Source organism: Micromonospora sp. NPDC048999, assembly GCF_040649295.1.
Lineage (GTDB): Bacteria > Actinomycetota > Actinomycetes > Mycobacteriales > Micromonosporaceae > Micromonospora.
The window spans coordinates 169,597-227,267 of sequence record NZ_JBEZFI010000003.1; the positions used below are offsets into that span (position 1 = coordinate 169,597).

Annotated in this window: 49 protein-coding genes and 2 pseudogenes (1 of these 51 running past the window's edge); 30 read left to right on the top strand and 21 right to left on the bottom strand. The window is 69.2% G+C overall.

The window, feature by feature from the left end:
- From AB0C02_RS07295 to AB0C02_RS07310, 4 genes are all read left to right on the top strand, one after another.
- Positions 1–415, top strand: partial view of a PadR family transcriptional regulator gene (locus tag AB0C02_RS07295; RefSeq protein ID WP_357542139.1) — the 3' portion only. 110 nt of this gene lie to the left of the window's left edge; 415 of the gene's 525 nt are visible here — the last part of the coding sequence; its start codon lies off the left edge, out of view; the stop codon is at positions 413–415.
- Entirely contained in the window at positions 412–1,083 is a 672-nt protein-coding gene (locus AB0C02_RS07300) for an ABC transporter ATP-binding protein (RefSeq protein WP_357542141.1), read from the top strand. Before AB0C02_RS07295 ends, AB0C02_RS07300 begins: the two co-directional genes overlap by 4 nt.
- Positions 1,080–3,338: an FtsX-like permease family protein gene (locus AB0C02_RS07305; RefSeq protein WP_357542143.1), complete on the top strand. Its 2,259-nt coding sequence runs from the start codon at positions 1,080–1,082 to the stop codon at positions 3,336–3,338. The genes AB0C02_RS07300 and AB0C02_RS07305 overlap by 4 nt, the downstream gene beginning before the upstream one ends.
- An 89-nt stretch (positions 3,339–3,427) precedes the next feature.
- A complete protein-coding gene (locus tag AB0C02_RS07310) occupies positions 3,428–3,682 on the top strand; it encodes a hypothetical protein (protein ID WP_357542145.1) in 255 nt (84 codons plus the stop codon).
- 44 nt (positions 3,683–3,726) lie between these two features.
- On the opposite strand, the gene AB0C02_RS07315 is transcribed toward AB0C02_RS07310, so the two are convergent.
- Positions 3,727–4,080: a nitroreductase/quinone reductase family protein gene (locus tag AB0C02_RS07315; RefSeq protein ID WP_357542147.1), complete on the bottom strand. Its 354-nt coding sequence runs from the start codon at positions 4,078–4,080 to the stop codon at positions 3,727–3,729.
- A gap of 200 nt (positions 4,081–4,280) precedes the next feature.
- Between AB0C02_RS07315 and AB0C02_RS07320 the strand changes: the two genes are divergently transcribed.
- Positions 4,281–5,222: a PrsW family glutamic-type intramembrane protease gene (locus AB0C02_RS07320; protein ID WP_357542149.1), complete on the top strand. Its 942-nt coding sequence runs from the start codon at positions 4,281–4,283 to the stop codon at positions 5,220–5,222.
- 36 nt (positions 5,223–5,258) lie between these two features.
- On the opposite strand, the gene AB0C02_RS07325 is transcribed toward AB0C02_RS07320, so the two are convergent.
- Positions 5,259–5,840 (bottom strand): WHG domain-containing protein, encoded by a 582-nt coding sequence (locus AB0C02_RS07325; protein WP_357542150.1) that lies wholly within the window; start codon positions 5,838–5,840, stop codon positions 5,259–5,261.
- Positions 5,841–5,912: 72 nt separating this feature from the next.
- Between AB0C02_RS07325 and AB0C02_RS07330 the strand changes: the two genes are divergently transcribed.
- On the top strand, positions 5,913–6,404 hold the full coding sequence (locus tag AB0C02_RS07330; RefSeq protein ID WP_357542151.1) for an FBP domain-containing protein: 492 nt from the start codon (positions 5,913–5,915) through the stop codon (positions 6,402–6,404).
- 89 nt (positions 6,405–6,493) lie between these two features.
- Here the strand turns inward: AB0C02_RS07330 and AB0C02_RS07335 are convergent, their stop codons facing one another.
- Together AB0C02_RS07335 and AB0C02_RS07340 are read right to left on the bottom strand one after the other, a co-directional pair.
- A complete protein-coding gene (locus AB0C02_RS07335; protein WP_357542153.1) occupies positions 6,494–7,558 on the bottom strand; it encodes an MMPL family transporter in 1,065 nt (354 codons plus the stop codon).
- Positions 7,559–7,631: 73 nt separating this feature from the next.
- Positions 7,632–8,624: pseudogene (locus tag AB0C02_RS07340) on the bottom strand (MMPL family transporter); the annotation flags it as partial.
- A 196-nt stretch (positions 8,625–8,820) separates the two neighbouring features.
- On the opposite strand from AB0C02_RS07340, the gene AB0C02_RS07345 reads away from it, so the two are divergent.
- The 5 genes from AB0C02_RS07345 (at position 8,821) to AB0C02_RS07365 (ending at position 14,379) form a co-directional block, all read left to right on the top strand.
- Positions 8,821–9,261 carry a hypothetical protein gene (locus tag AB0C02_RS07345; RefSeq protein WP_357542155.1) on the top strand — a complete coding sequence of 147 codons (441 nt, stop codon included), beginning with the start codon at positions 8,821–8,823 and terminating at the stop codon, positions 9,259–9,261.
- Between the two features lie 773 nt (positions 9,262–10,034).
- Positions 10,035–10,544 (top strand): SigE family RNA polymerase sigma factor, encoded by a 510-nt coding sequence (locus tag AB0C02_RS07350; RefSeq protein ID WP_357542157.1) that lies wholly within the window; start codon positions 10,035–10,037, stop codon positions 10,542–10,544.
- Positions 10,541–11,452 carry a hypothetical protein gene (locus AB0C02_RS07355; protein WP_357542159.1) on the top strand — a complete coding sequence of 304 codons (912 nt, stop codon included), beginning with the start codon at positions 10,541–10,543 and terminating at the stop codon, positions 11,450–11,452. The genes AB0C02_RS07350 and AB0C02_RS07355 overlap by 4 nt, the downstream gene beginning before the upstream one ends.
- Positions 11,453–11,843: 391 nt before the next feature.
- On the top strand, positions 11,844–13,037 hold the full coding sequence (locus AB0C02_RS07360) for an acyltransferase (RefSeq protein ID WP_357542378.1): 1,194 nt from the start codon (positions 11,844–11,846) through the stop codon (positions 13,035–13,037).
- Between the two features lie 58 nt (positions 13,038–13,095).
- Positions 13,096–14,379: a histidine kinase gene (locus AB0C02_RS07365; RefSeq protein WP_357542161.1), complete on the top strand. Its 1,284-nt coding sequence runs from the start codon at positions 13,096–13,098 to the stop codon at positions 14,377–14,379.
- Here the strand turns inward: AB0C02_RS07365 and AB0C02_RS07370 are convergent.
- A complete protein-coding gene (locus tag AB0C02_RS07370) occupies positions 14,369–15,418 on the bottom strand; it encodes a hypothetical protein (protein WP_357542163.1) in 1,050 nt (349 codons plus the stop codon). The genes AB0C02_RS07365 and AB0C02_RS07370 overlap by 11 nt on opposite strands.
- A 336-nt stretch (positions 15,419–15,754) precedes the next feature.
- On the opposite strand from AB0C02_RS07370, the gene AB0C02_RS07375 reads away from it, so the two are divergent.
- Together AB0C02_RS07375 and dcm are read left to right on the top strand one after the other, a co-directional pair.
- Entirely contained in the window at positions 15,755–16,399 is a 645-nt protein-coding gene (locus AB0C02_RS07375; protein WP_357542165.1) for a response regulator transcription factor, read from the top strand.
- 370 nt (positions 16,400–16,769) lie between these two features.
- Positions 16,770–19,571, top strand: a complete 2,802-nt coding sequence (gene dcm / locus AB0C02_RS07380) for a DNA (cytosine-5-)-methyltransferase (protein WP_357542167.1) — start codon at positions 16,770–16,772, stop codon at positions 19,569–19,571.
- A 33-nt stretch (positions 19,572–19,604) separates the two neighbouring features.
- Here the strand turns inward: dcm and AB0C02_RS07385 are convergent, their stop codons facing one another.
- The gene (locus tag AB0C02_RS07385) at positions 19,605–20,891 is read right to left on the bottom strand and encodes an ATP-binding protein (RefSeq protein ID WP_357542169.1); all 1,287 of its coding nucleotides are present in this window, start codon (positions 20,889–20,891) and stop codon (positions 19,605–19,607) included.
- A 65-nt stretch (positions 20,892–20,956) separates the two neighbouring features.
- Positions 20,957–21,415 carry a very short patch repair endonuclease gene (locus AB0C02_RS07390; RefSeq protein ID WP_357542170.1) on the bottom strand — a complete coding sequence of 153 codons (459 nt, stop codon included), beginning with the start codon at positions 21,413–21,415 and terminating at the stop codon, positions 20,957–20,959.
- A 465-nt stretch (positions 21,416–21,880) separates the two neighbouring features.
- Here AB0C02_RS07390 and AB0C02_RS07395 point away from each other — a divergent pair, with 465 nt between their 5' ends.
- The 5 genes from AB0C02_RS07395 (at position 21,881) to AB0C02_RS07415 (ending at position 30,248) form a co-directional block, all read left to right on the top strand.
- Entirely contained in the window at positions 21,881–23,866 is a 1,986-nt protein-coding gene (locus AB0C02_RS07395) for an AIPR family protein (protein WP_357542172.1), read from the top strand.
- A gap of 32 nt (positions 23,867–23,898) precedes the next feature.
- Positions 23,899–25,413: an ATP-binding protein gene (locus AB0C02_RS07400; protein ID WP_357542174.1), complete on the top strand. Its 1,515-nt coding sequence runs from the start codon at positions 23,899–23,901 to the stop codon at positions 25,411–25,413.
- A 2-nt stretch (positions 25,414–25,415) separates the two neighbouring features.
- Positions 25,416–26,396, top strand: coding sequence for a PD-(D/E)XK motif protein (locus tag AB0C02_RS07405; RefSeq protein ID WP_357542380.1), 981 nt, complete (start codon positions 25,416–25,418; stop codon positions 26,394–26,396).
- A 41-nt stretch (positions 26,397–26,437) separates the two neighbouring features.
- Entirely contained in the window at positions 26,438–29,287 is a 2,850-nt protein-coding gene (locus AB0C02_RS07410; protein WP_357542176.1) for a Z1 domain-containing protein, read from the top strand.
- 727 nt (positions 29,288–30,014) lie between these two features.
- Complete coding sequence (locus AB0C02_RS07415; protein WP_357542177.1) at positions 30,015–30,248, top strand: nucleotidyltransferase family protein; 234 nt, start codon at positions 30,015–30,017, stop codon at positions 30,246–30,248.
- Between the two features lie 477 nt (positions 30,249–30,725).
- Here AB0C02_RS07415 and AB0C02_RS07420 read toward each other — a convergent pair whose 3' ends face one another.
- Together AB0C02_RS07420 and AB0C02_RS07425 are read right to left on the bottom strand one after the other, a co-directional pair.
- Complete coding sequence (locus AB0C02_RS07420) at positions 30,726–31,658, bottom strand: aminoglycoside phosphotransferase family protein (protein ID WP_357542179.1); 933 nt, start codon at positions 31,656–31,658, stop codon at positions 30,726–30,728.
- Positions 31,655–32,554, bottom strand: coding sequence for a hypothetical protein (locus tag AB0C02_RS07425; protein ID WP_357542181.1), 900 nt, complete (start codon positions 32,552–32,554; stop codon positions 31,655–31,657). The genes AB0C02_RS07420 and AB0C02_RS07425 overlap by 4 nt, the downstream gene beginning before the upstream one ends.
- Before the next feature lie 298 nt (positions 32,555–32,852).
- On the opposite strand from AB0C02_RS07425, the gene AB0C02_RS07430 reads away from it, so the two are divergent.
- The 5 genes from AB0C02_RS07430 to AB0C02_RS07450 all read left to right on the top strand — a co-directional run bounded on the left by AB0C02_RS07430 (position 32,853) and on the right by AB0C02_RS07450 (position 36,452).
- A complete protein-coding gene (locus AB0C02_RS07430; RefSeq protein WP_357542183.1) occupies positions 32,853–33,164 on the top strand; it encodes a hypothetical protein in 312 nt (103 codons plus the stop codon).
- Positions 33,165–33,237: 73 nt separating this feature from the next.
- Positions 33,238–33,636: a hypothetical protein gene (locus tag AB0C02_RS07435; RefSeq protein WP_357542185.1), complete on the top strand. Its 399-nt coding sequence runs from the start codon at positions 33,238–33,240 to the stop codon at positions 33,634–33,636.
- 60 nt (positions 33,637–33,696) lie between these two features.
- A complete protein-coding gene (locus AB0C02_RS07440; protein ID WP_357542187.1) occupies positions 33,697–34,509 on the top strand; it encodes a hypothetical protein in 813 nt (270 codons plus the stop codon).
- 528 nt (positions 34,510–35,037) lie between these two features.
- Positions 35,038–36,192, top strand: a complete 1,155-nt coding sequence (locus AB0C02_RS07445) for an FAD-binding oxidoreductase (RefSeq protein WP_357542189.1) — start codon at positions 35,038–35,040, stop codon at positions 36,190–36,192.
- A complete protein-coding gene (locus tag AB0C02_RS07450) occupies positions 36,189–36,452 on the top strand; it encodes a DivIVA domain-containing protein (RefSeq protein ID WP_357542190.1) in 264 nt (87 codons plus the stop codon). Before AB0C02_RS07445 ends, AB0C02_RS07450 begins: the two co-directional genes overlap by 4 nt.
- Before the next feature lie 576 nt (positions 36,453–37,028).
- Here the strand turns inward: AB0C02_RS07450 and AB0C02_RS07455 are convergent.
- A complete protein-coding gene (locus AB0C02_RS07455) occupies positions 37,029–37,181 on the bottom strand; it encodes a hypothetical protein (RefSeq protein WP_357542192.1) in 153 nt (50 codons plus the stop codon).
- Positions 37,182–37,796: 615 nt separating this feature from the next.
- On the opposite strand from AB0C02_RS07455, the pseudogene AB0C02_RS07460 reads away from it, so the two are divergent.
- A pseudogene (locus AB0C02_RS07460) lies at positions 37,797–38,039 on the top strand (hypothetical protein); the annotation flags it as partial.
- A gap of 45 nt (positions 38,040–38,084) precedes the next feature.
- Here the strand turns inward: AB0C02_RS07460 and AB0C02_RS07465 are convergent.
- The 7 genes from AB0C02_RS07465 to AB0C02_RS07495 form a co-directional block, all read right to left on the bottom strand.
- On the bottom strand, positions 38,085–39,701 hold the full coding sequence (locus tag AB0C02_RS07465; protein WP_357542194.1) for a helicase-related protein: 1,617 nt from the start codon (positions 39,699–39,701) through the stop codon (positions 38,085–38,087).
- 957 nt (positions 39,702–40,658) lie between these two features.
- A complete protein-coding gene (locus AB0C02_RS07470; RefSeq protein ID WP_357542196.1) occupies positions 40,659–41,879 on the bottom strand; it encodes a S8 family peptidase in 1,221 nt (406 codons plus the stop codon).
- Between the two features lie 176 nt (positions 41,880–42,055).
- Complete coding sequence (locus tag AB0C02_RS07475; protein WP_357542198.1) at positions 42,056–42,814, bottom strand: hypothetical protein; 759 nt, start codon at positions 42,812–42,814, stop codon at positions 42,056–42,058.
- Between the two features lie 288 nt (positions 42,815–43,102).
- Complete coding sequence (locus AB0C02_RS07480) at positions 43,103–43,312, bottom strand: hypothetical protein (protein WP_357542200.1); 210 nt, start codon at positions 43,310–43,312, stop codon at positions 43,103–43,105.
- A gap of 44 nt (positions 43,313–43,356) precedes the next feature.
- Complete coding sequence (locus tag AB0C02_RS07485; RefSeq protein ID WP_357542202.1) at positions 43,357–44,217, bottom strand: biotin-dependent carboxyltransferase family protein; 861 nt, start codon at positions 44,215–44,217, stop codon at positions 43,357–43,359.
- The gene (locus AB0C02_RS07490; RefSeq protein WP_357542204.1) at positions 44,214–44,831 is read right to left on the bottom strand and encodes an allophanate hydrolase subunit 1; all 618 of its coding nucleotides are present in this window, start codon (positions 44,829–44,831) and stop codon (positions 44,214–44,216) included. Before AB0C02_RS07490 ends, AB0C02_RS07485 begins: the two co-directional genes overlap by 4 nt.
- Positions 44,828–45,577, bottom strand: coding sequence for a 5-oxoprolinase subunit PxpA (locus AB0C02_RS07495; RefSeq protein ID WP_357542206.1), 750 nt, complete (start codon positions 45,575–45,577; stop codon positions 44,828–44,830). Before AB0C02_RS07495 ends, AB0C02_RS07490 begins: the two co-directional genes overlap by 4 nt.
- A 513-nt stretch (positions 45,578–46,090) precedes the next feature.
- Between AB0C02_RS07495 and AB0C02_RS07500 the strand changes: the two genes are divergently transcribed.
- From AB0C02_RS07500 to AB0C02_RS07510, 3 genes are all read left to right on the top strand, one after another.
- Positions 46,091–46,813: a hypothetical protein gene (locus tag AB0C02_RS07500; protein ID WP_357542208.1), complete on the top strand. Its 723-nt coding sequence runs from the start codon at positions 46,091–46,093 to the stop codon at positions 46,811–46,813.
- Positions 46,814–46,816: 3 nt separating this feature from the next.
- Positions 46,817–47,704 (top strand): cobalt transporter, encoded by an 888-nt coding sequence (locus AB0C02_RS07505; protein ID WP_357542210.1) that lies wholly within the window; start codon positions 46,817–46,819, stop codon positions 47,702–47,704.
- An 80-nt stretch (positions 47,705–47,784) separates the two neighbouring features.
- Positions 47,785–52,302 carry a LamG-like jellyroll fold domain-containing protein gene (locus tag AB0C02_RS07510; protein ID WP_357542212.1) on the top strand — a complete coding sequence of 1,506 codons (4,518 nt, stop codon included), beginning with the start codon at positions 47,785–47,787 and terminating at the stop codon, positions 52,300–52,302.
- Here AB0C02_RS07510 and AB0C02_RS07515 read toward each other — a convergent pair.
- Both AB0C02_RS07515 and sigJ read right to left on the bottom strand, forming a co-directional pair.
- Positions 52,292–53,524, bottom strand: a complete 1,233-nt coding sequence (locus AB0C02_RS07515) for an MFS transporter (protein ID WP_357542214.1) — start codon at positions 53,522–53,524, stop codon at positions 52,292–52,294. The two genes, AB0C02_RS07510 and AB0C02_RS07515, sit on opposite strands and share 11 nt — an antisense overlap.
- A 58-nt stretch (positions 53,525–53,582) precedes the next feature.
- Positions 53,583–54,503 (bottom strand): RNA polymerase sigma factor SigJ, encoded by a 921-nt coding sequence (sigJ, locus tag AB0C02_RS07520; RefSeq protein WP_357542216.1) that lies wholly within the window; start codon positions 54,501–54,503, stop codon positions 53,583–53,585.
- 152 nt (positions 54,504–54,655) lie between these two features.
- On the opposite strand from sigJ, the gene AB0C02_RS07525 reads away from it, so the two are divergent.
- Together AB0C02_RS07525 and AB0C02_RS07530 are read left to right on the top strand one after the other, a co-directional pair.
- Complete coding sequence (locus tag AB0C02_RS07525; RefSeq protein ID WP_357542218.1) at positions 54,656–55,162, top strand: carboxymuconolactone decarboxylase family protein; 507 nt, start codon at positions 54,656–54,658, stop codon at positions 55,160–55,162.
- Positions 55,163–55,240: 78 nt separating this feature from the next.
- Positions 55,241–55,636, top strand: a complete 396-nt coding sequence (locus AB0C02_RS07530; protein WP_357542220.1) for a DUF6220 domain-containing protein — start codon at positions 55,241–55,243, stop codon at positions 55,634–55,636.
- 31 nt (positions 55,637–55,667) lie between these two features.
- On the opposite strand, the gene AB0C02_RS07535 is transcribed toward AB0C02_RS07530, so the two are convergent.
- Positions 55,668–56,042 (bottom strand): hypothetical protein, encoded by a 375-nt coding sequence (locus tag AB0C02_RS07535; RefSeq protein ID WP_357542222.1) that lies wholly within the window; start codon positions 56,040–56,042, stop codon positions 55,668–55,670.
- Between the two features lie 102 nt (positions 56,043–56,144).
- On the opposite strand from AB0C02_RS07535, the gene AB0C02_RS07540 reads away from it, so the two are divergent.
- On the top strand, positions 56,145–56,720 hold the full coding sequence (locus AB0C02_RS07540; RefSeq protein ID WP_357542224.1) for a hypothetical protein: 576 nt from the start codon (positions 56,145–56,147) through the stop codon (positions 56,718–56,720).
- Positions 56,721–56,732: 12 nt separating this feature from the next.
- Here AB0C02_RS07540 and AB0C02_RS07545 read toward each other — a convergent pair whose 3' ends face one another.
- The gene (locus AB0C02_RS07545) at positions 56,733–57,545 is read right to left on the bottom strand and encodes a maleylpyruvate isomerase N-terminal domain-containing protein (RefSeq protein ID WP_357542226.1); all 813 of its coding nucleotides are present in this window, start codon (positions 57,543–57,545) and stop codon (positions 56,733–56,735) included.
- Between the last annotated feature and the right edge of the window lie 126 nt (positions 57,546–57,671).

Below are 57,671 nucleotides of genomic sequence, written 5' to 3' on the forward strand. Positions count from 1 at the left end.
CGGCCAGGTCTACGCGACCCTCGGCCGGCTCACCCGCGACGGCAAGATCGTGGTCGGCGAGGTCGAGCCGGGCGTCGGCCCCGAGCGCAAGCGCTACGTCATCACCGACCGGGGCGCGACCGAGTTCGAGTCGTGGCTGACCGAGCCGGTCGACGCCGAGCCCAACCTGCAGAGCGTGCTGTTCACCAAGGTCGTGCTGGCCCTCATGCTCGACCGCCCCGCCGAGGAATACCTCGACATGCAGCGCGCCACCCACCTGCGGCGGATGAAGGAGCTCACCGACCTGCGGCGCACCGGCGACCTGGTCGACGCCATGCTGGCCGACCACGGCCTGTTCCACCTGGACGCCGACCTGCGTTGGATCGACACCACGATCGCCCGGCTGGACACCCTCCGGAAGGTGGTAAAGCGATGAAGACGATCGAGGCGCGCGACGTCGTGCTCTCCTTCGGCGAGACGCCGGCGCTGCGGGGGGCCAGCGTCTCGGTGGCCCCGGGCGAGATCGTCGCCATCATGGGCCCCAGCGGCTCCGGCAAGTCGACCCTGCTGCACTGCCTGGCCGGGATCCTGGTCCCCGACGCGGGCGAGATCCACTTCGACGGCCGCCGGATCGACACGCTGAGCGAGCACGAGCGCAGCATGCTGCGCCGCGACCAGTTCGGTTTCGTGTTCCAGTTCGGGCAGCTCGTACCAGAGTTGACCGCCGAGGAGAACGTCGCGCTGCCGCTGCTGCTCGGCGGCGTCAAGCGGGCCGCCGCACTCAAGCAGGCGCGGCCCTGGTTCGAGCGGCTCGGCCTGGCCGGGCTGGAACGCCGCCGCTCCGGCGAGCTCTCCGGCGGTCAGGCGCAACGGGTCGCGCTGGCCCGTGGCCTGGTCGCCCGGCCCGGGGCGCTCTTCGCCGACGAGCCGACCGGGGCGCTCGACTCGCTCACCGGCGAGCAGGTCATGGACCTGCTGGTCGCCTCGGCGCGCGAGGAGGGCACGACCGTCGTGCTGGTCACCCACGAGGCCCGCGTCGCCGCGTACGCCGACCGGCAGGTCATCGTGCGCGACGGCAAGGTGAACGCGCTGGTGCTCTCATGATCCGGTTCGGTCTGCGACTGTCCCTGGCCGGCGGGCGGGAGGCCGCCGCCCGGCTCGTCATCATCGCCGCCGCGGTGGCGCTCGGCGTCGGCATGCTCCTGACCACGCTTGCCGGCATGAACGCGGTCGGCGCGCAGAACGAGCGGTACGGCTGGCTCAACACCTCCACCGTCCCGGCGGACTCCCCCGAGGCGTCGGCCGGCCCGCTGTGGTGGCTGCTGCAGGAGGACTATTACCACGGCCGGTCCATCGGCCGGCTGGACGTCGCGGTGGAGGGCCCGGACGCGCCCGTACCGCCGGGCATCGCGCACCTGCCCGGGCCGGGCGAGTACTTCGTCTCGCCCGCCCTCGGCGAGCTGCTGCGGGCCACCCCGGCCGCGGAACTCGGCGACCGCTTCCCCGGCCACGAGATCGGCACCATCGGCGCGGCGGCGCTGCCCTCGCCCGACTCGCTGCTGATCGTCATCGGCCGCACCCCGGCAGAGTTGGAGCCGCTCGGGGCCCGGAAGGTCCCCCAGATCAACACCCTCTCGCCGAGCCACTGCAGCAACGGCTGCCCCATCGGGATCAACCAGGCCGGCATGACGCTCGTGCTCTCCGTCGTCGCCGCCGCGCTGCTGTTCCCGGTGCTCATCTTCATCGGCACCGCGACCCGGTTGGCCGCCACCCGCCGGGAGCAGCGCTTCGCCGCGATGCGGCTGGTCGGCGCCACCCCACGGCAGATCTCCCTCATCTCGGCCGTGGAGTCGACCCTCGCCGCCTCGGTGGGCGTCGCCGTCGGGTTCGGCGTGTTCTTCGCCGCCCGGCCGGGACTCGCCATCATCCCGTTCACCGGCGAACCGTTCTTCCCCGGCGACCTGTCGCTCACGATCGTTGACATCCTGGCGATCGCGCTCGGCGTACCGCTCGGTGCCGTCGTGGCCTCCTGGCGGGCGCTGCGCCGGGTGCAGATCTCGCCGCTGGGCGTGAGCCGACGGGTCACCCCGAAGCCGCCGCACGCCTGGCGGCTGGTCCCGCTGGTCGCCGGGCTCGCCGAGATGGCGTACTTCATCGGCCGGCGGCCCCCGACGGTCAACGGCCAGATCACCGCGTACCTCTCCGGGTTTGTGCTGATCATGATCGGGCTCGTGCTGGCCGGGCCGTGGCTGACGATGATCGGTGCCCGGGTGCTGGCCGGGCGGGCCAGCCGAGCCGCCACGCTCATCGCCGGGCGACGCCTCGCAGACAACCCGCAGGCCGGCTTCCGGTCGGTCAGCGGGCTGATCGTGGCGCTTTTCGTGACCAGCGTGGCCACCGGCACGATCACCACGTACGTCGCCAACCGCGGCGCACCGCGCACCGACTCGGTGGCCGCCACCTCACTGGCGAAGGTGTTCTGGCGCGAGGATGGCCCCGCGCCGACCGCAGACCAGATCCCGGCCGGGCTCAGCACGATCCCCGGGGTGCGCAGCGTGACCGTGGTCCACGCCAATCCTGTCGACCGCCCACCGGTCGAGGTTCGGTCGAAGCCGACGGATTCCGAATCCGCCAGCTATCGAGCGTGGTGGCCAGGCGTCATCACGTGCGCCGAGCTGGACCGTTTGGCCGTGTTCGGCAGCTGCCCCGCCGGCGCGCAGGTCGTGGCCGTGCCCGACGACCTCATCGGCATGCGTGCGTGGGACCTGACCAGCGACAGCTACGTCTGGGGTGCCGCCGACATCTCTCCCGTGGAGGTCGACCGGCAGCCGATCCGGTCGGTGGTCGTCAACACGACCAGCCGCTCCGCGTTTGAGCAGGCCCGGACCATGCTGATCAACACGTTCCCGCTCGGGCGCTTCCCGGCGAGCGTCGGCGAGTGGGAGTCGAACTCCCGCCGGCAGATGAACCAGTACCAGCAGCTGGCCAACGTGATCATGCTGGCCAGCCTGCCGATCGCCGGCTGCAGCCTGGCCGTCAGCGTGGCCGGCGGGCTCAGCGACCGGAAACGGCCGTTCAGCATGCTGCGGCTCACCGGGATGCAGCTGCGTACGCTGCGCGGGGTGGTCGCGCTGGAGACCGTCGTACCGCTGCTGCTCGTGGCGGCGGTGGCGATCGGGATGGGCTTCCTGGCCGCGCACCTGTTCCTGCGGGCGCAGCTGGGCTACACGCTGCTGGCGCCGGGCCGGTCGTTCTATCTCATGGTCGCCGGCGGGCTGGCCGTGTCGCTGGGCATCGTCGCCCTGACCCTGCCGCTGTTGCGCCGGATCACCGGCCCGGAGACGGCCCGCAACGAGTGAGCCCTACCGCACCCACACGCTGGTATGAGGGCGCGGGTGATACCGGAGAGTGACGCGGGGCTGGGGGTTCGCTTCCTAGCCTCGCGTCCATGAGGAAGATTGTGACGGGCTTCGGGGCGCTGCTCGGGCTGTATCTGATAGCTCGCGCCGCCGTCGAGCCGTTCGTGATCGACATGACCGATCCCGTCAGCTACCGGGAGGACTGGGGCGGCCCGAGCCTGGCCGGCGTGCTGGCGGTCCACTGCGGGCCGGGCCTCGTCTCGGCGGTGCTGATCGGGTGGGGGCTGCGTTCGTGGTGGCGGGGCCGGGCGCCGCGCGGGAAGGCGTCTACCGTGGCGCGGTGACGGTGCGCGCGCACCATCGCCGCCCCGCGTCAGCTGAGCGTTGGCTACCCGAGGGGGACCTGGACGGCGACGTCCCGCTTCGGGTAATAGGCCTCCACCTTGTTCGCGCCGTACTTGTCGCGGAACAGCTGCACGATGTGCCGGACCCGGTCCGATTCCGTGATCGGGGTCGCGCTCGAACTCAACGCCGTGCCGTTGGCGGCCAGCTGGATCATCGGCGTCTGCCGGACGTTCCTGTACCAGTGGCTGTTCGAGCCGGTCACCGGGACCAGGAAGACGCTGTCTTCCTCCTGTACGAACCACACCGGGTGCGAGATCTGCCGTCCGGTCTTGCGCCCGGTCGTGGTGAGCTCGATTTCGTTGACGCCCTCGAGAGCGTCCCTGATCGCGTTGGCCACGATGCCTCCCGACAGCTACCCGACGTGCTTCCACCTGCCAGGCTATGGAGCTTTCCGCCCGCCTGCCGCCGGTTCCGGGGAGTCGCCGGCTGATTTCGCAACGCCCCTTTTGCGCGTTACGCACACCTTTACGCTGGGAGCGCGGGCCCTCAGAACGTGAGCGGCGCCGGAGGCCGCGAACGAGTTCCGAGGAGGCGGCGGTGGCAGAGTCGTACCCCCAACCGCCGCCCCCGGTCGTGCGGCGGCGAGCGTGGCTGCGGATCTTCTGGGTCGGCCTGGTGCTGTGGCTGGCCACCGTGTTGATCATCTTCGCGACCGGCAACCCCAACCTGGTGCCGACCCTGGTGCTGGTGGGCAGCTTCCTGGTGCCGGTGACGTTCGTGGCCTGGGCCTTCGAGCGTCGGGAAACCGGCGAAGTCACCCCCGGCCTGATTTTGAACACGTTCATCGCCGGCGGGGTGGTCGGCGTGCTGGCCGCCTCACTGCTCGAGTCCTACCTGCTGCGTACGTCGTCGGTGTGGCTGTTCCTCGGCGTGGGACTCATCGAGGAGGCCGTGAAGCTCGCGGTGCTGGCCTTCCTGACCCGGCACCTGCATCAGAAGGCGACCCGCGACGGCGTCATCCTCGGTGCGTCGGTCGGGTTCGGCTTCGCGGCCCTGGAAACCGCCGGGTACTCCTTCACCGCGCTGTTCACCTCCCACGGGCTGTCGGTGGGCCAGCTGGTGGCGACCGAAGTGCTGCGCAGCGTGATCAGCCCGTTCGGGCACGGCCTGTGGACGGCGATCCTCGGCGGGGTGCTCTTCTCGTCCAGCACCCGGGAACACTTCGTGATCACCGGCCGGCTCGTCCTGGCCTACCTCGGTGTGTCCCTGCTGCACGCCTTCTGGGACGGCATGCGGGTGATCGCGTTGTACCTGACCCTGCTGTTCACCGGGGGAGTGGTGCGCCACGGCCGGATCGTCCACCCCACCGGTGGCCAGGTGTTGCTGGCCACCCTGCTGGAATGGATCGGTTTCGTGATCGTGGCCGTGATCGGGCTCCTCTGGCTGTGGGCCGTGGTGCGGTCGGAGCGCCGCCGCCCGCCGCACCCACCCGAACCGCCGCCCGGGTGGCGAGTGCCGATCCGCCTGCCGGGCAGCTGAGGCCAGGGTGGCGGGCTGAGGCCACCGGAGCTTGGCCTAGGCAGCGCTCGGGGGTGTCGGCCAGTTGCACAGCAGGGCGTCGAGGGCGTCCATGATCCGTGCCCAGGTCTCCGCGGTGTCCGGGGCGCTGTGGCCGAACCCGCCGTCCAGCTCCAAGCTGATGTAGCCGTGGATGACGCTGCCCAACAGTCGGACGGCGTGCGTCTGGTCCGGCTCCGTCAGGTCGTAGCCGCGCAGGATCGCTCGGGTCAGCTGGGCGTGCCGACCGCCGGCACTGGCGGCCGCCGTCGCCGGGTCGAGCCGGAGACGGGCCGCGGTGTAGCGGCCGGGGTGCTCCCGGGCGTAGTCCCGGTAGACGTTGGCGAGGGCGGTCAGGGCGTCCCGGCCGGCCCGACCGGCGAGAGCGTCGGCGGCGAGGGCGGCCATCTCGTCCAGGGCGAGCAGGGCGATCCTGGTCCGGAGGTCTTGAGAGTTTCGTACGTGCGAGTAGAGGCTCGCGACCGCCACGTCGAAGCGCCGGGCGAGCGCCGAGACGGTCACCTGGTCGAAGCCGACCTCGTCGGCGAGCTCAGCGCCCGCCCGGGTCAGGAGTTCCGCGGTCAGCCCTGCGCGTGCCATGCTCCCCCTCTCGACTGCCGAAAGTGATTATGCAGTTGCCGAAAGGGTTTAGGCAAATTAACCTGGCCTCTCATGACACCCCTCACCGAGCAGGACATCCGTGCCGCCTTCGTGAACTGCAGCAAGGGCGAGGCGAAGCGCCTGACCGTCCCGCGCGACCTGGCCGACCGGCCCTGGGACGACCTGGACTACCTTGGCTGGCGAGATCCGCGGGCGCCCGACCGCGCCTACCTGGTCGCCGTCCTGGACGATCGGCCGGCGGCCCTCGCGCTGCGCTGCCCCACCCCCACCGCCCGGCAGCCACGACGCAGCATGTGCGCGATCTGCCTTACCGCGCCCGGCGGCGGCGTCTCGCTGATGGTCGCCCGGAAGGCAGGGAAAGCCGGGCAGCAGGGCAACTCCGTGGGCACATATTTCTGCAGCGACCTGGCCTGCTCCCTCTACCTGCGCGGCAAGAAGGACGCCGGGGCCGGCGCGCGGCTCCACGAGTCGCTCAGCCTGGAGGAGAAGATCCAGCGGACCGTGGCGAACCTCGTCGGCTTCATCGCCTCGGTGACTGCGTAACCCCGAGCGGCGAGGCCGCGCCGACAGATCCGGGCGCTAGCCGTACCTGCACGGGTACGGCCAGCGCCCGGGAACACTCCCGCCGGCTGCTACGACGCCGCCGGTACCCGCTCGGCCGGCGGGGCCGCGACCGGCCGGACTGCGGGCCGGGCCAGGGCGCTCGGCCACCAGGTGCGGGCACCGAGGTGCAGCGCCAGCGCCGGGACGAGCAGACTGCGGACCAGGAACGTGTCGAGCAGCACCCCGACGCCGATGATCACGGCCGTCTGGACGGACGGCACCAGCGGCAGCACGCTCAGCGCGCCGAACGTGGCCGCCAGGACCACCCCCGCGCTGGTGATCACCCCGCCGGTCACGGTCAACGCGTACAGCACACCCTGCCGGTGCCCGAGCCGGACGGTCTCCTCCCGGGCCCGGGTGCTGAGGAAAATGGTGTAGTCCACGCCGAGGGCGACGAGGAACAGGAACGTCTGCAGCGGGATCCCGTCCCACAGCGCGGCATGCCCCATCGCGGCGAGGATCAGCCCGGCCGCGCCCAGCGCGGCGGCGTACGACAGGACCACGCTGGCCAGCAACAGCAGCGGCGCGACCAGCGCCCGCAGCAGCAGCACCAGGATGACGAGTACGACCGCCAGCAGCAGCGGCATCACCAGCCGGTTGTCCCGGTCGACCGTCCGCCCGGTGTCGAGCAGCTGCGCGGTGTCCCTGCCGACGAGGGCCTGCGCACCCGGCACGGCGTGCACCGCCGCGCGCAGCCGGTCGACGGTGTCCAGCGCCGCGTCGCTGTCGGGCGTGTCGGCCAGGACCGCCGCGATGCGTACCCAGCGGCCGTCGCGGGAGGATTGCGGCTCGCCGACCTCGGCCACCCCCGGCACGGTACGGGCGGCGGCCACCACCTGCTCGGCCGGGCCGGCGGCGGCCAGGATCTCGGCCGGGGCGACAGAACCCCTCGGGAAGTGCGCCTCGATCATCCGCTGGCCGGTGACCGAGCCGACCTCCTTGGTGAAGTACCCGTCGTTCGGCAGCCCGATGCTCAGGTTGAGCATGCCGAAGCTCAGCGCGACCAGCGCCGCCGCCGTGGCCAGCCACACCGCGCGGGGACGCCGGCCGACGAACCCGGCGATCCGTCGCCACACCCCGTGCTCGGCGGCCACGTCGACGTTGACCGCGTCCGGGGAGTAGCGGGGGCACGAACGGCCAGAACAGCCACCGCCCGAACACGACCAGCACGGCCGGCAGCAGCGTGGTCATCGCCAGCAGCGCCGCGACGATCCCGACCGCGCCGACCGGCCCGAGCCCCCGGGTGGACGGCAGGCCCGCAGCCAGCAGACACAGCAGGCCGAGCGCCACGGTCGCCGCCGAGGCGGCGATCGCGCCGATCGACCGGCGCAACGCGACGGCCATCGCCGCGTGCCGGTCGGCGTGCCGGCGCAGCTCCTCCCGGTAGCGGGCGATGAGCAGCAGGGCGTAGTCCACGCCGACGCCGAAGACCAGCACGGTCAGGATGCTCTGGCTCTGGAAGTCCACGGCCAGCCCGGCGTACCGGGCCAGCAGGTACACCACCGCGCTGGCGAGCTGGCTGGCTAGCGCGACCGTGACGAGCGGGATCAACCACAGCACCGGACTTCGGTAGGTGACGAACAGCAGCAACGCGACCGTGGCGGCGGCCGCCAGCAGCAGGGTGCCGTCCATGCCGCTGAACGCGTCGAACATGTCGTCCTCACCGCCGGCCTGACCGGTCAGCGCCGTCCGCAACCCCTCGGGTACGTCAGTGGTCAGTCGCTCTTTGATGCCGGTCACCGCGTCGGCCCGCTGGTCGGCGTCTTCGGCGACGGGAAAGGAGAGCAGCAGCGCCCGCCCGTCCTCGCTGGACACCGGCGGCGACACCTGGCCACCGTCCGCGTACCGGGAAAAGGCCGCGCGGTCGCCGTCGACCTTGACTCGGTCGGCGTCGGTGAGCCCGGCCTCCCGGGTGTAGACGGCGACGGCCAGCGGCTGCTGTGAATCCGGGAACGCCTCCTTCGCCCGCTCAAGAGCCCGGCTGGCCTCGGCGGTGGCGGGCAGCGCGCCGAGGGCGTCGTTGTCCTGCGCCTCGGTCAGCTTGAGCGCCAGCGGCCCGGCCGCCGCGACGAGGACGAGCCAGAAGACGAGCGTCGCGTACTTGCTGCGGCGGCCGGACGGCAGGCCGGTCAGTCGCTTCTCTTGCCTGATCATGGTCATAGGTCGATCCTTCGGCTGGCGAGGGGCAAAGACAGGAGTGCCAGGTCCCGAAGGCAGGTGGTGCCAGCACCACTGATTCCGGTGGCCGGTCGCCAGCAAGTTGTCCTAATTGGACCGAGCGCATATGGTTTCGACGCGACGCCGGCGTGGACGAGCAACGGTCTATTGATCTACCAGGGATTGGACGTAATCGAACGTGAGAAGAGCATTCGCGGCACTGATGGCGCTGGTGACCGGCGTGTCGGTCCTGACGGTCAGCGCGCCGGCGGCCCAGGCCGCCGGTACCTGCTCGGGGTCGATCACCTACAGCGCGGTGCAGTCGTCAGGCCTCGGTGAGCTGGTCATCTACTACAACAGCGCCAACGGTGGCACCAACAGCGCGTGCTTCTACCACCGTGGCGCGGCGTACGGGAAATCCGCGCCCACGTTCGTGCAGATCTACCGCTGCGCGATGCCGAAGAACAAGGGGGCGCACTGCACCGCTGCGGGCACGCCGGACACGGACTCCGGCGACTTCAGCTACTACGCCGGCCCCGTCGCCGTCACTGGCGTCGCGAACTACTGCGTCGAGGCGGTCGGCTACATCGGATGGGCCGGCGAACGTCACTGGATCTACAGCCGGCAGCAGGGCTGTTGAGCCGAGCGCACCGACTGTAGAGAAGTGCGGGGCCGACGACCGAACGGGTCGGGCCCCGCACTTCGACGTCGCGGGCCGGCTCAGCGCCAGCGGCTCGGCCGGACGAGCCAGAAGACGAGCGTCGCGTACCTGCTGCGGCGGCCGGACGGCAGGGTGGTGCCAGCACCACCGATTTCGGTGGCCGGTGGGCGGAGAATGACGCCGTGGACAGCTCCCCCGTACGTGTTGTCTGGCGGCTGATCCGGCCGGGCGCGCTCGTCGTCGGGCAGGGCCTGGCCGTGGCCCTGCTCGGCGGCTCGGCACCTGGCGGGGGTTCCGGTGGGTGGTCACCGACCCGGCGACCTGGCGGGACCTCGCCTGGCTGATCCCCGGCGCGATCACCGGCGTCGCGTGCCTGATCGCGACCTGCACGGCGGGGCGCAGGCCCGGCTGGTCGCCCTGTGGATGAGCATCGGCCTGGCCGAGAAACTCCTGGCCGACGACCGGGCGGCCGCGCAACGGCGGTTCAGGCCCTCGCCCTGGCCGTACCGCTGCCGGTGGACGTCGACGTGCGACCGCCCGGCAGCCCACCCGCGGCGGTCGAAACCGCGGCACATTTCGCGGTCGTCGAGGCGCTGACCAACGTCGGCTGGGGGAGCTGACCGCCGGGGAGCGGGAGGTGCTGGGTTGATGGCCAAGGGGCGGTGTTGGCGTACCTCAACGGTTGAAAGTCGCATGCAACCCGCGGAGCCGGACATGGCGTGACTATCTCGCAACGGGGATAGGAGGCCTGAATGAGCGATCGCGACACGGCGTTCGCGGAATACTTCGCCGCGAGGTCGGACGCGATGAGGGGCACCGCGTACCTGCTCTGCGGCGACTGGCACCGGGCGGAAGACCTGGTCCAGACCGCGTTCACGAAGCTCTACCTGGCCTGGAACCGGGTGTCCCGGCACGAGGTGCTCGACGCCTACGTACGGCAGATCCTGCTCCGGACCTTCCTGGACGAGCGGCGGCGGGGCTGGTGGCGGCGCGAACGGGTGGGCGGGGAGGACGCCGAACGACCCACACCGCCCGAATCGCCGGAGAACCGGTTGGTGATGCTCCAGGCGCTCGGCGCCCTGCCGCCACGCCAGCGGGCGGTGCTGGTGCTTCGCTACTGGGAGGACCTGTCCGTCGAGGAGACCGCGGCGCTGCTGGGCTGCTCGCCCGGGACGGTGAAGAGCCAGGCGTCCCGTGGCCTCGACAACCTGCGCGGCCTGCTACAGCCCGCCTACAGCACGATCGAGAAGGGGGAACGATGAACGAGGAAGAGTTGCGCGAGGCGCTCCGCCACGAGATGACGGCCGTCGTCCCGCCGCCACCGCTGGACACGTCCGCCGCGCTCCGTGCCGCACGGCGCGTCCGCGCGCGCCGGCGTACCGGATGGGCCTGCGCCGGGTCCGCGGCCGCGGTGCTGGCGGTCGCCGGCTTCACGGCGGTCGGCACCACGGGGGCCGGCGTCCCGGGCACCGGTACGTCGGGGGCCGGCAACCTCGGCGCCGGTGCCACGGGAACCGGCGGCGCGAGTCCGACGGCCATCGGGACGACGCCCCTGCCGGCCCCGTCCGACAAGGGCACCGCCGAACCGTGGCCGACGGGAACGGACGGCCTCCCGCAGCAGGACCGCACGGCGCGCGCCGGCATCCGATACGACCAGGGGGTCCGGCTGCTCGACGAACTCATCGCGATGGTGCCGGACGGGTACGTCGTGCCGGAGAACAAGCCGAACCAGTCCGTGGGCGACGATCCGCCGCGCTACAACCAGGCCAATTTCGAGGAAAAGGTGAACGGCGTCGAGGTGTGGCGCTACACGGCCTTGGCCGACGTCGCCAAGGGAGACCGGACCGGGCGCCTTGCCGTCGAGGTCACCACCCCCGGGACCAAGCTCCCGACCGAACCGTGCGCGCTGACCAAGCAGTTCTGGGGCATGGGGGGCCAGTGCCAGGTGGTGACCGTCGGCGACACGAAGATCGGGGTGGTCGTCCGTCCCACCACCGACCGGCGCTTCGACCAGTGGTCGGCCTACCGGCACCCGGACGGGACGGTCACCTTCGTCGCGCAGAGCAAGAACCGGTCCTTCGCCAGCACCAAGAACGGGCTGAAGGAACTGCCGTTCACCGTGCCGCAACTGGCGGCCCTCGCCATAGGCGAGCGGTTCCATCTCGAGTGATCGGGTGACAGCGACGCTGTCCGTCACGCGGGGCCTCCTCGCCGGGCGGCCGCCGGAGGGTCCAGCCCCGGTGGCGCCCGGCGAGGAACCCGCTCCGGCTGACCTCCGGGGCCGCCGACGGCCGTCTGTGCTGCCGGCGCTCGCCGCCCGGGTGGAGGTGCCGGGTCTGCCGATCCTCGTGCTGTTCCGTCACGTTTGAGCAGCTGTACGCGCGGGAACTGTTCGCCGACATGGTGGATCGTGTAACGCAGCCGGAAGCACTATTGGGCAAAACTGCCCCAACGAATTACGGGCGAGCCGGCGTAGCCGGCCGGGGGTGAGCGAACATTTGACTGCACCGGCTCTTCACTCAAGTTTGGCTAACGATAACAACCTTGACGGGCGCGACCGGATGCTGACGCGGACAATTCCAGGTGCCCGCGGAGGGAGAAGATTCGATCCGTTAACCGGGCGCGGCCGAACGGCCCTGACGCTCCCGTCGCTGACGGGCCTGCGTTGGATGGCAGCATTTCTCGTTTTCGGGGTGCACCTTCACCTCATCGCATACTTCGCCGACGGCACGCTGGCTCGTAGCCTGAAGTTCGTATTCGGGGCCGGCGCGACAGGGGTGTCGTTCTTTTTCATTCTCTCCGGCTTCGTGCTTACGTGGGCGAATTCGAGAGGATGTGGATCCGGATGGGCCACCTTTTGGTGGCGTCGGCTGGCCCGGGTGTACCCGGCGCACCTCGCGACCGCGCTGGTTGTGCTGCTGCTTTTTGCGGTGTGGCAACCTGACATCTTGCCGTCGGTCGTTCCCGCCGCAGCGAATCTGCTGCTCGTGCACGCGTGGTGGCCCGACCCGGCCTTCTACCAGAGTCTCAACTCGGTGAGTTGGACCCTGGCATGCGAGGCCTTCTTTTACGCAGTCTTTCCACTGCTCGTGGCTGGGCTGACCCGGAGAGGCCGCCGCGCCGCCTGCCTCGTCGCGGGTGGATCCGTCGCCACCCTGTGGGTCGGACCAATCGCGGCGCTCTGGGTGGCTTCGCCCGACTGGGTGGTCTGGTTCTTTCACTGGACCCCGCCCGGTCGCCTGCCTGAGTTCGTGCTGGGCATGGCCCTGGCCAGGTTGGTGGCGCTCGGCGCCTGGCCGCGACGCCTGGACAGACTGACCACATACCCGGTTGCCGCCACGGTGCTGGTGGCCGGATACCTCGCCGCATCGCACGTGCCAGCGCCGTACAAATACGCCGGATGCACAGCGGTTGGCTTCGGCCTGCTCATCGTCGCCGCGGCCCGCGCCGACCTGCGCGGCGCGCCGTCGCTGTGGCGCCGGCCAGCAGTCGTGCGGCTCGGGGAGCTGTCGTACGCGTTTTATCTGGTGCACATGATTGTGGTCTTCGTGCTCGCGTTGGTGGTCGGACGACACCCCCGGCTCGGCGCCGGTCAGGGCATCCTTCTCACGATGGCCACCTTGCTGATGTCGCTCGCATCGGCCTGGGTGCTGCATGAGTTGGTGGAGCGGCCGGCCCGCACGCTGCTGTTGGGGACTGTTCCGGGGCGGCGGCCGGAGGTGCCTCGGCAGCGGACGCGACAGACCTCGGCGTGACCGATCTGTGGTGGTAGCACTACCGATTTCGGTGGCCCGGTGGGCGGAGAATGACGCCGTGGACAGCTCCCCCGTACGTGTCCTCTGGCGACAGATCCGGCCCGGCGCGCTCGCCGCCGGCCAGGGCCTGGCCGTGGCCCTGCTCGGCCTGACCACCAACGTGGCGCTGTTCGTGCTGTCGCTGGCGCTGATCCCCGTGTTCGGCATCGGGTTCGCGCTCTTCCCGGCAGTGACCGTGCTGGTGCGGGCATCGCTGACGCTGCAACGCCGGCTGAGCCAGTCGTCCGGGGCGCCGATCGCGTCCCCGTACGGGCCGGTGCCCGCCGGCGCCCGGCTCGGCACCTGGCGGCGGTTCCGGTGGGTCGTCACCGACCCGGCGACCTGGCGGGACCTCGCCTGGCTGATCCCCGGCGCGATCACCGGCGGCGCGTGCCTGGTCGCGTTCGCGCTGCCCGCGTACGGCCTGGAAGGCGTCCTGTTCGTGCCGCTGGTGCTCTATTTGACCGTCGACTGGTACGGCTACGGCGTGTTCTGGCCGATGGACAACCTCGCCAAGGCGTGGCTCGCCGCGCCGCAGGGCTGGCTGATCCTCGCCGGCGGGCTGGCCGTCGCGCACTGGCTGCTGTGGCTGCACTTCCGCTTCGCCGGGTTCTTCCTCGCCCCCACCCGCGCGCAGGAGCTGGCCCTTCGGGTCCGGCACCTCACCGCCACCCGCGCCGACACCATCGACACCCAGGCCGCCGAGCTGCGCCGCATCGAACGCGACCTGCACGACGGGGCGCAGGCCCGGCTGGTCGCGCTACGGATGAGCATCGGCCTGGCCGAGCAGCTCCTCGCCGACGACCCGGCCGCCGCGCAGCGGCTGCTCAGCGAGGCCCAGGAAAGCAGCGGCCACGCCCTCGCCGAGCTCCGTCATCTCGTACGCGGCATCTACCCGCCGGTGCTCGCCGAACGCGGCCTCGACGGCGCGGTGCAGGCCCTCGCCCTGGCCGTACCGCTGCCCGTGGAGCTTGACGTGCGACTGGCCGGCAGCCCACCCGCGGCGGTCGAATCCGCGGCCTACTTCGCGGTGGCCGAGGCGCTGACCAACGTCACCAAACACAGCGGCGCGAGCCGCGTCTGGATCCGTCTGTCCTTTACGGACGGCCTGCTGAGCATGGTGGTCGGCGACGACGGTCGCGGCGGCGCCACCGTGGACGCGGGGAGCGGCCTGGCGGGGGTACGCCGACGGCTGGCCGCCTTCGACGGCACGATGACCGTGACGAGTCCGCCCGGCGGACCCACCGTCGTGACCATGGAGCTGCCGTGCGAGTTGTCGTCGCCGAGGCCGACTACAGGGTGAGCGAGACGTTGAAGCCCTCTCGAATCAGCCCAGGCGTGCGTACCTGAATCGGAGAAATCTCGCCGTACCACGGCGGTGGCGGGGGCGGCCCGGGCCACGGCCACCGCCAGTGGAACCACCACCAGACGTCGTTACCGCACCAGTCCGAGTAGAGCTCGCCCCCGGCGACCCCGACCGAGAGGGGGGTTCCCGGACGCGCGACACCAGCCGGGGTGACCGCGGACGGCCCCCGCCATTGGCCGCTGATGTTGGCCGAGACTTGGATCGCACCATCATTCCCCGCGAACAACACGGCCAGGGAGTCGTCGGAGAGCTGCGCCGCGGCCAGGGACGCCCCGAACGGCACCAGCCCGTTTTGCGAGATCACGTTCGGCGCCCATGGGTCCGGTAGGGGCCCCGCCGAGATGGGCGCAGTCCAGAGGTCACCCTCCCGCCCGGTGAAGAACACCTGTACGCGGGAACCAGTGGAAACCGCCGCCACGCCGCCACCCGGCTGCGCCACGTTGGGGGGACTTTTCTGAACCGTCGTCCACGCACCGGAACTCGTCGACCAGATCGAGTACAAGGCGCCGTTGCTGCCCACGAACACCACGCCGGGGGCAGATGTTGGCGACGTGACCGCCGCGACGATCCCACCCGACGGTGCGATACCCGACGCGGAGATCGGTTGTGGCCCACCACTCGGCCGAGCCGGCTGCCGATAGGCGGCGCGGAACAGCGCGCCGCTACGCCCCACGAAGAACACGTACGCCGAACCCCGATCAGTCACCGCGCTCAGCGGCGCACCCGGAGCTGCCACACCGCTGGCTCCGTCCAGGGCGAGGGTGTAACCCGGGCGGTTGTAGGTCGGTGTCGTCATCACCAGCCCGCCCTGCGTACCGATGGCGAAGGCGGACACGCTGCCGTCGTTCTCTCTGAAGGTGGCCAGACCAGCACCCGGCGGGGCCATCACCTCGCTGATCACCGGCGCCCCGAACGACGATTCGTAGAGGCGGCCATCATTGCCGATCACGAACCCGACCCGCTGGCTCAGCTGCACCTCCGCTGCCTCGGCCGGTGGCGGCCCGAGTGGCGCGACCACAAGACCAATCCCGGCGCTCACCCCCACCACAAGGTGCCGAAGTCTGCTGTGGGCCCTGCTCATGGAAACCCCTCCCGCTCGCAGTACTGATGGTGGCAGCCTCCCTACCTTGCGTAGCGATTCTCAATCATCAATGAATGATGGGAGTGATGTGCCAATTCCCGTAGCGTCACTTGACACCGGACGCGGGGACCGGCCGGGCGGGTTGTAGGCCGACGGCTGGCCGCCTTCGATGGCACGATGACCGTGACGAGTCCGCCCCGGCGTACCCACCGTCGTGACCATGGAGCTGCCGTGCGAGTTGTCATCGCCGAAGACCTCGCCCTCCTCCGGGACGGGCTGACCCGCATCCTCGACGCGTACGGGTTCAAGGTTGTCGAGGCCGTCGCCGACGGGCCGTCCGTGCTGCCGGCGCTCACCCGGCACCGCCCCGACGTCGCCGTCCTGGACGTACGCCTGCCGCCGACCTTCACCGACGAGGGCCTGCAGGCGGCGCTCGCGGCCCGGGTGGAGCTGCCGGGGCTGCCGATCCTGGTGCTGTCCCAGCATGTCGAGCAGCTGTACGCGCGGGAACTCCTCGCTGACCGGGCCGGGGGAGTCGGCTACCTGCTCAAGGACCGGGTGTCCAACGTCGGCCAGTTCATCGACGCGGTGCGGCGGGTGGCCGGCGGCGGCATGGTGATGGACCCGGAGGTGGTGTCACAGCTGCTGGCGCGCAACGCCGGCGCTGAGCGGCTTCTCGATCTCACCGCTCGGGAGCGGGAGGTGTTGGGGCTGATGGCCGAGGGGCGGTCGAACGCGGCGATCGCGGGGCGGCTGTTCGTGACGGAGAAGGCGGTCAGCAAGCACATCAACAACATCTTCAGCAAGCTGGGCATGCCGCCGTCGGAGGACGACAACCGGCGGGTGCTGGCGGTGCTGGCGTACCTGAACGGCTGATCTGTCGGACCGCCGCGCATCCGGACACTCGGCTTGGACCGGCAGCAATGGGGCGGTTTTCCGGTTGCCGCGTTTCCCAAGAGGTCCGTGAACGGTTGTGCCGAATGTGAGGAGGGAGTCACCCGCCGCCACCGCAGCTCTGGCAACCAGGGACGCGAAGCGTCCAAACTGGCGGACGCGATGGGCGGAGCGGGAGAACGAGCGACGGCGACGCGTCCATGACGCGGACGCCGAGAGGTGGCGCCGGCGGGCCGACGAGCTGATCCGGCTGCGTGCCGAGGTCACCTGCTTTCACGGCTACCACCAACCCAGCGCCGACCTACCGGTCGACCTCGAGGACGACGAGGTCCTCTTCCGCGTACTCCCGGCAGTGGAGCTGGTCGAGGCCGGGGCCCGGCACCTCACCGGGCTGTCCGCGCCGGGACTCGCCGTCACGCCGGTCCCCGCCGACGCGCCAAGCCGCGCGCTACCACGCGGCCTGAAAATCGCCGGCACCGGCATGGCCGTCGTCACGAGCCGCCGCCTGGTCTTCGCCGGTCCGTGGGGGCGGCGGCAATGGTGGTACGCCGACCTCACCGGACCCGCGCACCACCCGCAGGCCCCGGTCACCCTGCTACACACCACCCGCGGCGGGAAGCTCGCCGGGCTGCGGGTGCGGCCGGAATCGGCACTGAACTTCCGGTTGTGCCTCACCCTCGCGTTCGCCGACGTCCGGGGAGAGCGCGACGCCGTGGCCGCGTACCTCGATGAGCAGGTGACCGCCCACGAGCGAACGCGGCCGGCGCTGCTTCTCCGCGTGACCCGTCTCGATCTCCTCGATGACGGAGGCAGCGATGACCGCCTCCTTGTCCCACAAGACGATCCGATCGCCGACGGCTACGGTCCGGGCGTTCGGGACAGTGTCGTCCCAGCTGTAGTGAGCGTCCGGATCATCGTCGTACCCGTCATTGCCACCATGCTGTCGCTCCGCACCGACAGCCAGCATCAGCCACGCCTTCGGCACACGATCAGCCATCGACATCGCCCGCCTCCGCTCCCGTCTGTAGGAGGGCAACGTAGCTGGCGGGTGCGACGCCATGGAAGGCGACGAGACCGCGGGCCCTTCACCGTGAACCCGGGTGGGCGCTGGAAATGCCAGGCAAGATCAACCAAAGCCGCACGGGACTCCGCGTCGTCGCTGGCTTTGCGCGCCCCGACGGCGGTAGCGTGCATCACCGTGACCGCCGCTGACCCTGCCCGCACCCGCAAGCCCAGGAAGCGTGAAGGGTACGGCGTGAAGCTGGTCAGAGGCCCTTTCGTACGGCTGGCTCCGCATCCGGACAGCTGCGAAGACGCTTCCGATCTGCCTGCCTATGCGGCTGGTGTCCGTCGCTCAGGGAGATCCCTGGCGGCCGACCTGTTCAGCGGTGCCGGTGGTTTGAGTCTCGGTCTGCAAAAGGCCGGATATGAGGTCGTGCTCAGTGTTGATCACGATGCGGAGGCCGTGGAGACTCACCGGCATCACCATGGGGGCCTCAGCGTCAACTGGGACCTGGGCGATCCCGCGGTGATCCGCACGGTTGCTGATCTTATCCGGGACTGTCAGATCGAACTGCTCGCCGGTGGTCCTCCATGTCAGCCGTTTTCAAAGGCCGGTCGGTCGATGATCCGTCATCGGGTCCGTTATGCGGAGCGTGACCCGTACGACGAGCGCCGGGACCTGTGGCGGTCGTTCATCGAGGTGATCCGGCTCGCCAGGCCGCCGGCGGTACTGATGGAGAACGTTCCGGACATGGCGCTGGACAAGGAGATGTTCATCTTCCGGACGATGGTCCATGAACTGGAGTCGATGGGCTACGCAGTTCAGGCTCAGGTGGTCGATACGTGGCGGTATGGGGTCCCGCAGTTCCGGCAGCGCCTGATCGTGGTCGCGCTGGCCGATGGCGCGCTGTTCGAGTGGCCGCCGCACGCGCTCGAGCGGGTGACCGTGTGGAACGCGATCGGTGATCTTCCGCCGGTGGAGGGTGGCTGGCGCCCTGAGGGCGGTGCCGAGGGGTGGACCGATTACACGGAGCCGGTGACGGAGTATCAGCGCAGTATGCGGGCCGGCGTGCCGGATGTTGACAAGCGCAAGGTGTTCGATCACATCACCCGACCTGTCCGTGAGGACGACGCCCGCGCGTTCGAGTTGATGGATGCGACCACCCGTTACTCAGACCTCCCCGAGGAGATGAGGCGGTACCGCCACGACATCTTTGACGACAAGTACAAGCGCCTCGACGAGGACGGCCTCTCCCGGACGATCACAGCTCACATCGCCAAGGATGGCTACTGGTACATCCATCCACGGCAGGGCCGGACGCTGACCGTGCGGGAGGCGGCCCGGTTGCAGACCTTCCCCGACTGGTTCAGGTTCGCCGGACCACCGTCGGCGGCGTTCCGTCAGATCGGCAACGCGGTCCCACCGCTGTTCGCCGAGCACCTGGCGGGCGCGGTGCGTCGAAGCGTCGCCGCCGCACGGCCGGCGGAGACCTCCACGCGGGAGGTCGCGGCGTTGCTCGCCGGATGGTTCGACAGCGCTGAGGTTCGCGGCCTTCCCTGGCTGCGAGCGACCACGAGGTGGCAGGTGATCCAGGCAGAGTTGCTGTTGGACCGCGCCTCCGTGGACGTCGTACGTCCGCTCTGGCCGCTGATCGCGAGATGGACATCCCCGCAGGCGACGGTGCTCGCGGAGGCGGAGTTGGGCGAGATCGGGCGGTGGACGGGGAAGGAGGCACGTGCCGGGCGGATTGTCGAGTTGGCAGGGCGGCTGGCCGACAACTCGGCGGTTCTCGATGACGACGCCGGGTTGCGCGGCACTCCCGGGGTACATGAGGCCCTGGCGGATCTGGCGATCCTGGTCGTGCCCAGTGCGGGCGAGGACGATTCGGAGGAGCCGGTGCTCTCCACCAAGGGTGTGCTGCGGGTGGCTGCCCGCTACCTCGGTGAGCCGGTCGATCGTAGGAACCGGCTCACGGACGGCCGGTTGGCGGTGGCTCGCATGATCGGTGACGACAGCGACGCCCGCAGGGCGCATCTGGGTCTCATCGAGCTGGCAAACACGCTGTGTCGGCCGGTCGAGCCGCTGTGCGACGCGTGCCCGCTGCAGAAGGTGTGCCGCAGCAGTCAGGCCGGAAGCCTCCGGCTCTTCTGACCGGCAGATGCCCTGATCTTCCTGCGGGCGGCCTCAGGTGTCCAGAGCGAGGGTCTTCAGCACGTCCGGTGACTGTTCTCTCAGCACGGCGGTGATGCGCTGCCAGGCGGCCCATTCCCCGGACTGCATCGCTGCGGCCCGCAGGGCGAGTCCGGCGGTGGCGGCGGCATTCGCGGCGGCGCGGACCTCGGGCGGGGTACCGAGGCCAGCGGGGACCGGCCGCCGCGTTTCCGTGGTGTGGGAGGTCTTACGGTAGGCGTCGTTGGCGTAGATGCACAGCTCATTGATGGGTGCTTCGAGCATCTGGCGGAGCTGGGCGGGGATCGCGACCCGCATCTTGGCAACGTTGATGTTGAACGCGGAGTCGAGACCGGTGCCGAAGTCGACCGAGGCCCTGGCTAGCTTCGTATGTTCATCGATGCCGCGGATGCCGCACCAGCCCCCCCACTGTACGAGGCGGTCGGCTCGGTAGATGTAGAGGCCCTGCTGGCGGTTCCAGTTGAGTGGCCCGGAGTGCCGTTCGAACTCGGTTGGGGAGCTGAAGCGGTCGCGTGAGGGCAGGATGTAGCGGCGCAGGGTCACGTGGCCACCGGCGTTGCCGATTGTGACCTCGAAGCGTTGGGGCGGCAGTTCCTGCCGGGCCGCTTCGTCCGGTGCGAACGGGTTCCAGGCGCGGACCTTCTGCCCGTTGACGGAGATCACGACCTGCCGGCCGCCGGCGGCGCCTTCGATGAAGCGGTGGAAAACGATCCCGAGGTGTTCGGCGGTGCGGGTGGCGAGGGTCTCGATACGTCGTTTTGCCCAGCCACCCTCGGGCCGGTGCTCCGGGAGAACCCTGTCGAGGCTGCGCCAGAGCACTACCGTGCCGGTGCCCTCGGCGAGCCATTGCCGGGCACGGATGACGTCGGGATCTGCACCCGGGTCGGCGATGAGCCACTCGTCCCACTCTTCGACTATGTCGAGGTCGAGGCTGCGGGCGGTGGTACGGAAAACCTTTGGCGTGCTTCGGGTGATCACGGTGAGGGACCGGCACTGCGACAGCGACGCGGTCTTCAGTCCGAGTCCGTACCGACCGAGGTCTCCATCGGCGTAGTGTCGTCGTGACCCGAGACGTAGGGCTTCAAGGAGCGCGTGGGGTGTCATGCCCGAGCCGTCGTCGGTGATGAAGACCCGCGAGTTGGGGCCGTCGAACTCGATGCTGATATCGACGTGGGTCGCTCCTGCGGCGATGCTGTTATCGACGATGTCGGCTACAGCGGTGGGGAACTCGTAGCCGATGTCGCGCAGGGAACCGGTCAGTCTCGCGGCCGAGGGCGGCACCTGGAACCATGATCCGGCCGGCATCGGTTTCCTCCCCGGTGTACGACAGTTTCAGGACCAGGATGTCACACATGACGCGGTGATCTTGTACCGCGCTCCGGTGTCTCCCGTTTCCGGTGCCAGAGTGCTTCGACGCGGTCCGCGACGTCGACGGGGTCCTCGTGTTCCCAGAAGTGCGCGACCGTCCAGCCGAGTGCGCAGAGCTGATCGTCCTTCTCGCGGTCACGCTGAACATTGCGCTGGAGTTTGGCGAGCCACCAAGCGGAGTTGTTCTTGGGGAACGTGCCATGCGACGGGCACATGTGCCAAAAGCATCCGTCGATGAATACGGCGATCTTCGCTCTGGTGAAGGCGATGTCGGGCCGCCCTGGCAGCAGTTTGTGGTTTACCCGGTAGCGCATCCCCCGACGATGCAGTTCACGACGGATGAGGAGTTCCGGGCGCGTGGAGGCGCGAGGCATCCGGCTCATCTGCGCCGACACCAGCGCGTTGAGGGGTGCGGGTCGTCGACCGGTGGATGTCAAAGCGCCTCCGTCGTTGGTGATGCTCCTTCCGGCTGTCCGGACGGATCCGGTAGTACCACGCCGGCTGTGGTCAGCCGACCGCCCAGGGGCGATGGCATCTCCGGGCATATTGATGTCAGACGAACGGGTCGAAGCTCCGGGCGGGCACGGCAGCAGCACAACCGCCGGATTCCGCGGCGTCGTATCCCGGGCCCGGTCCGGACAGGTGCCGGTACCGGCGACGTCGACCACCGACCATGTAGTAGGGGCCCATCCGGTACGTTGAAAGTCGTCGCAACGCCGGATCCGGAGCTTCTCGGATGCAGCCGTCGGACGAATATGCTGAAGAGCCCTGTCACCGATCGCCGACCATCCCCAGCCCCGCCCGGCCGCCGCCCTTCGTCCCGGAAGACTGCAAGATGTCTGAATGTTCACGCCTGGTGGTCCTATCCGTAACGGCGGTCGCATGCGCCCTGGAGTCGAATCATGCCTGACGTGGATGTGAGCGCATTCGCGCACACTCTCATCGAGGACGTCCGGGCCCAGGCGGAGGCCGATGGCTGTGACCTGGCGGAGGCGTTCGCGCGGATGATGCTGGACCAGTTCAGTCTCGACGGCTACACCGAGGATGCGGTTGTCGTCATGCACCGCGATCATGGGGTGGAGATCAGCGGTTACGGGCTCTCATCCGATGACCGGTGCCTGGACCTGTTCGTCACGGTGTACAGCCCCCGCGCGGACGAAGCGCACAAGATCAACCGCCCGGAGTTGGACGCGGTGACCCGGCGGCTGCAGAACTTCCTGTTGAGGGCGATCCCAGGCACCCCACGACGCAGGAACCCCTCGTCCGAGGTGCTCGGTATGGAACGGGCGGTCGCGGAAAAGTTCCACCAGGTTGACCGGGTCCGCTTCATCATCGTCACCAATGCCCGCAGCGTCGTGCGGGAACCCGCCATGACGACGGAGATCGAAGGCCGCAAGGTCGTCCGGGAATTGTGGGACCTGCGCCGCCTGGCCGCGTGGTCAGCGTCCGGAACCCAGGCGGAACCGATCGTCGCCGAGTTCGTTGATGGCCTGCCGTGTCTGACCGCACCGTTGACGGCCGGGGACTACTCCGTGTTCCTGGCCATCGTGCCCGGCGCGGACCTCGCCGCGCTGTACGCCGAGCATGGCGGTCGGCTGCTCGAACTCAACGTGCGGTCCTTTCTTCAGACGAAGGGTGCGGTCAACCGGGGCATTCAGGAGACGCTGCGGACGACACCGGAACGGTTCCTCGCCTACAACAACGGCATCGCGGCCACGGCGGCCCGGGTGGACCTGGACCGAGGGGCAGACGGACAGACCGTCATCCGGCGGATCCACGGCCTGCAGATCGTCAACGGGGGCCAGACCACCGCCTCGATCCACCACGCGCGCCGCAACGGGATCGCGGTCGATGATGTGCATGTACAGATGAAGCTCACCGTCGTTTCCCCGGACCGGCTGGACGAGATCGTTCCCCGCATATCCCAGTACTCGAACACCCAGAACAAGGTCACCGCATCCGATCTCCGCGCCAACAGCGGTTTCCACATCGAGGTGGAGCGGATCATGCGGACGCTCCTCGCTCCGCCCGGGCCGGTGCACCGCGTGGACACCCACTGGTACTACGAGCGGGCACGGGGCCAGTACGCGGACGCCGTCGCCAGGGAGTCGACCCCGGCGCGACGGGCCACCTTCCGTGCGTCGAACCCTCCCGACCAGAAGTTCGACAAGGCCGACCTGGCGAGGTTCGAGCAGGCGTGGGCGCGCTACCCGCACCTGGTCAGCCGCGGAGCCGAGAAGAACTTCGTCCTCTTCCAGGGGCGCCTCAAGGACGAGCCGGTCACTGTGGACAAGGTCTACTGCCGCAGACTCGTCGCCAAAGGGATCCTGTTCCGCCGTACCGACCGGATCGTCCGCGAGCAGAATTTCGGCGGCTACAAGATCAACATCGTGGCGTACACCGTCGCGTTCCTCGTGCATGCCACCCGTGGTCGTATCGACCTCGACAGGATCTGGCGCGACCAGGACCTGTCGCCGGCGTTGAGGGAGGCCATCGCCGAGGTCTCGGTGCTCACCCAGAAGGTGATCACGTCCCCGCCCGACGGGCGCGTCCATGTCGGGGAGTGGGCGAAGCGACCGGAGTGCTGGGATGCGGTCCGTGACCTGGACTGGCAGCCCTCGCCGGCGCTCGAGGCGGAGCTGGTCGACGTCGACACCTACGCCGAGGATCTGCAGCTCATCCAGGGAACCACCGCACAGGACTGGTCGGACCTGGTCAATTGGGGACGATCGACCAGCACACTGGACATCCCCGACCAACGCATCGCCGCCAACGTCGCCGAGGCGCTCCGAGAGCGGTGGACACCCGCCGGCAGGGACGTCCTTGCCGCGGTACCGCTCATGCGCCGGGCACGTCGGCGTGGCTTCCGGCCCGTCGCCGGGTTCTGACCCGGCAACCACAACCGAGAGGTGGCGCAACCATGTCCGTGTGGACCCGGGACGTACCCGTCGAGGGAACGACCGAACTCCCACCGGACCCGCGGGCACTCGATGCCCTCGGTCGCAACCACTCCCTCGAGACCGCTCTCGCCGACCTCGTCGACAACTCCATCGACGCTGACGCCGACCGCATCCGGATCCGCTTCATCCGGCACAACACCAGGCTCGTCGGTCTCTACATCATAGACAACGGCACCGGCATCAAACCCGGCACCATCGACGCCGCGATGACGGTCGGTGGACGCCGGAACTACTCCGGCACCGACCTCGGCCGGTTCGGTGTCGGCCTCAAGGCCGCGTCCTTCAGCCAGGCCGCCAGCCTCACCGTCATGTCCCGAGCCGCGGGCCACCCACCCGTCGGACGCCGGTGGTTACTGGACAGCAGCCGCCGCGACTACCGGTGCGACATCGTCACCAGCGAATTCGCCGCCGCGGAACTCGACCGCAACTGGCCGGTACCCACTACACCCAGCGGAACCGTCGTCCGCTGGGACGACGTGGTCGCATTTCCCTCGACCGGTGACACGGCCCAGGTCGAGGAGTTCCTCACCCGGACCATCGCCCACCTACGAGGACACCTCGGCCTCACATTCCACCGCATCATCACGCATAGAAACGTCCGCATCAGCATCGACGTCGAGGACACCGAACTCGGCGCCGGCATCGCCAGCACCGTGAACGCCCTGGATCCCTTCGCCTACCCCGGGACACCATCCGGTTGGCCCAAAGACCTAAGGGCCGATCTCGACGGCAGTCCCGTCGTGCTGCGCTGCCACATCTGGCCCGGCCGGTCGAACCTGCCGCAGTACCGGCTTCCCGGTGGTGCGGAGCAGCGCCAGGGCCTCTACGTGTACCGCCACGACCGGCTTCTGCACGCCGGCGGATGGGAAGGCGTGCATGCCGCGGACCGCAAGCTCCAGCTCGCCCGAGTCGAGATCGACATCGACGACGACGTCCCCGGTTTGTTCACCATGAATCCGGAGAAGACCCGGGTGACAGCGGGCCCATTGTTCGCCGGAACCGTCGCCCGTGCGCGTGCCGACGACGGCACCGACATAACCGGTTACCTGCAGGCCGCCGAGGCCACCTGGACGACCACGAACCAGCGCACCACGGCCCGGCGTCGGGCGGTCGTCCCGCCCGGCCGCGGCCTGCACCCGAAGGTCGTCCGCGAAATCCGCGACGAACTGCCGCAGCTGAACGATGAGCCCGTCAGCATCCTCTGGAAGGCGCTCCCGGAGCACCAGTTCGTTGAGATCGACCGAGAGGCGAACACTCTCTGGTTGAACAGGAACTACCGTGCCGCATTGCTCGGCGGCCGACGCGGAGGTCTCAACGACCTGCCGGTACTCAAGACGCTGCTGTACCTGCTCGCCGAGAACACGTTCCAGGGAGCCCACCTAGGCCCCAGGGACAAGGACAACATCGAACTGTGGCAGAGCCTGCTGACCGCCGCCGCCCGGGCCGAACGCACCGCCTACGAGGAGCGTCGGTGAGCATGTCCAGCCTGCGCCATCTCAGTAGCGAGACGTTCGCCGGACACCTGCGTCATACCGCGCCGATGGATCACCCGGTGCCCGGCGAGCCCCGACTGGTGCTGTTCACTGTTCCCGGTAGCCGGGTCGGACTGCGCGGGCCGGCCCGCCCTGGGGAGCAGCCGGTACCCACCGGGTTGGAACATGTCACTGTCCGCATCGTCCACCACGGTGGTCAACGGATGATCGAGCTGGTCATCACGGACCCGCGTGTGTTCATCGACGCCTATCCCCTGCTGCGGGCCGTCGCCGACCGGATCCAGCTGGGTCATCAGCCGATGACCTCGGCGGTCCGCGATACCCTCCGCCAGCTGAGTCACCTCCTCCAGCCCGAAGCCACCCTCCGGCGTTCCACCGAGGTCGGCATGCTCGGCGAGCTGTGCCTGTTCACCGGTGTGGCCCTGACCGCAGGACCGGCAGTGGCACTTCAGGCGTGGCGCGGGGCCCTGTCGGAGGAACACGACTTCGGCTTCCCCGGCTACGACGTGGAGGTCAAGACCACCACCTACGAACACCGTCGGCACACCATCGAATCACTCAGCCAACTCGTACCGACCGGCACACGGCCACTGTGGCTGGTCTCTGTTCAGATCACCGTCGCGGGTCATGATGGTGCCACCCTGCCGGAACTCATCGGTCGGAGCCGGGCCCTGCTGAGCGCCGGAGCCGACCAGATCCGGTTCGACGACCTGCTGCACGCCGCAGGCTGGGCGGACCGCCACAGCACCTCATGCGGCATCCGCTGGCGGCTCAGGACACCACCGGCGACCTTCATCGTCGACGCCGGTTTCCCCCGCATCACACCCGCCATGCTGCAACCACAGGCGGACCTCGCCCGAGTCACCGACGTCCGCTACCGGACCGACCTCACCGGCCTGCCCGAGGACAACCCGCCGGACCTGCTGCGGACCGCCCTGGCCGCCGGACAACAGGAGCTGCGATGAGCGACACTGTCACCACCGGCTACAGCTCTGCCCTTGACGGTATGAAGACCGCCGGCCCTGGGCCGTTACACCAGTTCGCGGCGCTCTTCGCCAGGGACCCCTCGCTGGCCGACGGCACCGCACTCCTCGCGCATCTGCAGGGCGCGGGTCCGGATGACGCCCTGCGTCAACGCCTCGCTTACCAGCTGTCTTCCTGGGACCACGCAGACGATGGACCGTGGGCCGCAGGTACGGCACGCCACACCGCCGAGCGGCGGGCGGCGATCTGCCGCGCGCTCGGCCTCGACCGGGCCACCGAGGATCTCCTCTCCGAGATCATCCCCTGGGCCGCGCTCGACGCCCCCATCGTCATCGCCGACCATTTCGAGGAGTGGAGAACCCCGCAGCGGCGCACCGAGCGTGACTTCTACTGGGCCCACTACAGCGCGAATCTGCTGACGAACGGCTGGGCCCCGGCCGCCGTCGCCGGCATCGACGAGGCCACAGAGGAGGTCGTCCGGCGGCTCTCCGACCCCACCCGCAACGTTGCCTACCAGGCCAAGGGCCTCGTTGTCGGATACGTGCAGAGCGGGAAGACCGCCAACTTCACCGGTGTGATCGCCAAGGCCATCGACGCCGGCTACCGGATGGTCATCGTCCTGACCGGTACCACCAACATGCTCCGGGCCCAGACCCAGCGGCGACTCGACATGGAACTGTGCGGGCGCGAGAACATCGAGCCGGACCATGATCCCGAGGCGCACGAGTACCGCGACGACGACGACTGGAAGCACCACAAGTTCATCAACCACGGTGGCAGGCCGTCCGACTCCGGCCACCCCGACATCGAACGGCTCAGCAACTACGCGGGTGACTACCAGCGCCTCAAGCAGGGCATTTCGGCGCTACGGTTCAAACGCCACGATGCCACCAAGGAGTTCTTCCACCCCGCCAACCTCTACACCAGCGACGCCCGCCTGGTCGTGGCGAAGAAGAACGCGTCCGTTCTCACCAACCTTGTCACCGATCTGAAGAAGGTCAGCGCGCGGCTCGGCGAGATCCCTGTGCTGATCATCGATGACGAGTCCGACCAGGCGTCCGTCAACACCACCAGCCCTGCCAAGTGGAAGGAGGACAGCAGGAAACGCACCGCGATCAACCGGCTCATCGCCCAGCTCCTGACGATGCTGCCCCGCGCCCAGTACGTCGGCTACACCGCCACCCCGTACGCCAACGTCTTCATCGACCCGTCCGACGTCGAGGACATCTTCCCCAAGGACTTCATCGTCTCCCTGCCCCGGCCGCTCGGGTACATGGGCGCCGACGACTTCCACGACTTCGACGACGATCGCCCGGTCGAACAGCGACCGTTGAAGACATCGAAGGAACGCGCCCACGTGCGCTACCTCAGCGACGAGCCCACGGATCACGAACTGCTCGCTGCCCTGGACATGTACGTACTCACCGGCGCGCTCAAGGTCTACCGCGAACGGACCGGTGCGGGTAGCTACCGGCACCACACCATGCTCGTGCATGAAGCAATGGGCCGCGAGACCCACCGTGAGACCGCACGGGTCATCGAGAAGCTCTGGGTAACTGCCGGCTACCACAGCGCGGCAGGTCTCCTACGGCTCAGGAAGCTGTATGAGACCGACGTCCTCCCCGTCACCAGCGCCCAGGCGCCCGGGGCAGCTATGCCGGCCAGCTTCGAAGAGCTGCACGAGGACATCGCCGACGCGATCGGGCTGATCCAGCCGACCGACCGTCACGGTACTCCGGTCATCATCGTCAACAGCGACCCTGACCTTGAGAGGCACCAGAAGGATCTCGACTTCGACAAACGCCGTGTGTGGCGGATCCTCGTCGGTGGCAACAAGCTCGCGCGTGGCTTCACCGTCGAGGGCCTCACCGTGACCTACTACCGTCGCGCAGCCAGACAGGTCGACACCCTGATGCAGATGGGCCGGTGGTTCGGTTTCCGGTCCGGGTTCCGTGACCTGGTCCGCCTGTACACGACCCCGGATCTGCACGCGCTGTTCGGTGCCGCCTGTCAGGACGAACAGTCTCTGCGCGATGACCTCCGCAAGTACTCGTCCGAGACCGCCCCCGAATCGCGGCTGACGCCGAGCCGCGTTCCTCCGCTGGTCGAACAGCACCGTCCCGACCTGCGACCAACCGGCCGGAACAAGATGTGGAACGCCCGCTTGGTTTCACGCAGTACGCCGGGCGAACCCATGGAGCCGGTCGCGCACCCGGACAAGGGTAAGCCGGCCCTGCAGAACCTCAGGCTCTGGGAGCCGGTCCTGGCCGCCGCAGCGGCGACCGGCACGGTCACATTCACGGCAACCAAAGCAAAGGCAACATATGCGGCGTACCATGCAGTGTTGCCGCATAACGAAATGATGGCGGTGCTGAACCACCTACAGTGGCTCCGGCCCGACATATTCGTCCCGGAACGCACCTGGCTGAACTCGCTCGCACCGAGCCAACTCCGGCAGTGGGTCGTGCTACTTCCCCAACAGGTGGACCCCGCTACCGGCCGCATGATCCTCGGGCATGGACCCTTCAGCATTTTCGACAGGAAGCGGAGCGAAACGGGAACCCTCAGTGCCATCAGCGAAAGCCGCCACCGCAACGCGGCAGCACGGATCGCGGGCCTCGACGCGGACCCCGATCCGGCCGCTGATGCGCTGGCGGCACCGTGCACGGCGGTACTCACCCTCTACCCCTCGGTCAAGCCGGAAACGTTGACGGGAGTGCGCGGCGATCCGGTCGATCCGGAACTTGTCACGATCGGGTTCCGGGCCATCACCCCGCTGAGCACCGGCGGAGGCGGCAAGCGGTTGATCTGGACGACCATGGACAGCGGCAGACCGAACGACATCGTCATCGACGCCCCACCGACGGCATGACTCGGGGACGCGTAGATTTCCGCGTTTGACCTGGGTGCGGTCGGTTGGACAGAACATTGGTCCTGTCCGGGCAGGACCATGTCATGGCAGACAAGAAGAACCCGGCTTCACCTCCGCCGACGGCGGAAGTGAAGTTCGCTCAGCAGTGGGTGCGGCGTGCCAAAGTCGATGGCGTCCCCGGTCGGGCCGGGTAAGCCTTGGCGGGGATCACTCGCGCCGTGCTCGAATCGGCCCTCGATGCGGAACTGGATACCCATAATTGTCCGATCGCGCCACATATCAAACAATACGTCACCCACTGGTGCGCAATTAACTTTACTGCCATGCGTCGCAACTACATATGGGACTGCAATGAGGCGGTAGTCCACCAGTTGATGACACTACCCCTCACAAGATACTCGAACATCTGCAAGCTCATGGTGGGCGGGCATTCCAATGGGGAAGTTCGCCATATCATCTCGGAGGCAATTTAGCCCTCTCCGAGACGAGGGGAGGTCGACACATGGCCTGCGGAATGGGAGTCCCAATATGAAGATCCCTCGAACGTGCAGAACATACAGCCTTCAAGTATTGGGGAAGCTCGGTCCATTTCATGCGATCGCCGCCCACTGGACGTCGCTTTGGAGGTGACGGCTTGAAGTCGTCAAAGAACTTGAGGAACTTGGCGGTGACCTCCTGGCGGTCGACCAACAACTCTGTTATGCGGTCGGCGAGAATCCCGTCGCCAATGCTTGCGCAGCATCGCCGAAGCGGTCGCCACCTGGCCCGAATACGCCACCGCCGTGGCATCCGCCTCGACCCACACGACCACATCGCCGTCTGCGCACCGCACGGCCTCGACGACCTCCTCGAAGGCGTCTGGCGATTCAACCCCACCAGAGTCAGCCCGGAGACCTCCCGGCAACGACTCGCCCGCCACCGCCCCACCGAACGCTGGCCCGGCATCCGCATCATCACCTGAACCACCCACGCCGACGGTCGCCGCCGCGACCAACCCCGCCCGCCAGCGACCCTCCGACCGCAGCCCATACGGCCAAACATGATCATGGATGATGTGTGCGGCGTGTGCTCTCCAGCCGGTACCACCCTGGGTCAACCGGTGCCACACCAGGTCAAAGCAGGCCAACGACCACGACCGCAACGCCGCCCGTGTGATCGACGTGTGGTCATCCGCCGCCCCGACCCGCCAGGACAACCCAGGTCAACGCAGGCCACTCCCTGCCACCCCGGGTCAACCCGCAGGCCGTTACACTGGGCCCTCGCGCCCTCGTAGCTCAGGGGATAGAGCATCGGTTTCCTAAACCGTGTGTCGTCCCAGGATCGAACCCTGCTGAGGCACCGGGGTAGTTCTGTAACGGCGCGATCGCCACGAGCTGGTCGCTGCCACCACCGTCCCGCTGCGCGGTTCGAAAACGCGCTTGCCGGCCAGATCGACCCGCTAGCCCGAATTTCCGTAAGGCGGTCGGCGGCCGACCTCTGCGAAGGGCTTCCAGCGAGCGTCGTGGTGGCCCTCTTGGATTGATCGCAGGCGGGTGGCGAACTCTGCGTGGACGCCGACGGAACTATGGAGCACTGGGACGGCAGCGGCGATCATCTTCAGCTCCCGCGCCTCGCGCAGCAGAGGCCAGTCCGGGTCGGTGGTGACGTCGTACCCGTATGCGTCGGCCAGGGCCGCATGCGCGCCGCGCCGGCCGAAGCGCACCTCGCCGACTGCTACCGCCACCAGATCGACCTGCCAGGGACCGAGACACGTGGCATCGAAGTCGCACAGCAACGCCCGCCCAGTCGGGGGCCGGAGCAGGTTGCCTACGTGGGCGTCACCGTGGACGAGCCCCGAGCCGGCTCGGCGCCGAATTGCGGCGACTGGTGCGTCCAGCCGGTCGCACCAGTCGAGCAAGAATCGCCGATCCTCGTCGCTCAGCCCCTCCGCGTCAACGATGCGTGACCGGGCATCGCCGATTGGGTCCCAAGTTGGCAAGGGCATCGGCAGGGGACCAAGGCTGTGAAACTTGCGTAGGACGGACCCGAGGTCTTTCACCGTCGGGTTCGGTGCAGTTGGCGGGATGTGCTTCCAGATGGAGGCCAGGAAGCCGCCGGCCTGGACCGGCTGGGCCACGTCTGGCGCGAGACGAATGGTCGGTGCGTTGACCTGCTTGAACCACCGCCCGAGCTCAACCACCTTGTACGCCCGGTCCGCAAGTCGATGGGACCTGGCGAGGCGGATGACGATGCCAGCCGACGGCAGGGCGAACACCGCATTGTTGGTGAAGCGGAGCAGCTGCGCTCCGTCTGCACGCACTCCCAACTGCTCGGCGACTTGATGCATAGCCGCCGTCATGGCTTCTAGCGTGAAGCGACCTGTCCCGGTCATGCCGACAGCGGCTCGAAGGTTGAGAGTTCTTGAACGAAGTGGCTGACCGCCAAATTCGACCGGTGCTTGACCAGATCACGGCGCAGATTGCGGACACGATCGACCGTTCGCCGGGATGTAAGGCTGCCCGCCCGCTTGATGACGCGCTGGCCGACAGCCATCGCCTGCTCCGGGTCGTCGGCGAGGAACAACGCGCTGCAGAGGCCGACCTCGCTGAGCACCAGACTGCGTACGTTCTGAGGACCGAACGCCGCGATCGCCTCGCGCACCCAGTGCACCGCCTCCGGCGCGAAGCTGCTGTCCGTCCGTGCCAGATCCCGGTAGACGCGGCCGTACTGGGCCAGCAGCTCGCCCCGGTCGTAGAAGCGCATCCACTCCGGTTCCCGGTCCGCGGCGACCCGGTCGAACGAGTCGGTCGACCTCCCCAGCGCGGTTAGGGCGTCCTGGCGCTGCCCAAGAGCGGCAAGTGATGCAGCCTCCGCGCCGTGCAGCATCGCCGAGACAGCAGGAGTGGCCGCCGCGCCGAGCTGGAGCCGCGCGAGCTGCAGGGTGGCGAGCGCGTCGCGGTTGTGGCGCTGGTGCTGCAACTGCCGGGCCTGGCAGTAGCGGACTCTCGCGGTCAGCAGTGCGTCATCGGCTGTCAAAGCAGCGCGCTCGGCGGCGACGAAATGTCGCTGCGCATGCTCGTGCAATCCCGCGTCGAGAGCAGTCCAGCCCGCCAGTTGGCGGGCTGCCGCGACCGAGGCGACGAGCGGAGGCGTCAACGCCTCAGAGTGCGACCAGTCGAGCAGGCCGTATACCGACTGGGCGAATCGGTCGACTTCTCGGTAGAGCAATCCGCCGCCGCACTCGTAATCAACCGATCGGTACAGCGCAAGGACCGCGTTGAGCCGCACGATGTCTGCTGAGCCAAGCCGGCGGGGACGGGGGACCGCTATGCCGCCCAGCAGGCCAGCACCTGTGGCGACAGCCGCTATGCCGGCCAGCAACGTTCGCCGGCCTTCGTCAGTTGTCATTGGTTGATCCAGATCAGGAGGCGAGCTTTCGGCGGGTGGCCGAGGCGATACAGGCGGCGCCCCCGGGAGAGCGAACCAGAGCTGAGCCGCTGGGATCCCGAGCAGCGTTGCCCAATGGGCCAGCCGGTCCAGGTGCACGAGCGGTGGCCCGTTCTCCACCCTGCTCAACTGCGCCTGCGTGATCCCCAGCCACCCCGCCACCACCGTCTGCGGCAGCGGGTACCGCCCGTGGTACGGGTGGTACCGGTACGCCCGGATCACCCGCCCGAGGTGCCGCTGCGCGAGCGCCTGGCGTACCGGCTCGTGCTCCCAGAAGGTCGCCGGCACTGCAGGCGGGCTGCTCAGGCGGTCGCGTTCGGCGGCCTGGCAGGGCGCGCAGCGTCCGCTGTCGTTGTCGCGGGCCAGGCGTCCGCCGCAGCGGGGGCAGTTCGCAGATGTCACCGGCAACCTCGCCATTCCCCGGGTGGCTGTGTTGATGGTGCTCGGTTGAGCCTATCCATTCAAACCGTTCTGCGGGCGCGCGGTATACGCGCCACGCATATCGACAATTCTCACAGCGTCATGTGGCCCGCGACCATCCCGAGCTGGCCGGCGACCTGCCGGCCAGGATCCTGGACCAGGCGCTCGCCTTCCTCGCCGCCTGCGTCGCCACCACCGAGCCGCTCGGCCCGAGTGACCTGGTGGACATCGGCTGGCACACGTTCATCCTGCATACCCGCGACTACGCCGACTTCTGCCAGCGAATCGCCGGCCGGTTCATCCACCACCAGCCCGAGCCGCCGCCCGACGAGACCGGCCCCACCACCCCGGAACCGCTCGGAGTGCCGATCTCCCGGGCGGTCGCCGCGATCCGCGCCGCCGGCTTCGCCACCGACCCGGAGCTGTGGGGCCGAACGGCGGGGGAGTGCCAGTCCCAGTGCAACCAGTGCCACCCCGGCTGCCACGACAGCCCGACCAGGTGACGCCGCCGGCGGCGGTCCCGGGCATACGCTGACCGGGACCGCCGTCCGGAAGGCTCACCAATGCCGCCCCACCGCCACCACTGGGACGATCTTCCCGTCGCGGTGCGACGCGAGGTCGAGCGGCACACCGGCGAGATCATGCGGGAAGAGCCGCTCCCCGACGGCGCATCCTGCGAACTCGCCGTCGCCCTGCGTACCCCCACCGGGTGGGTCTTCTGCAAGGGCGGGCAGGCGGACGGCCGAACCGGCTGGCCCTACCGCAAGGAAGCCCGGATCAACCCCTGGCTGCCCGACGCCGTACCCCGGCTCCACTGGACCGTCGAGCGCGACGGCTGGCTCCTGCTCGGCTTCGAGCACGCCCCTGGCCGCCATCCCCGCCTGGAACCCGGCTCCCCGGACCTCGACGCCGTCGCCGACCTGCTGACCAGGCTGGCCCGGGAGCTGACGCCCTGCCCGCCGGTCGAGGTGCAGCCGTTCACCGAGCGTTGGCGCGGTCTCATCGCCCCCGGACTGGTCGACGGGGACGCCCTTCTGCACACCGACATGACGCCCCGGAACTTCCTGCTCGGCGACCGGCTCCGGCTTGTCGATTGGTCCGCGCCCTGTCGGGGCGCCCCTTGGATCGACGCCGCGTTCATGCTGGTCCGGCTCATCCGCGCCGGCCACAGCCCGGCCGATGCTGAGCGCTGGGCCGCCCGCATCCCCGCCTTCGCCGAAGCCGATGGCGAGGCGGTCACCGCCTTCGCCGACGCCCTGGTCCGCCTCGGGGAACGGATGCAACGCACCGCACCGGCACCGCACCGCGGGCCGCTCCTCGACGCCGCCCGCCAGTGGCACGTTCACCGCCTGAGCCGGCAGCCCGCCACCAACTGAGCGGCGTCACCGGTCGTATACGGATCGTGCATGCCGGTCACGATCATCCCGGCATACCGGCACCCCTGAGCCGGATCGACAGTGGGCGCATGGCCCGGGGCGGGTGCTGGGCTCCGGTCGTGCCGCGTTCCCCGTCGCGGTTTCTCCGTCCCCGCCCGCCTCGGTGCCGCTCGATTTGTTGACAGGGGACCTTTCTCTACTGGATCCGTTAACGAGGGCCCCCTTCCTTACCTGCCGGAGGCGCCCGCTGATGTCTGTCGTACTCGCCGATTTTCCCGTTCTCACCCCGGTCACCGATGAGGACTTGTCCCTTGCCGCGAAGGCTGTTCGGGTCCACGCGCCAGAGCCCTGGCCGCAGGGCGTGCTCTGCCGTAGCGAGCGTGTCCCGTACCCGTGTCGCTTGGCTCGTTGGGGTCGCGCCACTCTCGAAGCCGCCGGCCTCGGCGAGGAGCAGGCGGAGGCGGTCGAGGGCGGCGCACGGTGACGGAGCCGCAGATACGGGAGGCGGTTGCCCGTTGGTTGAGTTTGGTGGCGGCGGATGTGGAGTTGTCCGCGTACCTGATCGGGGTGGACTGGGACCGGTTGAAGGCGCACCTGGCGCGGTCGCTGACCAGCACCACCAGCGGCGAGCCGGAGGTTCCGTGCCTGGGCTGGTCGGAGGGGCAGCACCGGCGGGCGGTCGACTACCTGATGGGGGTTCTGAAGTCGTATCAGAGGCCGAGCGCCGCCGACTTCTGGGAGTTCGTCGAGGACCGCTACCGGGGGCTGCTGCCCGAGTGGACGGCGCCGCTGTTGCAGGACGGCCTGTACCAGCTGGTGAGCAAGGCCGACGACCGGCCTGGCAGGTCGGCGCTGCTGGCGGTGCTCGGCCGCGCGTACCGTCGCTATGGCCTGCGCCCGGACCACACCGCGGTCATCGACGACGCGCTACAGACCAGCGTGCCCTGGGAGGAGGTGGAGCGGGCCGCCGCGCGGGTGGGTGACGGCCCGGCCTGGTGGCCGGTCGAGGTCCTCGACCATGACCTCGCCGCCGATGGAGTCGCCGTTGTGACGGTACGGCCGTGGCGGCGGCTGCGGTACCTGCCGGGTCAGGCGGTGCCGGTGTGCACGCCGCGCCGGCCCGGCCGGTGGCGCTGGTACTGCCCGGCGAACGCGCCCCGCCCCGACGGCAGCATCGAGCTGCACGTCCGCGCCGTCGGCGACGGGATAGTGTCCACCAGCCTGGTCCACGAGGTACGCCCCGGCGAGCTGTTGTATCTCGGCCCGCCCACCGACACCGGGCTGAGTCTGGTCGACGGTGACCTGCTGCTGGTGGCCGGCGGCACCGGCCTGGCCCCGCTGCGCGCCCTGGTCGAGCAGGTCGCCGCCGCCCCGACCAACCGGCGGGTGACCCTGGTCGTCGGGGCCCGCTCGATAGAAGCGTTGTATGACGCGGTCACCCTCGACAAGCTGCGCCACGACTGGCTGACGATCGTGCCGACGTTCTCCCACCATCAGCTCGACGAGCCGGGGGAGTGGGGTGACGGCGACGCGCTCACTGTCGCCCTCGACCACCGGCACGCCGGCCAGGCCGTGTACGTGTGCGGGCCGCCGGCGATGCTGGCCGGGTCACGGCTGCGGCTACTCGCCGCCGGGGTACCCGCCGACCGGATCCACCTACCGGAACGGATCCCATGGCGATGACCGTCTACCGCAGCCACAACGCCCTACGCGGCCCACTCACCCCCGACGGAATCGCCGCACTCACCCTGCCCGCCACCCGACTCGGCCGACGCGGCTACCAGGTCGATGACGTCGACGCCCTGCTGCATCGCCTCGCCTATGAGCTGAACGAGCGGTCCCGCCAGCTCGCGAACGTGCGCGCCGAGAACCGGCGCATCAAGGATGCGTTGCACAGTTGGCAGTCGGCCGAGGCGACGCGGCGGTTGAGCCGCCGAGCGTAGCCGGTTGTCAGCATCACCGCCCGTGACGACCGCGTCGTCGGCTGGCTCCACGGCCACGGCGTCCTCACCACCGGCCAGATCGCCGCCGCCCTGTTGGCCGTACGGGAAGTCCTGTCGGCTGGGCTGTCAGGTTCGGCCTCCTGACAGCGCCTGACAGCCCGGCGGTGCCCATGTTCCTGTCAGTTCTTGTCGGAGCGGGACCTGGCGGGACTGCGGTACACCAGGCTTGTCAGGTTCGGCCTCCTGACAGAATCTGACAGCCGGGCGATGCCCATGCTCCTGTCAGTTCTTGTCGGAGCGGGACCCGGCGGGACTGCGGTACACCAGGCTGATCGCGGGCGCTCGCCGAGTCCCGCTCGGCCCAGCCGGTACCGGGCGCGGGACTCATCTCTCTGAGCCACCCGGTCCCGCTGCGTTCTGGATCGAACTCGCTTGCCGGCCACCGGCGAACGGGACCCGGCCAGCGGGACTGTCCGCTGTCTGGCCGTCGCTGAGGCGGCATCGGAGATAGAGCGTGGCGGAAGGTTGCTTCAAGCCGCCGCCTCCTGCCTGCGGGCCGGGCGGCCAGGGGGCTGGCTACGCTGCTCGGCGGCGACCGCCGGGCAGGTCGATCAGGTCGTCTCGCTGGCGGCGTACCGGTCGGCAGGTGATCACCACGGTCCCGCCGGGGTTCAGCAGCCGGTAGCTGGCGGTCAGGATCGCGGCGAACCCGTCGAGCAAGCGGGACATCCCGCATAGGCGCGGTTGGCACGCTCCCGGTCCCCATACCGGTGGTCCCGCTTGCGTACCCCGGTACTCGTCGCCCGCACGAGACCGTGAGTCCCGCGCCCGTACAGCGGCGAGGTGAGCGCGAGTCCCACCCGACAGACCGCGGACGCCGGCACCAGATACCGGCGGTGAGCCGATGCGGCAGCTGGCCCGCACGGCGATGCGCCGGCGGATGAACTCACGCGACCGCTGGCCATCGGGGTCGCTCGTTTGGGGGCTCCGTTGGGTACGGCATTGGGGGCTCCTTTGGGGGTGTTTGCGAAGCGAGCCCCCAGACGAGCCCTCTGCACCTGGCTTGTCAGGTGCCTGGCCTGCCCAAACCCGGCCGATGACCCCGCCGAGATCAAGATCAACCTATCCAGACTCCCTATCGGGATTCTCTCTCCACGGGGGTGAACGGCCTATGCCGTAACCGCGTACTGCCAGTCTGCTGGCCATCTATCCCCACATCACCAGCCGTGACCGGCTGCTGCTCCAACTCCTCGACGACCGCCAGGTCCTCACCACCGACCAGATCCACCGCATACTTTCCGCGCCCGCCGGACCTGTCAGATCCGGCTCGTTGAGCTGGCCGGCTTGGGCCAGCTGGACCGGTTCCGGTTCGCCCGCGACGGAGGCGGCAACCACCCGTGGCACTGGACCCTCGGCCACAACGGGCACCGGTTCCGACTACCGCAGCCGCAAGGCCCTGCGCGGCCCACTCACCCCGGACGGGAAGGCCGCGCTCGCCCTGCCCGCCACCTGGCTCGGCCGGCGCCGTCCCGCCAGCTCGCCCTCGTGCACGCCGAGAACCGGCGGATCAAGGACGCCCTGGATCCGCCGGTGAGGTGGGCTCATTGCGCCACCGGCCCAGGCGGGCAAGCGTCAAATCTGCAGCCTGCCCTGGTAGTACCAGGCAAACAGATCTGTAGCGGACGTTTCCCGAGGAAAGTCGACCAGGTCCTGGGCGACTTCGGTGAGCTGCTCGCGGAAGTCCTCGTGCGCTCCCCTGGCCGGGTCCTCCGCCGTGTCCCTCACGTAGAGGTTAATGAAGGTTGCGGGACGGCGGTCTTGCTTTGGGCGGATGACCCGACCCATTCGCTGGATCATCTGACGTTTGCTTCGGCTCCCCGCCACGATCACGCCTAGGTCTGCCTGCGGGACGTCGATCCCCTCGTCCAGGACCCGCGGAGCGGTCAACACTCTCACCTGCCCGGTCTTGAACGCTTCTAGGCGGTACTTGCGTTCGATTGACGGCAGGTCGCTGGTGAACTCCATCGCCGACACACCGTGCCCACGCAGTATGCCTGCCGCCTGCTCAGCACTGGTTTTAGTTTCACTGAAGACCAACCCACGATTCGCTGCCGCAAAGACTGGTGCCAGTTTTGCAAGGGCTTCGTGCTTGCGATGGCAATCGGCCAATAGCTGGCGCCGCTTGCTGAACGCATTCAGGTAACGGCGGGCGTCCTTGGTCGCACGGGTGTCTGCGTGGCCGCCCTGGCTGAGCTGGTTCACGGAGGTCATGAACTCACCGAACGGCTCATCGGGGCAGCCGTGGTCGAAGATCAGCCGGCGCCGGAGGGTGGTGGCAAGCCCGTCGTACTCGTCGTGTTGCTTGCGTTCCCCGGCGGTGAAGTCCGTCCCAAGGAAGCCGACGCGAAACGGGGCCAAGATCCCGTCGGCCAAGCCACGGTCGTAGGTGCATCCGGCCACCACGCCGCCGAAGTATGGCTCCAGGTGCTTCACCAGGCCGTCGTCGTCGCGCGCGTACGTCGCCGTCAGCCCCAGCCGTGCACCAAAGCCAAACTCAAGGGCTCGGGCGAAGGTCGGAGCACCGTATCGGTGCACCTCGTCGGCGACAATTAAGCCCGGGGTACCCAGCGGCAGCATCAGGTATCTGGCCGCCGAGTGAACGATGGCCACGAGGATCGAGTAGTCGGAGAACGCGTCCTCATGACCGTCCCCGACTCGCCCCACCCGGATGCGCGGCAGGTCCCGGCGTAGCACGTCGTACCACTGGTCGAGCAGTTCGCGGCCGGGCACCAGCACCAGCACCTTCTCACCGGCATCCACTGCGGCTGCGGCTGCGAGCACCCCGACCGTGGTCTTGCCGGTGCCGGTGACGGCCTCCACGACGCCCCGGCGACCATGGGCACGCCATAGGGCCAGTGCCTCGGCCTGCCAAACACGGGGCATTTTGCCGAGGTAGCACCGGGGCAGCGCTGGCGGTGCCGCCGTGAGGACTGAACCGTCGTGTGCCGCTCCGGTAGTCAAGCGCCAGCGCGGTGGGGTGGCCCCATCATGATGAAACATTCCGCTGCTGGCATACAGCGTCCGGTTGACGTCCGTTGTGCTCCGCACCAGCAGGCCCTTGCGCTTCAACCCCGCAAGCAGCTGTCGCTTGTTCTGGCCTGGCTGTTCCGCCAGCAGCTGCCCCAGCGCAACTTTCAGGTCCTGCTGCACGCCATTGCCCTTCGTGGTTTGGTCAAAGTCCTGCGACACGTTTGGGGCTGCCGCTTCGCTCTTGGCAGCGGCCCCCGCTCCTCCGACAGCACATCCATCCCGGCCTCCCCGTTGCCGCTCGCGCCGTTCAAACCGACAATCATCGACGCACCGCAGGACCGATGTCGAAGGTTGTCTTAGTGCAAGGTGCCCCGACGATATGAGGCGTTACATCGGATGTCGCTCGGCCAGATCGCCTGCTGGACTTGGACCTTTGGCCATCGAAGCGCTGTTGCCATATCAGCGGAGGTTCGAGGCAGCAAGGCGACGCACTCGCCGTCGCTCTCAACCAGCCATGTTCGTACTCGGGCGAGGCCATCGGGTGTCCAAGCTGGCCGTTTGTCGCTGGCGTCAGACTGTGCGACGGATGACAGTCCCATCGACGGGAGTCGAGAGTGTTCGGGTGCATCCTGAGCAACCGGCTGTCCCAGGCCGCGATTATCCGCCCGCGCCCGGACCGGGCTACCCGCCTCCCGCCGGCGCACCACACATGGGCATGCCGGCCGGCTACCCACCGCAGTCTGCGGTCCCCTATTCAGGCCCACCGGTAGCTCACCCGCCGCAGTCTGCCGTCCCCTACTCTGGGCCGCCTGCCGCTTACCCGCCCGGACCCTACGCGCCGCAACCGCCATACCCTCCCTATCCGCCTCAGCAGGCGTATCCGTATCCGGCTCAGCCGATGCCCTACCCGCCGCAGTTCGCCCCGCAAATGCCTCTGCCGGTTTACACCAGGGAGTACATCAGCACCGGGTTCCACGTGGGCCACATCATCTTGTGTGTTCTCACCGGTGGCTGTTGGCTGCCCTTCTACGGCCTGATCTATTACACGAAGTCTCGCCCCAAAACCGTGACCACCTATGGTCGGTGAGCGCCGCCTTGCCAGCACAGGCGTAGCTCCATCAGCCGGAACGGGCCCCGTGGTGATGGCGGTAGACCACAGTCGCTTACCAGGGTGGGTCAGGTGGCCGGGTCCAGGTAGAGCAGGCGGATGCCACTGCTGAGCGGGGTCGCATTGCTGACCAGGTATGACTTCACCTGGGCCGGGGTCCAGGTCGGGTGGTTTTCGAGCACCCGGACCGCCCCGCCGGACACGTGTGGTGCCGCCACCGACGTGCCGCTGAGCACGGTGACGGCCGTGTCGCTGGGGTACGACGCCGCGGGGATGTTCACACCCGGGGCGTAGATGTCCACACACGATCCCCAGTTGGAGAAGTTCGCTCGCGCGTCGTTGCTCTGGGTCGCGCCGACCCGGATCGCGGTGGACACCACCGGCGGCGAGTAGCGGCAGGCGTCGTCGTTGTCGTTGCCGGCGGCCACCGCGCACGTCACGCCGCTGGCGATGGAGTTGGCCAGCGCGCTTTCGAGGGCGGTGCTTCTGCTGCCGGTCACGCTCAGATTCGCCACCGCCGGCTGGAGCGGCGGGTGGTTGCGGGTCACCCAGTCGATTCCGGCGATGACCCATGAGTAGGTGCCGTTGCCGCCGCAGTCGAGCACCCGTACGGCGACCAGTCGTGGCCGCTTGGCCACGCCGTAGACCCCGCCGCCGACGACGTCGGCGACCTGCGTGCCGTGCCCGTTGCAGTCGTAGGGGAGCGACGAGCTGTCGGTCGCGTTGTACCCGTATACGGCCCGGCCCCCGAAGTCGGCGTGGGTGACCCGGATGCCGGTGTCGATGATGTACGCGGTCACCCCGACGCCGGTGCTGGTGAAGCTGTACTTCCCGTCCAGCGGCAGGCTGCGCTGGTCGATGCGGTCCAGCCCCCACGGTGCATTGAGCTGGGTGGTGGTGGCCGACACCGGCCGGTCCGGCTCGACGTAGGCGACGGCGGGGTCGGCGGCCAGGCGCTTGGCGGCTGCCTCCGGCAGGGTGACGGTGAAGCCGTTGAGCGCGCTGTCGTAGACCCGGCCCAGGGCGGCGCCGTACCGGGTGGTCAGATCCTGGGCGGTGGTGTGCACCGCGGCCTGGCGGGTGCCGGCCCGGCCGCCGACGGCGCTGTCCTTGAGCACCACGATGTAGCTGTCGCGTACGGCGGCGGCGGTGCTCTGGTTGGTGCCGGGGGCCTGGTCGGCGACGGGTGCCGCGTTCACCGGCGTGCCGGCCAGGGCGGTGACCATCGAAACGGCGGCGAGTACGCCGATCGCGGTCACCCGCCCGCGGCGGGGGCGGGAAGGTGTCATCGGTTGTCCCTCCTCACTCCGGCCACCATCGCGACGCGGGGTGGCGCCAGGCGGTTGCTCTGCGTGTGCTGAGGGTCACCCTACCGTAAAAATCCACGTCCTTGAATGTTGCTGGCTCGCCGAGACGCGGACCAGCAGCGTGTCGGCCGCTGGTCTTGAGGCGTAACCATGCGCCGTCAGCTTCCTGGTGCCGACGGTGGCACGTCCGGGTTGGGCCCGGGACGCTTGGGTGAGCACGGTATGTCGGCGCCGTTGTGGGAGAACAAAATCCACTCGAGCCGTTCGGCCGAGCACTGGATCCCGCTTTCAAACAGGGAATCGCTCCATCGATGCAGAGCCTCAACGTATGCACAGTATCGGCGGTCTCGGCGCCTGGTATTCGCGAGCTCAACGGTGGAGATGCGGAGCGACTGGTTGAGCGTTCTGAAGACCCGGTCATCGAGAATGAGTGGCTGCCATCGCCTCCCGTCTGCACGTCCTGCGAATGCGAACCATTTGGTGAAAAAGGAACGGCCTATGCCCGGCAGGGAGAACTCCCGATAGGCCTGATCCAGCCTTCCTTCACGGCACAGCCGGGCAGTCTTTGCCAACACGTCGGCGCAATTCGGAGCCGCCAGCGCTAACGCGGTATATCGATAGCTACGCGTATTCGTTACGCCAGAGCCCCAGGCCATCATCAGGACGAACGCCTTGCGCACCCCGAGCGGATCGGCCAGATCGGTGGCCGCGATCAGGCTACCCAAGTCGTCCCGTGTGACGAGGCGACGCCCGGAAACGCTGGCTGGCCGCGTCCATCGGTCATCGACGAGAACGCTCGCTTCGTCAGGCCAGTGAGAAAGGGCGGCCAGCCAAGACGCAGCTATGAACGCAACTGGCCCTTGCTCCTTGCTGTTGTAGCTGGCAACGAGGCAGGGAAGTGGCGGCACGCTAGTCATGGCCGCCATGATCCGACGCGGTGTCAAGGGGCGGGTCACGCCACCGGCACGCCAAGCAGGTCGGCGGTGCGGTCCCAGAGGCGGGTCGCCAGGTGGTCGTCCTTGGCCTGCCGGTGCACCGGCCCGTTGGGCTTCATCCCGTGGTAGTAGACGCCGTTGGCCGTCTCGTCGTCCCGTAGCGGAGCATGCCGGATCGTTGGCGCGTCCCTTCGAGGTCGTCGAGGTCGTCGTTGCCGAACCGGTGGCCCTTGCTGGAGGTGCTGATGACCCGCGCCGGCCCGGTGGTGGTCAGCCGGGAACGTCTGGTGCGGGTCGGGCGGTGCGCGGTCGCGCGTCAACGGCGAGAACCGCCAGCGCGGCCAGCGTCAGCAGCCCGCCGGTCAGCGCGAGCGGCTGCGGCCCCGAGTTGGGCAGGAGGGCGCCGCCGAGCAACGACCCGCCGAAGAGATCCTCGAATCGCTCGCCCGATTTTGTAGGCGAATTTATGGCGCGGAACACTAGCCGGACGAGCAGGTCTCGGTAAGCGACGTACCCGGAGGCGTTCAGGTGACGCGCAGCCGTAGCCTCTGCCCGGGTCTGGCTTGCGCGAGCAGTGGAAAGGATCTCGCGCGGACGACGCCGAGGACGGGGTAGCCGCCGGTCACGGGATGGTCGGCGAGGAAGATGACCGGCTGCCCGGACGGCGGGATCTGGATGGCCCCGGCGACGTGTCCCTCGCTCGGGATTTCGTCCTGGCGGGCACGTTCGATCACGTTGCCCTGCAGCCGCATCCCGATCCGGTTCGTGTCGGGGCTCACCCGGTAGCTGTCTCTCAGCGCGTCGAGGGCGTTGTCGGCGAACCAGCCGGGCCGGTCAAGGGGCTGGATCTCGATCACCGGCTCCTGCGGTAGGGGCGCCACCGGTGCCAGGTCCACCGGGGCTACCGGGCCGGCGGTCGCGTCGCCGATCGGCACGATCTGGCCGGCCTGGAGCGGTGCCGGTCCGATGCCCGTGAGCATGTCGGTCGAGCGGGAGCCCAGCACGGGAGGCACGGCGATCCCGCCCCGGACCGCCAGGTAACTGCGCAAGCCGGCGGCGGGGACGCCGATCTTCAGTACGCCGCCGGCGGGGACGAAAACCGGACCGTACGGCGCGCAGGCCCGACCCGCCGAGACGACCGGGGCCGGCGCGCCGGTCACCGCCACCCAGCCGGACTGGCTGAACCGGACGACCAGACCACCCAGGGTCACCTCCAGGGCGGCGGCGTCCGGTGCGTTGCCGACCAGGCGGTTCGCGAGGTGGTACGCGGGCCGGTCACAGGCGCCGGACGGGCTCACGCCCAGCCGGGCGAGTCCGGGCCGCCCGTTGTCCTGGACGGTGGTCAACGGGCCGGGCCGGACGATCTCCACGGTGCCGCTCGTCATCGCGTCACGCGCCTGAAGCGGACGCGCATGCCGGGCTGGAGCAGGGCGGGCGGCTCACGGTCCAGGTCCCACATGTCCAGGGTGGTGTGCCCGAGGAGGCGCCAGCCACCCGGAGACTCTCGTGGATAGACGGCGGTGTACTCGCCGGCCATGGCTATCGACCCGGCGGGGACTCTGGTCCGTGGCACGCTGCGCCGGGGCATGTGCAGGGCGGGATCCAGGCCGGTCAGGTAGGCGAAGCCCGGGGCGAATCCCACAAACGCCACCAAGTACTCGGCGATCTCGTGGCGCCGGACGACCTCCTCCACGGACATGCCGAGGCTTTCCGCGACCTCACCCAGGTCCGCGCCGTCGTAGTGGGCGGGCACCTCGACCAGGTCGCCGACCGCCCGGTCCACCCGGGGAACGCTCCTGGTCCGCAGCGTCGAGGAGGCCGCCTGCGCGGACTCCTCGTCAGCGAACACGACGAGCACACTGGCCGCCGCGGACACCAGGTCCACCACGCCCACGGGAGGCTCCCGCCGGATGTCGTCGTACAGCGCCAGCGCTTCGTGGTGATCGGCGACCTCGATGAGCAGGGCGCGTTCGCCGTACGCCAGGACACGCAGGCTCATGCGCGGGCCCGGATGGTCACGCCGGCGGCCGCCAGGGCCTGACGTACGGCACGGGCGATGGCGACGGCCTCCGGCGTGTCGCCGTGTACGCAGATCGACTCGGGTGCAACCTCGACCACGCTGTTGTCGTCGGCCTCGATGGTGCCCTCAACCACCATCCGTACGACGCGGCCGGCGATGACGGCGGGGTCGTGGAGGACAGCGTGCGGCAGCCGGCGGGAGACCAGCGTGCCGTCGCCGTGGTAGGCGCGATCGGCGAACGCCTCGGCCACCGGCTTGAGGCCGGCGTCGGCTGCCTGCCGCAGCCAGGCGGATCCTGGCAGCCCGTAGACCGGGAGCGCGGGGTCGACCGCCCGCACCGCCGCGACCACGGCGGCGGCCTGCTCCTCGTGGGTGACGATGGCGTTGTACAGGGCGCCGTGCGGTTTCACGTAGCGGACCCGGCTGCCCTCGGCCCGGGCGATGCCGTCCAGGGCAGCGATCTGGTAGAGGACATCGTTGGTCAACTCCTCGGGGGCGACGTCGATGAAGCGTCGCCCGAAGCCGGCCAGGTCCCGGTAGCCGACCTGGGCGCCCACGGAGACGCCGCGCCGGGCCGCCATGGCGCAGACCCGGCGCATGGTCGAGGCGTCCCCCGCGTGGTAGCCGCAGGCGACGTTGGCGCTGGTGACGATGTTGATCAGCGAGGCGTCGTCGCCCATCGGCCAGGCGCCGAACGCCTCGCCCAGGTCCGCGTTGAGGTCCACGCTACGGTCACGAGGTGATCGCGGCCAGTAGTTGGCGCTGTGTTCGCTCAAGACAGCCTGCCATCTCTCGGGATGCCTGACCTGTGTCGCCGCCGTCGGTTGAGACGCAAAACGCCCTGCGCCGTTGCGGTCGGCCGAGGCCGCGACACGTGACGCCCTGACCGGTGCGTCACGCCACCGGAACGCCGAGCAGGTCGGCCGTACGGTCCCAGAGGCGGGCCGACTCGGCGCCGATGCCCGCGCTGGCCCCGGTGATCACGACGGTCCTGCCTGTCATGGTCCGATCGCTCAAGGCCCTCACCTTCACGAATGTGACGACGGATCATGTTAGTGCAGCGCGCCAACCACCCACTGTGGTACGCGCGCCTGCACCCGGGCTGGCAAGGCACCTGAGTTTCTTGGCCCAGCAACCTTGCCGTAAGAGTTCGGCCGGTCTGTATGACCTCATTGGTCACCTCCGACCGCAACAGTCATCGCGTTTATGCCTGGTCTCCACGCGATTGAGAGTCTGTTGTGTCTGCGCTGCGCCGTGCCCTACGCCACGCCTGGCGCCGATCCTGGTGCCTACTCGTACTGGTGCTCATGGTGGGGCTGGCCTCGGACCCGGCCTCGGCACATCCCTTCGGCGCGCCACAGCAGATCGAGGTCGCGGCCATGGGCGACCACGGGGTGCGGGTCCGCTGGCTCGTCGGCGGCAGCGATGACCTGACCCTGCTCGGTCTCTCCCTCGGTGTACTCCCCGAGGACCGGGTCATGCTGGACGGTGCGGTGACCTATGAGGCCTCCGACGCCGCGACGATGGCCGAGGCTCCCGCGTTCGCCGGCTACCTGACCGAGCGGATCACCGTGACCCAGGGCGGGCAGCCCTGCGCGGGCGAGGTCCGGATGACCGACGACCTGGCGGCCCACGGTGCCGATGTGCTGTTCACCTGCCCCGGACCGGTGGGCACGGTGGCCGTGAGGTCCCGGATGCTCACCGACCTGCACGAGGCCTACCGGACGCTCGCCAGCGGCCCCCACGGGCAGAAGGCGGTGTACGACGCCACGCACGAGTCGGTGGACTGGACCATCACCGCCGGCGCGGACAGCGGCTCCCGCTCCACGTCCCCCCAGGGTGCCGCCGCGATGTCCGTGGGCCGGAGTGCCCTGCAGCAGCTCTCGGTCGTCGGTGGCGTCCTGCTGGCTGCCGTCGCGGCCGGAATCCTCTGGCATCGCCGGCGCGGACGAAAGGCCTGACCCATGAACGCCACCAGCCTTGACAGTTCGGCGGCGCCCCTCGGCTCCGGCCTCAGGGCGTTGTTCTCCGATGTCGATCTTTTCGGAGCGGCTGGGTTCGGCGACCGGCTGATCGAGACGGTGCAGTCGCCGGGTTTCGTGCCGGTGGCGCTGGTGATCGCCTTCGTGGCCGGGGCGGCGCATGGCCTCGCACCCGGCCACGGGAAGAGTCTCGCGGCGGCGTACCTGGTCGGCTCCCGGGGCCGGGTCCGCGACGCTGCCTGGCTGGGCTTCTCGGTGGCCGCGATGCACACCGTGTCGGTGCTGGCCATCGCGGTTGCCTGGGCCTTCTTCTCGCTCTCTGACCTGGTCAGCCTTGAGCGGCTGACCACCGGTCTGCAGCTGGCGGCTGGCCTGACCGTCGTCGCCGTCGGGCTCTGGCTGCTTCGACGCCACCTGCGTCGCCACGGCCACGGCCACGATCACGGCCACGGCCACGATCACGGCCACGATCACGGCCACGGCCACGGCCACGATCACGGCCACGATCACGGCCACGGCCACGGCCACGATCACACCAGCACGTCCCGCCCGGGTCTCCTCCTCCTCGGCATGTCCGGCGGCCTGACGCCCTCGCCGGCGGCCTTCCTCGTGCTGGTGACCGGCATCTTCGCCGGGCGGGCCGGGTTCGCTCTCCTCCTCGTGGTCTGTTTCGGCCTGGGGCTCGCCGCGGTGCTCTTCACCGTCGGCCTCATGGCCCTCACCGGCCGATCCCTCGTGGCCCGTGCCGCCAGGTCCCACGTCCTCCTGCGACTGGCCACGCGAGTAGCACCGGTGCTGGCCGCCTGCGGAATCACCCTCATCGGCGTCGGCATCTCGGCCGCCGCCGTAGCTGGCCTACCCGGCACCTGACCTCAGGCAGCCCGCTACGGGAATTCCGACCAGCCACCCGCCCACCACCAACCGGAAACCCCCTAGAAAAAGGAGATGTCGTGACAACACGACTCCATCCGACCGCCCGGAGGTGGCGCCGCCTGAGCGCGTCCGCCCTCGGGCTCGCTGTGCTCGGCGGCACGCTGCTGTCGGCCCCCGCCCAGGCCGCTCCGACCCTGGTCGGCAACCTGGCGAACGTCGCCGCGACCAGCCAGGCGGCCACGGCCGTCACGGTTCCGGCTGCCGACGTGCTCGACGTCGCTTTCACCAACGGCAAGGCCACCGACCGGGCCACGGGCCTGACCGCCACCACCTGGGGCGCTCCGACCTACACCACCGACCCGGCGTTCGGCCACGACATCCTCAAGGTGAACGGGGTCAACGACGCGGTCTCCTTCGACTTCACCGACCCGTGGGGCAAGAGCAAGTTCTCCGCCGGGTTCGCCATCGAGTGCGTCTTCCGGATCGACACCACGATGCCGGTGAGCGGCGAGAAGGACCTCTGCTCCGACAAGGAGGCCGGCGGCTTCTCGGTCTACGTCAACAACGGCAACCTGGGCACGATGGCCTACATCGGCGGCGCCTACAAGTCGGTGCTGACCCCGATCAGCGGCAACCGGTGGTACCACGTTGTTTCGGTCTGGAACGGCCAGACCCTGAGCCTCTACGTCAACGGCCAGCTGGCCGGCTCGACCGCGGCCACCGGCACGTTCACCCCGCCGGTCGCGACCGCGCGCTTCTTCGTGATCGGCGCCGACGCCGCCCCGAACAGCATCGGCCAGGTCGCCCCGCCCTCCTCGTACGCCGCGAGCAAGGTCTGGAGCGCGGCACTGACCGGCGCCCAGGTGGCCGAGCTGGCGTCGGCCTACAACACCAAGCCGCCCGTCCCGGTGGCCGACGTCCTCGACGTCGACTTCCACGACGGCACCCCGAAGGACAACGCGCAGAACCTCGCCGTCACCGTCCACGGCGACCCGGTGATCGCGCAGGACACCGCGGTGAAGGCGAAGGTCGCCTCCTTCGACGGCATCGACGACGCCTACTCCTACGCCTTCGGCGACCAGTGGAGCAAGATCAACACCAAGGTCTCGGTCGAGTGCACCCTGAAGTCCAACGGCACCCTGCCCAACAGCGGTGAGCACTCCGTCTGCTCCGAAAAGGAGAGCGGCGGCTACTCGATGGTGATCTACGGCGACAAGCTGACGTTCACCGCGTACGTCGCCGGCGGCTACAAGAACGCGCAGACCCCGATCGTCTCCGGCCGTTGGTACCACGCGGTCGGCACCTGGGACGGCCAGACGGTCCGGCTCTACGTCGACGGCGTCCTCGCGGCGGCGACCCCGGCCGCGGGCACGCTCGGGCTGCCCACCGGCGCCGCCCGCAACCACTTCTACGTCGGCGCCGACGCGATCGACCAGTTCTGGGCCCCGGCCTCGGTGCGCAACGCCCGCGTCTACTCGAAGGTGCTCACCCTCGACGAGGTCGAGGCGCTCAACATCGCCGCTCTCGGCGACGTCCGCGACGCGGGCGTGGCCATCACCTCGACCGTCCCGGCCGAAGGCACCCGCCTCAGCCGCCCGACCGAGTTCCGGGTCACCGTCACCAACCAGGGCAACGCCACCGGTTGGCGGTACCTGCTCGACGGCCAGCCGGTCCAGGTCGGCCAGGAGATCGGCGCGGGCCTGAAGTCCGGCAGCCACACCCTGCAGATCTCGGCGACCGACGTCTTCGGCAAGCCGGTCAGCAAGACCGTGGGCTTCACCTCCGACGCCATCCCGACCAGCGGCGGCACCGAGGCCGGTCAGGGCAGCGGACGGGTGACCCTCTCCGCGATCGCCCACAACCCCGACGGCGGCGAGGTCACCACCACCTTCAAGCAGGCCACCCCCAGCGTCCCGACCGGCGGCGTCCAGGGTGTCGTCCCGGTGATGCCGTCGACGCTGGACTTCTCCTACACCGAGGGCAGCCAGATCGGCACCGCACCGCGCCCCGGTGGCAAGGCCATCGACAGCCCCTCCACGCGCGAGATCCCCTTCCAGCGGTACGACGTGCAGGTGCCGGCGTCCGGCGAGCAGCGTCAGATCCTGTGGAGCGGTGTGGTCGACCCCGCGCGTGCGGTCGCGCTGCACGCCTGGAACAGCACCGCCCAGGCGTGGACCCAGCTTGCCACCGCCCGAGGCCAGGCCGAGGGTGAGACCGCGCTGAAGGCCGTCGTTCGGCCGGAGCTGGTCGACAACGGTGTGGTCCATGTCCTGGTCACCGGCCAGGACCCGTTCGCCGACGACCTGGCGCCTCGGGACGCCACCGCCGGCGCCCCGGGCAACCGGGACCACTTCGAGAACCCGTCGGACTACGACTTCGCGCTGGCCCACTTCACCGACACGCAGTACCTCGCCGAGGGCGCGGTCGGTGGCACGTACGACAACTTCAACGGCATCGACGAGCCCAGCGACAAGATGACCATGGAGGAGCAGGCGCTCTGGGCGAAGTCCTACCGGGACACCACCCGGTGGCTGGCCGACAACGCCGCCAAGCGGAAGATCGCCTACACCGCGCACACCGGTGACATCATCGAGAACGACTACTACGACCCGCTGGCCACCGACGCCAGTGGCAAGCTGCTCCGCCCGGGCCTGGACGAGCAGGTGACCAAGGAGTTCAAGTTCACCTCCGAGGCGCAGCGCACCCTGGACGGGGCCGGACTGGTCAACCAGGTCATCGCGGGCAACCACGATAACCAGCTTGGTGCCGAGACCGGCCCGACCTCGCGGTTCAACAAGTACTACGGCCCGGAGCGCTACTACGACGGCGCCAAGCTGTGGCCGGCCAAGTACAAGGCGTCGTACCACGCCTGGGACGAGACCACCGACGCCTCCGGCGCCGTGGTCACCCCCGGTAAGGACAACCAGAACAACTACGTCCTCTTCTCCGCGGGCGGGCTGGACTTCGTCTCGGTGGGCCTCTCCTACGGCGTCACCCAGGCCGAGGCCGACTGGGCCAGCTCGATCTTCCGGCGCTACCACGACCGCAACGGCATCCTGCTGACGCACGCCTACCTCGCCCCGTCGACCGCGCCGGACGGCCGAGGCGCCGGCTTCTCCACCGACGGTTCGCGGGCCTTCTCGAGCATCGTCGCGGCCAACCCGAACGTGTTCCTGGTCCTCGCCGGTCACGAGCACGGCGTCGGCACCAACCTCAAGACCGGGGTCGGCGTCACCATCGAGCACAACGTGGTCGAGCTGCTCGCGGACTACCAGTTCTACAAGATGACCGCGGGTGAGCTGTGGCCGGAGAAGGTCGACGCCCAGGGCAACCTCGACCTCGACGGCGACGGCGTTGTCGACCACAAGAAGGACGACCTGCTGCAGTTCGGCGCCAGCTTCCTGCGGCTGCTGCAGATCGATGTCGCTCGGGCCCAGATGAGCGTCGACACCTACTCGCCGATGCTCGACAAGTTCGGTGCCACCAAGTACGACGACCGTAAGCGCTACAACGGCGCAGAGGACAACATGGTGCTGCCGATCGACCTGTCGACGCGCAAGACCAGCTTCAGCACCGAGGGTCTCGTGCTGGTCACGCCGACCGACACCGTGATCGGTCAGGCCACGGCCAAGTCGGGCTGGCCGGCCACGGTGCAGTGGAGCGGTCTGACCGAGCGTGAGCTCTACGCGTGGACCACCACCAGCCGCGCCGGTAACGGTGACCAGGTGGGCTCGGTCGACCAGTTCGGCGGCATCTTCACCGCCACCGCCGCCGGCACGGACGTTACCCCGCCGGTGCTGACCGTCCCCGCCTCGACCTCGGTGAAGCAGGGCCAGGACTTTGACCCGCTGGCCGGGGTCACCGCGGTGGACAACACCGACGGCGACGTCACCGACCGGATCCAGGTGATCGGCGCCGTCGACACCGTCACCCCGGGCAGCTACCCGCTGACCTACCTGGTCTCCGACACCAACGGCAACCAGGCAGTCGCCAACCGGATGGTCACCGTCACCGCGGTCCCGATCGTGAAGCTCACCCCGACCTCGGTCAAGGCCAAGGACGCGAAGGTGGACTGGGGCAAGACCCTGGAGCTGACCGCGGAGGTCAAGCCGGACAAGGCGACCGGCCCGGTGCAGTTCATGATCGGTGAGGACGTGCTCTGTGAGGACGTGCTCAAGAAGGGCAAGGTTTCCTGCACCGTCCGCATGCTGCCCAACCCCGGCACCCACAAGGTGCGGGCGATCTACGGCGGCGACCAGACCCACGAGGCGTCGTACGTCGAGTTCACCCTGACCGTGGCCCCCGTGAAGCTCACCTCGACCTCGGTCAAGGCCAAGGACGTGAAGGTGGACTCGGGCAAGACCGTGGAGCTGACCGTGGACGTCAAGCCGGACAAGGCGACCGGCCCGGTGCAGTTCATGATCGGTGAGGACGTGCTCTGCGAGGCCCAGCTCCAGAAGGGCAAGGCCTCCTGCACCGTCCGCACGCTGCCCAACCCCGGCACCTACAAGGTGCGGGCGGTCTACGGCGGCGACGAGGCACACGAGGCGTCGTACGCCGAGTTCACCCTGACGGTGGCCGCGCCTAAACGCTGATCGAGCGGATTGAAGGGAAGTTCCGTTCAGCGGGGCCGGTCCCATCGGGCCGGCCCCGCTTCTGCGTCACACCCGGTCGCGCGTCAACGGCGAGCACCGCCAGCGCGGCCAGCGTCAGCAGCCCGCCGGCCAGCGCGAGCGGCTGCGGCCCCGGGCCGGGCAGCAGGGCGCCGCCGAGCAACGACCCGGCCCCGATGCCGACATTGAAGGCGGTGCTGACACCGGCCGAGGCGAGATCGGTGCTGCCGGGCGCGAGCTGCAGCATCCGGCTCTGCACGGCGGTGCCGAACGCCGCGTAGGCGATGCCGATGCCGGCGAGAAGGAATGCCGTGGCGGGCTGGAGCGCGCCGAGCGCGTACAGGCCGAGCAGGCTGGCCGTGCCGACGCCCAGCGGTGCCAGCAGCGAGGCGATCGGATGGGCGTCCAAGGTGCGGGCGACAGTGATCGTGCCGGCGATGCCGGCCACGCCGGAGACGAACAGCAGCGGCGCCAGCGCGGCGGCGTTGAACCCGCTGACGTCGAGCAGGAACGGCGTGACGTAGGTCTGCAGAGTCTGGAAGCCGGTGATGCCGAGGGCGGTGGCGACCAGGAGCATGGTGAAGCGTCGTGCGTGCGGTGTGGTGCCCCGGGCGGCACCCCCGGCATCCGGCGGGTAGGACGGGATCAGCGCGACCACCGCGGCGGCGATCGCCAGACCGACCCCGGCCACCACCGCGAACGACGTACGCCAACCGGCCTGCTGCCCGAGCCAGGTGCCCAGCGGGACGCCGAGCACCGAGGCGAGCGCCGCCCCGGTCGAGAACAGCGCCACCACCCGGCCGCGCACGGCGGCCGGGAAGGGGCCGGTCACGGTCGCCGAGGCGACGGACCAGAACAGGGCCTGGGCCAGCGCGGTGACCAGGCGGGCACCGGCCAGCACGGCGTACGTCGGCGCGAGCGCGGCCGCGACGTTCGCCACCGCGAACAGGACCATGGTGGCGCCGAGCAGTTGGCGGCGCGGGATCCGGCGGGTCAACCGGGCCAGCGGCACGGACGCCAGCACGACCACGACGGCGTACCCGCTGACCAGCAGGCCCACCTGCGAGCGCGACCGGTCGAGGTCGGGTGCGATGACGGTGAGCAGGCCGACCGGCAGTAGCTCGGTCGTGATGAACGCGAACGCGGCGAGGGAGAGCACGACGAGCGCGGCCCTGGCCCTGCTCGGCGAAACCTCCGGCGTCACGTCCCACCCTCCTGCCGCCGCCGAATCGCCGCACGAAACTCTCGCGGCCACGGCGATCCTAGATCGCCCAGGGCCGGAGCTTCTCCGGATTACGTACCGCCCAGATGTGCTTGATCCGGCCGTCCACGACCTGGAACGCCATCACCGTCACGGTGACGCCGTCCTGCCGGGCCACCAGGCCGGGCTGGCCGTTGACCGTGCATTCCAGGAACGTCATGTGGGACAGCCGGCCGGCGATGTCGATGGCGTAGCGCGCTACCTGCTCGCGGCCTTCGATGGGGCGGACCATGGTGCTGGCGAGGCCGCCGCCGTCGGCGACCACCGTGACATTCGGGTCGAGGAGGCCGATGAGGGCGTCGATGTCCTTGGCCTCCCAGGCCTTCTTGAAGTCCCCGACGATGCTGGCCTGCTGCACAGGCGGGGTCGCCAGCGCCTGCGACGAGCGGATCCGGCGGCGGGCTGACGAGGCCAGCTGCCGGCAGGCCGCCGGGGTACGGCCGACGATCTCGGCCACTTCGGCAAAGGAGTAGCGGAAGACGTCGTGCAGGACGAACGCGACGCGCTCGGCCGGGGTCATCGATTCGAGTACGACGAGGAACGCCATGCTGACCGACTCGTCGAGGGTGACCCGCTCGGCCGGGTCGACGCCGGTGCCGCCCGGCCGCCCGCTGAACCACTCGACGCCATCGGGCAGCGGTTCGGGGATCCACTCGCCGACGTAGCGCTCCCGCCTCGCCCGCGCCGAGCCGAGCAGGTCGAGGCAGATGCGGCTGGTGACCGTGGTCAGCCAGGCGCCGGGGACCTCGATGGCTTCCCGCTGCTGCGGGGTCAGGGCGTACCAGCGGGCGTACGTCTCCTGTACGGCGTCCTCGGCCTCGGCGAGGGAGCCGAGCAGCCGGTACGCCAGATTGATCAGCTGACGCCGCTCGCTGATGATCGCGCTGAGGCCGCCGTCCGCCGGCTCGGACTGGATGGTCATGGTGTCGCCAGCTCCCCTCGGTCGCTCACCAGGTTCGACGAGACACCGCACCGAACTGTGAGGTCGGCGCGCCGCCTCACATTCTCGGCGACAGTGTCGTCGGACTAACGAGGCGAGCCTCAAGCCATCGCCGAGATCTGGGAGGGAAACCCATGTCCACGACCGCGACGACCACGCAGGACGATCTCCGGTCGCGTCTGTCCGACCCCATGCAGCTCTTCCCCGAGATGCATCTAATCGCCGGAGGCATGTCCAAGGCCATCCGGAACGGCTCGGTTCAGCAGGCCACCATCAGCCTGGTGCAGCTGCGTGCCGGGCAGATCGTCGGCAGCACGTACCACACCGTCCGGCAAGCCGGCGAGCTCCGCAAGGCCGGGGAAGCAGAAGAGCGCATCACCGCCGTGGCGTCCTGGCAGGACGCCCCCTACTTCACCGACGCCGAGCGGATCGCGCTGGAGCTCGTGGAGGCCGTCCTCACCCCGAACCCGTTCGGGGAGCGCGTCTCCGACGAGCTGTACGCCAGGGCAGCCGAGCACTACGACGACAAGGCGCTGTGGACGCTCACCCTGGTGATCAGCCAGATCTGCTTCTTCATCCCCGTCGCGCTCATCGCCAAGCCGATCCCCGGGAAAGCCCCCGGAAAAAACTACAAGAAGTAACCGTTCGTACCGGCGCCGTCACCACAGCGTGATCCAACCACCCCAAGGAGTTCTTCCATGCGTAAGGCCTTTGCCGGGATGGCGAACCTGCTCATGCTGGTCGTCGTAGCCCAGTTCTACTTCGCCGCGGCCGGCGCAGTCAGCACCGCACCCGACGACGAGTCCTATCGGCCGCATCATGCGCTGGGGTACGTGATCTTCTCCTTGCCGGTGGTGATGGCCGTCGTCGCTGCCGTGGCCCGGATGCCACGGCCGCTCATCGGGATGTCTGCTCTGGTCGCCGGACTGGACTCTGTCCAGGTTGTGATCGCGGAGCTCGCCAAGGGGCCCGGCGACACAGCTGGCCCACTCATCTTCGGTCTGCACGCGGTCAACGGTCTCGCCATCGCGGCCGTGGCCGGGATGATCGTTCGGCAGGCACGGACGCTCTCAAGGTCTACGGCCGAACCCGACGTCACTCAACCAGCCAACTGAGTGCTGCTTTCCGCCAGTTCATCGGGGTCGGTCAGAGCGCGGGATCGTTGAGGTAGCGACCGCAGGCGCAGTCGAGGGCATCCTCGGCTGTGCCTGCGCTGCGGGGTTGCTGCCGGTCCGCGGATGGACCATCGGACTCAGCCCGGCGCTCGGCCTGCCAGATGGCGTGACCCTTCAGCAGGTATCCGATCCAGTAGACCGCGAACAGGATCAGGAAGCACGCGAAGAACACCTTCGAGACGATGCTCGCGATGATGAGGGCTTCCGCGCCGTCACCCAGTCCGTGAGCGGCGAATCCGACGAGGCCCAGGACGAGGAAGATGGCCATGTAGATGGGCAGCGTCGAACTATCGGCTGGGTGAGGAGCGCGCGTCAGCCATGGGGCGCGGGGGCCGTTGTTGAACACGCTGTGAGTATCGGGTCGCCGGCCGCTGAATGCCAGGGGGTCTCCTGGTCGGGCAGCAGCCGGCGGTCCCACCCGCTGGCATCGAAACCCTATGCTGACGCTGTGTCCACCGAGCATGGCGAAATTGACCTGGACGAGTACCGCGAGCTGGCTGGATCGGCCGGCGTCAGCCCCAGCCGGCTCGCGGCAAGACACCGGATGATCCTGCGTTTCGTCGCTGTCTTCGTAGCCGGTGTCGTGCTTGGCGGCGCCGTTGTCAACCAGCTTCGAGATTCGCGCGAACAGCGGGAGCGGGGGGCTTCGGTCTCACTCGTGGCCATACCGGCATCAGCCACCAGCATGAGTGCGAGCTCCCCGGGCCGGGTCCAGCTGTACGCGCAACTGGCGCTGATCAACACCGGCGCTGCGCCGATCACGGTTAATGCGGCCATGGCGCAGAGACCGGACGCCCATATTCCTGACACCCGCCTGTCCCGACGAATAGGACCCGGCAGCACCGCCTTGATCGACGTCAGGGTGCGATTTGAGTGCTCGATCCCGATCGAGAACGAGCCGCTGCCGGTGCGGTTCTCGGTCAAGACCGACGACAACCAGGACAGAGAAGTCAACGCCCCCGTCAGCCTAGTGAACAGCGCCTGGGACCTGGAATTCAGGCAGGCTTGCGTATATCTGCGCTAACCTCCAGCGCGCTCACGGGATCGCGAAGAAGCCCAGGAACCGGAAGGCCAGCCACGGCTTACGTCCCCACGCCCGTACTTTCCCCCGCGCGATCAACGGCCACTGGCCGCTCAGGCCCGTGCTCAAAAGGAAGAACGACACCGGGTCAACCGAGATGGTGCAGTCGACCCGCCGCTGTGGGGTGTCGCAGACCGCGGCGACCCCGTCGGTGAAGAGCACCGAGAACCGGGAGACGCCGCGCAGCCGTAGCTCGTAGCACGTGCTCAGGCCGCGCACGGCGGCCGGATCGACGAGGCGGGGCATCGTGGTGACGATGAACGGCAGGATCAGTTCGACGTGCTCCGGCCGCACGAGCGGTGGCTGCCGGAGAGCGGCGGCGATCGCGGTGCCGTGGCTCAGCATGTGCGCGAGCAGATAGCAGCTGAACACACCCAGCGGCATCGCACCCATCGGCGTGCCGACGATCTCTGTAGCCGGCCTAACCCGGGCCGCCTCGATGAACGCCGCGGCCTGCCCGGCGATCCGCTGCGCGAGCACGCCCGGGTCGCGCTCCGTGTCTTCGGCCAGCCACTGGGCGTTGGCGCTGGCCAGCCCGGCCTTCGTCCCGTCGCCGTGCGTCGCCGGCCGACCGGCCGCGATCGTCGCCATGAGTTCGTTGGCCATGGCCAGATGCGCTGCCGCCTCGGCGACGGTCCAGGCCGCACGCGGGATGGGGATGTCGGCGGTGGGTAGCGCGCCGATCAGGTCGGCCAGCCGCGTCGCCACGGCAAGGATTTCGTCGGGCAGCCCGCCACCACCAGCGGGGTCAGCTGTCGGCTGGGCCATGACCTCCGATCCTGGCCGATCCCGGCAACCCTGTCCAGGCGATGACCCCGGGCACCCGCGGCGGTCCCCTGGGGGCGACCTCCGGGGCGAGCTGGTGGTCTTCCCCGATGCCCGGGCGGGCGGGCG

Excerpts from the sequence above, each read along its gene's own strand:
- AB0C02_RS07395 (WP_357542172.1), top strand. The coding sequence starts at position 21,881 with ATGCCTGACGTGGATGTGAGCGCATTCGCGCACACTCTCATCGAGGAC.
- AB0C02_RS07350 (WP_357542157.1), top strand. The coding sequence starts at position 10,035 with ATGAGCGATCGCGACACGGCGTTCGCGGAATACTTCGCCGCGAGGTCG.
- AB0C02_RS07305 (WP_357542143.1), top strand. The coding sequence starts at position 1,080 with ATGATCCGGTTCGGTCTGCGACTGTCCCTGGCCGGCGGGCGGGAGGCC.
- AB0C02_RS07420 (WP_357542179.1), bottom strand. The coding sequence starts at position 31,658 with ATGACCGGGACAGGTCGCTTCACGCTAGAAGCCATGACGGCGGCTATG.
- AB0C02_RS07525 (WP_357542218.1), top strand. The coding sequence starts at position 54,656 with ATGTCCACGACCGCGACGACCACGCAGGACGATCTCCGGTCGCGTCTG.
- AB0C02_RS07355 (WP_357542159.1), top strand. The coding sequence starts at position 10,541 with ATGAACGAGGAAGAGTTGCGCGAGGCGCTCCGCCACGAGATGACGGCC.
- AB0C02_RS07470 (WP_357542196.1), bottom strand. The coding sequence starts at position 41,879 with ATGACACCTTCCCGCCCCCGCCGCGGGCGGGTGACCGCGATCGGCGTA.
- AB0C02_RS07410 (WP_357542176.1), top strand. The coding sequence starts at position 26,438 with ATGAAGACCGCCGGCCCTGGGCCGTTACACCAGTTCGCGGCGCTCTTC.
- AB0C02_RS07475 (WP_357542198.1), bottom strand. The coding sequence starts at position 42,814 with ATGACTAGCGTGCCGCCACTTCCCTGCCTCGTTGCCAGCTACAACAGC.
- AB0C02_RS07405 (WP_357542380.1), top strand. The coding sequence starts at position 25,416 with ATGTCCAGCCTGCGCCATCTCAGTAGCGAGACGTTCGCCGGACACCTG.
- AB0C02_RS07310 (WP_357542145.1), top strand. The coding sequence starts at position 3,428 with ATGAGGAAGATTGTGACGGGCTTCGGGGCGCTGCTCGGGCTGTATCTG.
- AB0C02_RS07330 (WP_357542151.1), top strand. The coding sequence starts at position 5,913 with ATGACACCCCTCACCGAGCAGGACATCCGTGCCGCCTTCGTGAACTGC.
- AB0C02_RS07455 (WP_357542192.1), bottom strand. The coding sequence starts at position 37,181 with ATGTCCCGCTTGCTCGACGGGTTCGCCGCGATCCTGACCGCCAGCTAC.
- AB0C02_RS07440 (WP_357542187.1), top strand. The coding sequence starts at position 33,697 with ATGCCGCCCCACCGCCACCACTGGGACGATCTTCCCGTCGCGGTGCGA.
- AB0C02_RS07530 (WP_357542220.1), top strand. The coding sequence starts at position 55,241 with ATGGCGAACCTGCTCATGCTGGTCGTCGTAGCCCAGTTCTACTTCGCC.
- AB0C02_RS07415 (WP_357542177.1), top strand. The coding sequence starts at position 30,015 with ATGCTTGCGCAGCATCGCCGAAGCGGTCGCCACCTGGCCCGAATACGC.
- sigJ (WP_357542216.1), bottom strand. The coding sequence starts at position 54,503 with ATGACCATCCAGTCCGAGCCGGCGGACGGCGGCCTCAGCGCGATCATC.
- AB0C02_RS07450 (WP_357542190.1), top strand. The coding sequence starts at position 36,189 with ATGACCGTCTACCGCAGCCACAACGCCCTACGCGGCCCACTCACCCCC.
- AB0C02_RS07490 (WP_357542204.1), bottom strand. The coding sequence starts at position 44,831 with ATGAGCCTGCGTGTCCTGGCGTACGGCGAACGCGCCCTGCTCATCGAG.
- AB0C02_RS07485 (WP_357542202.1), bottom strand. The coding sequence starts at position 44,217 with ATGACGAGCGGCACCGTGGAGATCGTCCGGCCCGGCCCGTTGACCACC.
- AB0C02_RS07545 (WP_357542226.1), bottom strand. The coding sequence starts at position 57,545 with ATGGCCCAGCCGACAGCTGACCCCGCTGGTGGTGGCGGGCTGCCCGAC.
- AB0C02_RS07300 (WP_357542141.1), top strand. The coding sequence starts at position 412 with ATGAAGACGATCGAGGCGCGCGACGTCGTGCTCTCCTTCGGCGAGACG.
- AB0C02_RS07360 (WP_357542378.1), top strand. The coding sequence starts at position 11,844 with ATGCTGACGCGGACAATTCCAGGTGCCCGCGGAGGGAGAAGATTCGAT.
- AB0C02_RS07505 (WP_357542210.1), top strand. The coding sequence starts at position 46,817 with ATGAACGCCACCAGCCTTGACAGTTCGGCGGCGCCCCTCGGCTCCGGC.
- AB0C02_RS07325 (WP_357542150.1), bottom strand. The coding sequence starts at position 5,840 with ATGGCACGCGCAGGGCTGACCGCGGAACTCCTGACCCGGGCGGGCGCT.
- AB0C02_RS07400 (WP_357542174.1), top strand. The coding sequence starts at position 23,899 with ATGTCCGTGTGGACCCGGGACGTACCCGTCGAGGGAACGACCGAACTC.